Raw genomic sequence first — 57,671 nt, 5'->3', positions numbered from 1 at the left:
TCGATAACGTATATATGTAGGGTGGGCTACATCCGAATTTACGCTTGTGGAGTGCTATATCAAATTGTGGTAGCGAGTAAGTGGCGAAGCGAGGCACATAGAAGCAAGAATGATCTAACGTAGATGATTATGTTTGTCTATGTTTTTAGTAGCAGCGCAGCGAGTATGAAAACAGTTGTTGTCATAGGTGGAGGAATTACAGGTCTTTCTACTATGTATTATTTAGAAAGATTAAAAAAGGATTACAATATAGATTTGGAATTAATCCTTGTAGAAAAAAATGAATATTTAGGCGGAAAAATTCACAGTGTGAAAGAAAAAGATTTTATTATGGAAACAGGGGCCGATTCGATTGTTGCTCGAAACGAAAATGTTATGCTGTTTGTAAAAGAATTACAATTAGAAGAGGAATTAGTATACAATGAAACGGGCATTTCTTATATTTACGCAAATGATACGTTACATCCGATTCCTGCTGACACAGTATTTGGTATACCGATGAGTGTAGAATCGTTATTTCGTAGTACGTTAGTTTCAAAGAAGGGGAAAATCATTGCGCTAAAAGACTTCATTACAAAGAACAAAGATTTTACGAAAGATACATCACTCGCTGTATTTTTAGAAAGCTTTTTAGGAAAAGAGTTAGTTGAGAAGCAGATTTCGCCCGTTCTTTCAGGAGTGTATTCTGGTAAATTGAATGAGCTTACCATGGCGTCTACACTACCTTATTTACTTGATTATAAAAATACATATGGCAGTATTATAAAAGGCTTTGAAGTAAATAAAAAACAATTTCAAGCTGTTGGGAATAAGAAGTTTTTATCATTTAAAAAAGGCCTTTCTACGATTATTAATCGTTTAGAAGAGGAATTGACGGAGACAGACATACGAAAAGGAGTAACAACGACGAATGTCAAAAAAGTAGACGACGGATATGAAGTTTCTTTTTCAAATCAAGAAACAATAAAAGCAGACTACGTTGTTTTAGCTGCTCCACATGATATTGCACAAACATTATTAAGTTCTAATGAATTGGATGATGATTTCAATAAGTTGAAAAATTCTTCCCTGATTAGCGTTTATTTAGGATTTGAAATACCTGATGAGCAATTACCAGCGGATGGAACGGGTTTCATTGTTTCGGAAAATAGTGATTTATTTTGTGATGCATGCACGTGGACGAGTAGGAAATGGAAGCATACATCAGGTAAGCAAAATTTATTGGTAAGGATGTTTTATAAAAGTTCAAATCCTGCTTATGAAAAAATGAAACATAAAAGTAAGGAAGAATTAGTTCAAGTTGCCTTATCTGATATTGAGAAAAGTCTTGGGATTCAAGGGGAACCGCAAGTTGTTGAAGTTACGGATTGGAAAGATTTAATGCCAAATTATCATTTGGAACATAACTATGCGGTTCAATCTTTAAATGAGAAATTATTAGCTATTTTTCCAAATGTATATGTAGCTGGGGCATCATATTATGGTGTGGGTATTGGAGCTTGTATAGGAAATGGAAAGAAAACGGCAGAGAAGATTGTAAAAGCATTGAATAATCATTTTGAATAAAGGAATTTTTATATTTTTGACGAAATCCCTCTCTAGTATAAGAGAGGGATTTCGTCTATTTTTACTAAAAGTTCTTTACTATTTAACGTTGATTACAGTTTTTGCACGTATCGTTTTATTTTCTGTAATTGTTAATGTGACGTCCCCGGATTCTTTAAATGAATAAGGAGAGAGCACATAAATCTCTTTTATTTTATATTTTTCTTTTAACTCTTTTGTGGATGTATTTTTTATTAGAGAAATATTTGGTTTCCAAGTTTCTTTTTTACCAGAAGGGTAGTTAATTGTAATTTGAGAATTTTTTAGATTTAATGTTTTCCAAGAAGTAAAATAAAGTTCAGCTTCTTTTTCTTTTTTGATTAATTGTTCTGAGGAGTAGCCAAATTCACCGATATCACCTGAAACGATATATTGCGTGTTGTTTATTTTAATATCTAGCATGGAAGGTTGGTAAGTAGCTACGTGATAAAACCCATAAGAAAGTGATAATGCTGAGGCGATTACAAGTCCAATTATAAATGTCTTGAAGCTGTTTCCTTTGAAACTTGTCATCATCGCTGAGTTGGGTGTGAATTTTTGTGCGAATAAAAAAACAAACAAAATGAACAAGAGAGCAATGCCTATAAAAATATACATTTTCTTCAATCACCTCCGTTAATATCACTCTGATCTTCTTGTTGAATAACAATTTACATTATTAACATTAATATCTAATTATTTGTTTTGTGAATGTAAAAAATATATTCATAAAACAAATTTTTATCCCGCACTAACGGGCAGTAATACTCCCACCTCAAAATTCGGCGGAAGCAAAGAAGTTAGGTGGGAGATAAACTGCCCGTAAAGGCCCGATTGGTTCAACTAATAATCAGTGGGGGATGAAGAAAACCCCCACTGATTAAAGTTTCACTTTATTAAGATAGAGGGAGTTGCTTCTACCTTTAAATGAAGAAGTATTAATTCTTATTTTTATTTGTTAAGTTCATTTCCCATGTTCCATGTTCCGAATGCTAACAGGAGTCCGATTATTGTAACCATAATGATTGCAGTTATCGTTAAATCAGTAAACATAAGATTTGTGTTTCTTATCCAGTAAGTATTAAAAATATGTGATTCAATGGTATGTGATTCATAAAACTACTTAATAAAATAAAAAGAATATAATTTAGATTATTAATTCTGTTAGCTTGAAAATGAAGTGATTATTGTATATATGCATAATAAATTAAGAAAAACACCTGGAAATCTTGTTTCATCGATTTTGAAAACAGGATTCTATATCAGAAAAACCTTTCAATAAGAGAAGGTTTTTCTGATATAATAAATCAGTAGAAAGGGAGGGTTTTCATGGCATTTCCTGTTTTAGAAACAGAGCGGTTACATTTAGTTGAAATTGATCAATCGTATTGTCAAAAAATATATGAAATTTTTTCGCTTGAAGAAGTCACGCGTTATTATGGAATGAATTTCTTTACAGAATTTGGTCAGGCTTCACGTATGATTGAATCTTTTTCAAAAAACTTTTTTGAAAAACGTGCAATTCGATGGGGAATTGTATTAAAAGAAACAGGTACGTTAATTGGCACAATTGGATTAAATAATTTACAACTTTGGAGTAAACGATCGGAAATTGGATATGATTTACATCCTTCCTATTGGAGAAAAGGATACGCATCAGAAGCTGCTCGGAAAATTATTACTTATAGTTTTCAGGAATTAGGTTTATTTAGAATTGGAGCAATTACATACCCTGAAAATGTCACCTCGTGCAAGATGCTATCCAAAATAGGGTTTCAGAAAGAAGGAATCTTGCGCGGATATATTCAGCAAGGTGGAAAACAGCACGATGCTTGTATCTATTCTATAATACGAACAGATATAGGGAAGAACTAGGATATATAAATATGAAGAGGAATAATAAAAATCCCTCTCATCAAAAGATAAGAGGGATATGAAACCATTAACCTAATTTAGGTAATAAACGTTCTCCGCTTTTCATGTTACTTTTACATAAAGGGCATTTTGGCTCTTCTTCAAATGAAAAGTTCTTTCTCATCCATCCTAAACAATCCTCTGATTCACATTCCCAAACAGGGGTTTGTTCTGGTGGTACTTCTGCTACATCGTTCTTTCGATTGCGATACATGTGACCACTCCTTTTATGTAAAAATTTTTAAATTATATATTAAAAAGGTTGTTAACCGTGCGATGGTAACAACCTTTTTATTGTTTAAATTATAGCTTTACAACGTTTTTAGCTTGAGGTCCGCGGTTGCCTTCTTCAACTTCGAAGCTAACTTCTTGACCTTCGTCAAGAGATTTGAAACCTTCGCCAGTGATAGCAGAGAAGTGAACGAATACGTCGTTACCGTCTTCAACTTCGATGAAACCGAAACCTTTTTCGCTGTTAAACCATTTTACTTTACCTGTTAATGTCATGGTAAGTGCCTCCTAAAAATAAGAAAAATAAATTACAATATGATCCGTCTTATTTCAACGAAAATAAAAATTCACATATTATCAAAAACCGATTAGGAACACTTATTATCCTTAATAGATGCTTGATAATATGTAAAGTGAAACTTTTTGTAAATTTGACCTTAAGACTTATCTTACAACAAATGGAGAGAAATAGCAAGTGTTGGAAACAAATGGTTTTTTGTGCTGACTTATATTTCAATAACGTTACTGTAACAAGAGGTGATTGTATAGCATGTATCTAACAAAATGAAAGAATAAGGTCCTTTTTATGAATGTATTATTTCTAATTTAAACATCCCCTAGGTAATTATAAGTAGCAGTCCTTGTTGTATTTAAAAATTATGGGGAATAATAGATTTAATATAGAATAGGGAATATCTGTAATAGGTGAAAACTAAAAAAGAAAGGGAGGAGTAATTTTGAACAATAGCCGATTCAAAACAATTGAAGCAGCAAAGGAAGGGCGTAAGAAAGTACATCCAATTTTAGCAGTAATATTATCGGTTGTATTTTTAACTCTTGGTGAATTGTTTATTTTATTTATGTTGTTCTTGCCAAAAGCAGAAACGACATTTATGAAAGCACATTATAACAATTTAAATATGTTACTAACGTTTGGCGGAGCAATTTTATTTGTATTTTTATGGGTTCGTTTTGTAGAGAAGCGGTCATTTTCATCAATTGGTTTTTGGAAAGATAATGCTTTGAAAAAATATGTACGCGGAGCATTTATTGGATTTATATTTATAACAATACCAGTTGTCATTTTAATTTTAATCGGTTCTGTTACTTTACAGCTACAACAGATTTCAAGTACAGTCATATTGGGAATATTAAGTTCTTTAATTGCATTTTTAGTACAAGGTGCTACAGAAGAAATTGTTGTACGCGGTTGGTTATTTCCAGTTATTTCAGTTAGAAGCCGGATATGGGTCGGAGTTGTTGTTACCTCATTTTTATTTGGATTTCTCCATCTACTTAATCCAAGTATTACAATTCTTTCGATATCAAATATCATATTAGTTGGTGTATTTGCGGCATTTTATGTGTTAAAAGAGAATAGTCTTTTGGGGATATGTGCTTGGCATTCTATCTGGAATTGGGCTCAATATAATGTGTACGGTTTTGCAGTAAGTGGAATGACAATATATTCGACTCCTTTATTTAAATCAACAACAAGTGGGCCGGAGGCGCTACATGGAGGAGCATTTGGAATTGAAGGAAGTGTGATTACTACATTTTTACTTACTATTGCTTCGATAGTACTATGGAGACCGCTATGGGGAAAAAGAGCAAGACAGCTTAATATTGGATAATAATAGGGAGATGGATAATGATACTCCTTTGTTTAGAAAAAATCATTCATAATGTAAAAAATAACGAGTACATTGTATCAATCAATGTACTCGTTATTTTTTGTGGATTATCACGTATGACTATAATCTTTAGAGGTTTGATAGATGGCTTCTAAGATTTGTTCATTTGCTGTTTCATTTTTTATAATAGCTTCTTGATACTCTGATAAAAAATATTTCAGTTGGTGAGGGTGAATGAAATTTCACCACAAATATCAATGCCGTGAACGGATTTTTTGTTTTTTATAGAACGAACATATTGTAATAATGTTGATAAATTCATATGTCCTTGATCCCAATTTGTAATAGCGTCACGAGGTTCTAATACATCTTTATCAATACTCACATAGACTGTGCTTGTTTCTATATGCAATTGATTTCAAGATGTATAGTTTGAATAAAGCTAATCACATTTTGCGAAAAGAGATAAAATGTGAGGAAATTCCTATCTGAATGTTAGAAAATTATAATCTTTTTACAGAATAATCTTGCAATATAAAACTGAATCGAAATACAATAAAAGGAAACATAGGAAAGAAACTAATAAAATAATACTTTTGAGGGAGAATTTTTATGAAAAAAGCATCTTCAATGAATCTTTTATAACGAGTTATAAAAAAATAACTAGAAAGAAAATGAGTGATGGAATGTTGGGGGACATGTGTTCAATGAAAACACTATTAAAAATATTAGGGATAATTGCTGGAATGGCAGTAATGGGTGTAGCACTTACTTACGGTATCTTATATTATCTTAATACTAGTAAACCAGCTGCCAAAAAAGCACCAACTGCAGCTCCAGCAGTGGAAGTGTTAGCTGATAGTAAAGTGAAAGCAGAGAACGCAAAACTGTTAGAGAATGGGAATTACTCTTTGCCAAATAGTGATTTTAATAAAAATTTTAAGTGGACTGATGAAAAAGTGCAAATTGCATTACATGAAATGGCACATCAAAAAGTAAAAGTAGATCAAAAATGGGGTTATATTTTTATAACACAAGAACGAATTGAAAGTTTAATAGAGATTGTTAAGAGTGGTAATTCGAATCAAAAAAGCGCATATATAGATATTTTAGAAAGATGGAAACAGGGGAAATATGAAAAAGTTGACGCTGATCATAATACGATTTGGAAATTACAAAGCGGTAATCTTGGCGAAGGGAAAGGTGTAATGTCGCAAGATGAGCAGAAAGATTTGGTTAATAAAGTCTTCATGCAAAAAGAGACATTCTCAGGAAGTACGTTAATAGCGAGTGGGGAACAAGCGAAAAAATAACTTGTAAAATATACATAATTGTATTGAAAAGATTAGATTGTCGTAGACCTTGTCTTGGTGGAGGTATGGGGAAAATCCACCAAGACAAGGTTATTTTATTTGACATATGAAATATATGGGAATAGGATTTATATATGAAATAAAAATGAAAGGCTTTTTCGAATGGAAATGAAAAAAAGAGAATTATACGGAAGTATTCGAGATGTCTATCATCAATTGCAAAGAAATTTGGATAAGGCGATAGCAGAGCATAGTATAAGCTATGTCCAATTTGGTGTGATACAAGTGCTTGCGAAGTCCGGAAAGATATCGATGTCTAAGCTGATTGAAAATATGGGGTGTGTTCCAAGTAATATGACTACGATGATTCAGCGGATGAAGAGAGACGGGTATGTTGCAACGGAAAAGAATCCAAATGATCAACGTGAAACACTTGTCTTTCTAACTGAAAAGGGAGAAGAAATTAGAGAGAAAGTCGATGTGAAGTATGCAGGGTTTTTACAAGAAAATTGTAGCTGTTTTACTGCTGAAGAAGAACAAAAGCTGCAAGAACTATTGTTAAAATGGAAGCATCATTTAGTTTAAGTGCGATATATAAGAAAAAGTGTAACACTCTGTTACATTTTTTTTATATAAATAGTTCACATATGAAATAAATTGACATGTATAAAATTGGAGGTGTAAGGGTAATTTTAAATATTTATTTCATATATGAAATAAAGGGGAGGAATCAAGATGCAAGTAAAATCAACGTTACGTATTTTAGCAATTATCGCTTTTTTTATCGGTTTAGATTCTTTAATTGTTTCACCATTATTGCCTGCGATTTCACTAACAACAGGAATACCTACTGAAAAGGGTGGGCTTTTCATTACAGCGTACGCACTATTCTATGGGATAACAGCTCCATTTTTTGGACCATTATCTGATAAAGTCGGTAGAAAGCAAATGATTGTCACGGGTCTTATCATTTTTTCGGTTGCTACATTTTGCACGGGACTTACGAATCATTTTGGAACCCTCTTATTGTTCCGTGGACTGACTGGTTTATCAGGAGCAATGATAATGCCAAGTGTATTTGCATTAGTAGGAGATAAAGTACCGTACCAGTCACGAGGAAAAGCAATGGGTATGATTATGGGAGCTATGGTTGGATCAACAGTATTAGGTGTCCCTATCGGTGCTTTTTTATCTGAGGTAGGGAACTGGCAATGGACATTTTCTATCATTGGATTACTAGCCGTGCTTGTTACGCTAATTGCAAGTCAAGTGTTAGAAAAAGAGATTCCGAAAAATCAGTTATCAACTTCTGCAACGAGAGCAATGATTCAATCATGCAAAGTCGCATTTACAAATTTCTCTGTTTTCTTTGCGTTATTATCAACGCTTTTATGGACTGTTGGACTACATGGTATGTTCTCATACATAGGTGTGTACTACGATAGGAATTTTGGATTTACAATTGGACAGATTGGAATTGTTATTTTCTTTGCTGGTTTAGGGAGTGTAGTTGGTAATATAGGTGGTGGAAAATTAGCAGATAAAATGGGGAAAAAAGTAGTGGTTTCCATTGCAAGTATCATTACTTCAGTTAGTATAATTACATTTTCACTCTATATTGATAATATAAAAATCGCGATTATGGCACACATGGTTTGGAGTATATTCATTGGATTTGGTCAAGCATCATTAACAGCTTTGATTTCTGAATTAAGTTCAGCAGTAAGAGGGACTGTTATGGCGTTGAATAGTTCTGCAATGTATGTTGGAATGACGATCGCTTCGAGTGTGGCATCGTTTGCTTTGAGTAAAGGGTTTTCATTTGTTACTTTAGGGATTTTTTGCGCATTTGCTAGTTTGCTTGTTTTGCCGATGGTTCATTTTCTTATTAGGGAGAAGGTTGCACCTAAGAAAAATCAGATCGGCATGATGGAAAGAGAATAGGGGGTATGTCTGATAAGTTAAGGAATTAATGGAATTTCAAAAAGAAAAAAGAGTTGATTGTCTCTAGTGAAGGACATCAACTCTTTTTTCTTTCATCGACTCACCTACGTTTATTCACCTATGCGTTCTTCTAATAGAATAAGGAGAGATTGTAGTACGGGAGATATCTATCTAGATTGGAAAAGAATCTACAATGTTTTTTAACTGCTCAATAAAAGCTCGTGCAGCAGCCCGCATATATTTATCTTTTCTATAAATAATCCCGATTTCTATCGTGGGCGTAGGATTCTTGATTTTAATAGCTTGAATAGAGTCACTCTGTAGAAAGTCTATATATGGTTTAGGCAAAACTGTTATTCCCATTCCTTTTGAAACCATGTGAATTAATGATTCCATTGTACTTATCTCTAAAATTGGTTTTGGTGTAAAGTTAAAGTTTTGGCAATGTGAATTAATAAGCTGTGTTAAAAAGAAATTTTTGGGTAGGAGGATAACAGGATATTTCTGTAATACTTCCATCGTCACGGTAGTGTGTTGTGTTAATTCGTGCCCAGTTGGTACTACTAAAGTAAGTTCGTTTTGATAAAGCGGAATAGATATGATTTTTTTATTTTGAACAGGAAGAAATGTAATGCCAATATCTAATTCATTTTGCAATAATTTTTCACGGATTTCGCTAGTACGAAGACCTAATATAGAAAGTTCAATATTAGGATATAACTCATTAAAATTCAAAATGGCTGGTGGTAATAAGTAGTTTACGGTCGTCAATAGGGTGCCAACGGTTAACTTTCCTTGCTGGAGCCCGTTTAAATCTTGAATTGCAGCATGCGCTTGTTCTACTTCGTGAAAGACTTTTTGACTATGTGAAAGTAAAATTCTTCCCGCTTCTGTTAAAGAGATTTTTTTGCCAATTCGATCAAAAAGAGGCATACCAATTTCATATTCAAGTGAACGAATTTGTTGACTTAGTGAAGGTTGCGAAATATTTAATTTTTCAGCTGCTTTTGTAAAATGTAATTCGTTTGAAACAGCTACAAAGTATTCTAACTGTCTTAACTCGATAAGAATCACCTCTAATGATAGGTTTTACCTATCATTATCATACAAATAATTGAATTGAACAATTAATGTTTTGACATTATACTCACATTGATAAGGAATTTGAGATAATAAATCAAAATTTTGAAGAGCTTTGTCAAGAAAGTGAAAGGAGTCGGGAATGATGCTAAAGTCATATAACTTAATGTCTCTTAATATAGGTATGCCAAAAGAAGTGTCATATGGCGGGAAATTAATTCAAACGGGTATGAATAAATCGCAAGTAAGTGAGCCTGTCTTTTTATCATCATTAAAATTTAATGGAGATGGTCAAGCTGATTTAGTCCATCATGGTGGAATTGATAAAGCAGTTTGTGTTTATTCCTATAATCATTATCCGTATTGGGAAAAAGAATTGAATCAAAAGCTTGTATATGGTGCTTTTGGAGAAAATATGACAGTACAAGACATGCTTGAAGAAGATGTTTGTATAGGTGATATATTTCAAATTGGCGAAGCAATAGTACAAGTAAGTCAACCAAGGCAGCCTTGTTTTAAACTAGCAAAAAAGTATGATATACCGCAATTACCACTTTACTTCCAAAACACAGGATATACGGGATTTTATTTTCGTGTTCTAAAAGAGGGGTGGGTATCACCAACAGATTCTCTCACACAGCTTGAGACTAATCATCAAGGTATTTCAATTGCTTTTGCAAACCACATAATGCATAAAGAAAAACGTAACTTTGAGGGAGTACGAAGGATTTTAGGAGTAGAGGCTCTTTCAACAAGTTGGAGAAAAACATTTGAAAAGCGTTTAAAAGGAGAAGAAGTAAATACGAAGGAGAGGTTAGAAGGGATTAGTGAATAACGAAGGCGGAAACTACAACGCTTTTATAAATATTAAGTAGCTCCTATGCATCTACCAGAGCAGATTCGTGCAAAATATATCTGTAGTGGAAAAATTTTGGGGTAAATATCGGTTGTTGAAATGCAGCAGGATAAACAAAGGATGAGCGAATCTACTTAGGTATTTTTTAGGAGGAATGAAAGATGAGAATAGGGTTAATTGGTTTAGGGAAAATGGGGTTGAATTTAGGTCAAAATTTAATGGATAAGAATCATGAAGTAGTGGCGTATGATGTAAATGCAGATGCTGTACAAGAAATAAAAGGATATGGTGCTGTAGGCACATCTAGTCTAGCTGAACTTATTCAATCTCTCGAAACACCAAGAGTTTTATGGATTATGGTGCCACATGCTGTTGTTGATAATGTAATTAATGAAATTACACCGCTTTTAAGTGGGGGAGATATTGTGATTGAAGCGGGTAATTCTTATTATAAGGAATCCATTCGTCGCTATGATGAGCTTAAAAAAGCTGGTGTGCATTTTATGGATGCGGGAACATCTGGTGGGACAGAGGGTGCTCGTCATGGTGCTTGTTATATGGTTGGAGGAGATCCAGAAGCGTGGGGAACTGTAGAAACTGTATTTCGAGATACAGCTGTAGAAAATGGATATTTATATGCAGGAAAAGCGGGAAGTGGTCATTTTTTAAAAATGGTTCATAATGGGATTGAATACGGTATGATGGCTGCTATTGGTGAAGGATTTGAAGTGTTAGAGAAAAGCGAGTTTGATTATGACTATGAAAAAGTAGCAAGAGTATGGAATAATGGTTCAGTTATTCGTTCGTGGCTCATGGATTTAACGGAACGCGCATTTTCAAAGGATGCAAAGTTAGATGACATTAAAGGGATCATGCATTCCTCAGGGGAAGGGAAATGGACAGTTGAAACAGCTCTTGATTTACAAACAGCGACACCTGTTATTGCACTTTCCTTATTAATGCGGTATCGTTCACTAGAAAATGACACATTTACAGGTAAAGTAGTAGCTGCACTACGTAATGAATTCGGCGGCCATGCGGTAGAAAAAAGCGATAAAAAATAAGTTATCATCACAATGTAATCGGAAAATCTTTTCTACATAAAAACAACCTCGTTCTTATAAGGACGAGGTTGTTTATTATTTATTTCTCTATTCGCGGACAAGAATGTAAAAGTGAAGAAGTTAGGAAGGCGATCATGACCTGTAAAACTCCCAATACTCTCAAAGGCCGCTCCTTCAATAATCATATGTAAAGATTAATATGTGTACCTGTACGGACGTCTAATTTGATACGTGACTCGGTAACATGCGCATTTGTTATTCTTGAAAACTGTGGTTGTTTTTTAGGCTTATTTTTGTAAATAGTCATTCCTTCAAATATAGGGACTGTAATATCATATATTTTCATTGTAGCTTTCTCCTGTCAAATGAGAGGTTATCGTTGGCCACCAATGAAAACCATCTTTTTCTAATAAAGCATCAGATTCTTTAGGACCCATTGAGCCGGATTCATAGTTAGGAAAATGTTTAGCTGATTTATTACTCCAAACATTTGAGATTGTATCAACGAATTTCCAAGAAAGGGATACTTCATCCCAATGAGTAAAGTTAGTTGAATCACCACGCATACAATCGTATAGAAGTATTTCATATGCTTCCGGTGTATTCATTTTATCCATACAGTTATTACAATAACTTAATTGTATAGGTGTCGAAGTAGTGCCACTATCAGTTTTTTGTGCATTTAAATGAAGTGTGATACCTTCTTCTGGTTGAATATGAATGACCAATAAATTAGGATGAACTTTTTTTTCCTTATTAAAATATAGATTCATTGGTAAATTTTTGAATTGTATGACAATCTCGGTTGATTTTTCTTGCATACGTTTCCCAGTTCGAATATAGAAAGGAACGCCTGACCATCTGAAATCTTCAATCATTAGCTTACCAGCAACAAATGTTTCCGTATTTGATTCTGAATTTACTGCGTTTTCTTCACGGTAACTAATTACTTTTTGCTCGTCTACGATTCCTGATCCGTATTGTCCCCTTACAAAATCACGTTCTACCGTCTCTTCTGAAAGTGGTTGTAAAGCACGAAGTACTTTCACTTTTTCACTTCGAATTTCATTTGCAGTTAGCTTGATTGGTGGTTCCATTGCAAGGAGTGCTACCATTTGTAACATATGATTTTGAACCATATCACGTAGTGCGCCTGAATCTTCGTAATAGCGGCCGCGCTCTTCTACTCCTAAAGTTTCACTTGAAGTAATTTGGATGTTTGCTATATACTGATTGTTCCAAAGAGGTTCAAAAATCGCATTCGCAAATCGAATAACTTTAATGTTTTGAACCATTTCTTTCCCTAAATAGTGGTCAATACGATAAATTTGATCTTCTGTGAAGGCATGACGAATTTGATCATTTAATGCTTGTGCTGATTCATAATCATGTCCAAATGGTTTTTCAATTACTAAACGAATCCAACCTTCCGTTGAAGTTAGCCCTTCTGATTTTAAATTTGTAGCAATTGTGCCAAAAAAATCAGGAGCCATAGCTAAATAAAACATACGATTTCCTTCAGTAGCATACTTTCCATCTAGAGTGCTTAACAAACTGTTTAGCTCCTGATAAGAAGATAAATTTGTTACATCAAAAGGATGATAATAGAAATGGGAAGCGAATGTATCATGAGTTATATTTTTCTCTTGTAAATTGTGAATAGATTGTTTAACATTCTCACGAAATTCCTCATTAGATAATGGCCTTCTTGCCACACCAACAACGGCAAAATTTTCGGAGATTTTCCCTTGTCGAAAGAGCCTGAAAAGAGAAGGGAATAATTTGCGATTTGCTAAATCGCCTGTCGCACCAAAAATAACGATAATACATTTAGGGGTAGTATAATTTTCCATAGTTAAATAGCCCTCACTTTTTACGAAATTAGCTCTCACTTAGTATGTTGATTATTGAATAATACATGTAAGAGGAATATAAAATAATTTTTATTGGAAGTTGTATTCGCAGTTATCTTGAAAATCTTAACTTATTTTGGTATATTTTGTGAGGGTATGTTGACCTGAAAGAAACTTCTTTCATTTAAACACAATAGAAAACGATTACACTAATAGGAATGAACTTATGGAGGAACAATATGGGGAATCTTATTCTTTCTGAAAACTTTTTTGTGGAAGAACCGAAAAAGGAATTGTTGTTTCAATTATTTGAAGAGGTGTTTCATATTCCTGTTCAAACGTTACAAAATTTTGAATCCAATGGATTTTGGGACAATACATACAAACCTTTTTCCTATTTACAAAAAGGTCAAGTAATAGCAAATGTATCTATGTTTGCGCTACCAATGTTAGTAAATGGAGAGGAAATTCATGCTGCTGGTATTCAATCTGTCATGACACATCCAGAATATCGTAGAAAAGGCTTGATGAAGCAGCTATTTTGTAAAGTATTACAAGAAATAGATACAAAATATGAATGTGCAATATTATTTACAGAGAAGCCGGAATTATACGAGTCATTTGGTTTTCGAGTCGTACAAGAACATCTGATGACATTATCTTATGATAATAAGCAACCTTGTTCATCTTCACTTCGAAAATTAAACTTTCATGTTGAAAAAGATATGCAACTTATAAAAGAAATAATGGAGAACTCTCAACAGCTTTCAATGGAATTTTCCACACTAAACTATCAGTCTTCTTTTTATTTTAATATGTACGATACGAAATGGAATGGAAAACTATACTATTCAGAGAAGTTAGACGCATTGATTGTATATGAAGTGAAAGATAAAGTGCTACATTTATTTGGGGTTTTTGCACAAATTATGCCGATTTTAGATGAAATATGTGCTGAAATAGCTGAATCATTTACAGCGATTGTATTTTACTTTTATCCTGATGAACTAGGGATAGAAGCGGTAACATGTAAAGAGTTTCAACCTGAAACATACTTGATGATTCGCGGTGGTGAAAAGATTAATTTTAAAGGATATAAATTTCCAATTGCAACTGAATTTTAACCCCCAAATCGCCATTAGTAGATTCTTTATGATTGGATTGCAGCAAATAATCATGAGTGAATCATGAATGCTTAAGAAACATATTTTTATGGAGGTCCTATGAAAATATCCTATATACCAAATCATATGAAACAACTAAATATTATAAATGAACCAAAAAATTATGAGATACAAGAAAAAACTTTTCTCGTTCATTCGAAAGAAGAAACCGATTTTTGGTTAAAAACACACTATGGATTCGAGGTAATGAACGGACACGTTTTTTATGAAGAACTGTCTACGGATTTTGTAGCTGAAGTATCATTACGTATGGACCCTAAATCTACATACGACCAAGCCGGACTTTTTGTTATGTTATCGGAGAAATGTTGGTTAAAAACATCTCTTGAATATATTCCTGAAGGACCATCACATTTAGGGGCCGTTGTAACAAATAGTGGATATTCTGATTGGTCGACGCAAAATTTTTCGAATGAGCTTGTCAAACAACAGCTAAATTTTCGAATAATTCGAAAGGAAGGTGACTATACGATTTATGTAAAGACTGAACAAATGGGTGATGAATGGGAACAGATTCGAATTGCTCATCTTATAGAAGATCAGGGGAATTATCCTATAAAAATAGGATTTTACACTTGTAGTCCATCAAAAGGTAATGGTTTTGAAACAGAATTCATTAATTTTACAATTGAACATATATAATTGAGCTTGGCCGCATTCTATTATAAAAGAATGCGTTTTTTTATGATTGCCTAGAAATAAGGAAGATGTATTTTCTATAAAGGTAAGGCGCATTGATTGACGGATGGAAGATTAATATTTATCATTTAATAATGTTAAATATTAATCTTTGGAATATAAATAGTAGTAATGGAAAAGTCCGTATGAATGAATAAAAAGAAGGTGGTATTTGAATTATAAAATGACAATTTCATAAGAAAAGGAGACAATGTATGAAATCATTCCGCAAATTGTTACAGTATTTAAAACCATACATGTTCTTCGCTATTATTGGACCACTGTTTATGGTACTTGAGGTTGCGATGGACTTAATTCAGCCGACGATTATGCAACATATTATTGACGTTGGAATAGCAAATCAAGATTTTCAGTATGTAATTAAAATGGGAATTCTGATGATAGGAGCAGCAGCAATTGGATTAATTGGTGGGCTTGGATGTATGATGTATTCTACGAAAGCGGCTGTTAACTTCGCGACGGATATAAGAAAGGATGTCTTTACAAAAATTGAGACGTTTTCTAGTGAAAACCGGGACTCATTTGGAACTGGAAAGTTATTAACAATTGTCACAAATGATATTACATCCATTCAAGTAGCTATGACGATGATATTGCGTGTTCTTGTTCGTGGCCCCTTATTATTTATAGGTAGTATCATTATTGTTTTTGTAACAGCAAAAGATTTGTTTTCTATTTTACTTGTTGTTGTACCTATTCTTTTAGTTGCAATTATTTTCATCGCTGGGAATGCAAGCGGATCATTTAGAAGGGTTCAAGAAGCTTTAGATAAAGTAAATACAAAATTACAAGAAAACCTATCTGGTGTCCGCGTTGTAAAGGCTTATGTAAGACAGAATCATGAAATTTCCCATTTTGAAAAAGTAAATAAAAACTTAACATGCATCAACATTCGTGCGGTACAAATTGTTTCATTAATGATGCCGATCATTATGCTAGTTGTAAATGGTGGTATTGTAGCGACGTTATGGATAGGCGGCGTGAAAGTGTTTAATGGCACATTACAAGTTGGAGCAATTTTAGCGTTTATTAACTATTTAAATATTATATTAATGTCGCTTATGTCAATCAGTATGGTATTTATTCAAATTGCTCGTGCTTTTCCATCTGCTGATCGTGTACAACAAGTACTAGAGACGAAAGTTGATATTGAAAATGAAAAAAATGCGTATCAACCGGAGAAAGTAAATGGAAATATCGAATTTAAGCATGTTAGTTACAGTTACAGCAAAAATAATGAATATGTTTTAAAAGATATTTCATTTACAGTAAGAAAAGGTGAAAAAGTAGGGATTATCGGTCCTACGGGAAGTGGGAAATCTACTTTAGTTAAATTACTTCCACGTTTATATGATGTTGATCAAGGAGCAATTTTTGTTGATGGTGTCAATGTCAAAGAGTACGATTTACCTGTGCTTCGTTCTTCAATCGGATTTGTTCCGCAAAAGGCATTGCTGTTTTCAGGAAGTGTTGAAGAAAATATGAGATATGGTAAAGAAGAAGCAACACAAGGAGAAATAGAATCTGCGTCAGAAGCAGCTTGTGCGACGGAGTTTATTCATAAGTTTGAAAATACATATCAATATAACTTAACACAAGGAGCAACAAACCTTTCTGGTGGACAAAAACAGCGTCTTTCAATCGCGAGAGCACTTGTTCGAAAACCATCTATCCTCGTGCTTGATGATTCTACATCAGCTGTTGATGCAAAGTCAGAAGGGATTATACAAGAAGCATTGAAAGAAGAACATACAGAAATGACAACATTTTTAATCGCCTCAAAAATATCATCTGTTATAGATGCTGATCAAATTCTTGTTTTAGATCACGGTGAATTAGTTGGAAGTGGGACACACGAACATTTAATAGAAACATGCGAAGTGTACCAAGATATATATCTTTCCCAAGGTGGTAGTTTAGATCAAGAAGGAGGGAAAGAACATGCGTAATTTTCAAGGGCAGTTCGGAAATAAAGGTGGACGTAGCAATTCCAAACCAGGAAAACCGAAAGATACAAAAGGAACTGTAATGAGAATTTGGAACTATATGGGGTATCAAAAAGCAGCTCTTATGTTCGTTATTGTTCTTGTATTTGTTACAACATTACTTGGTTTATTAGGACCATATTATATGGGAGTTATTATTGATGAATATATCGTACCAAGAGATTTAAATGGGACAGCAAGAATGTGTATGCTTCTCGTTGGGATTTATGGCATTACGGTATTATTAACGTGGCTGCAAACATTCCTGATGGTTAATGTAGCATTAAAAACGATACAAAAAATACGGCAAGATATTTTTGGGAAAATCCAAACGCTTTCCCTTCGTTTCTTTGATGTTCGTTCACAGGGAGATTTAATGAGTCGCGTTACAAATGATATTGATAGTTTAAATCAAGCGTTAACACAAGGCGTCGTTCAAATCATTTCGTCTGCCTTAACATTTATCGGTGTGACAATCGCAATGTTCGCACTAGATTGGATTTTAGCAATTGTGACACTCATTACGATACCAATTATGTTTTTGGTAACAAAAAAACTGGTTGCATATAGTGGTAAAAATTTTGCGAAGCGTCAAAAAGATCTAGGAGAATTAAATGGTTTTATTGAAGAAGCAATTACAGGTGCAGATGTTATTACGCTATATGGAAAAGAAAAAGAAACAGTAAATAAATTTCATACGATCAATGAACAACTTAGAATTTCTGCTACAAAAGCTGATACATTTTCAGCGTTTATCTTCCCAAGTATGAACTTTATTAATAACTTAGGTATGGGACTTGTTATATTAGCGGGTGCCATTATGGTTTTAAATGGTATGACAACAGTTGGTGTTATCGCAGCATTTATTAATTACTCTCGTCAATTTTCAAGACCACTTAGTCAGTTTGCAACGCTTATGAATACAATTCAAGCTGCAGTTGCTGGGGGAGAGCGAGTTTTTGAAATTATGGATGAGGTACCAGAAATTCAAAATAAAAAAGATGCAATTATTGTTGAGAAGCTAAAAGGAAATGTTTCTTTCGAACGTGTATCATTTGGATATGCGAAAGAAAAAGAAATTTTAAAAGATGTTAACTTACATGCGTATCCAGGAGAAACGATTGCACTTGTTGGACCAACGGGGTCCGGAAAAACAACAGTTATTAATTTGTTAACGCGTTTTTATGATATTCATAAAGGGCAAATTAAGATTGATGGAAAAGATATAAAAGATTACGATATTAGCTCTCTGCGAAGTAAAATAGGAGTCGTCTTGCAAGATACATATCTTTTCGCAGGTACAATTATGGATAATATTCGTTATGGACGGCTAGATGCAAGTAATGAAGAAGTTATTGCGGCAGCAAAGGCAGCATCTGCACATTCATTTATTAAACATTTACCAAAGCAATATGAAACAGAAATTGCTTCGGAAGGGTCAAATTTAAGTCAAGGGCAAAAGCAATTGCTTGCAATTGCACGAGCAATCTTAACAGATGCAGACATTCTAATTCTTGATGAAGCTACATCTAACATTGATACAAGAACAGAACTTCAAATTCAATCTGGATTAAATTATTTGATGAAGGGACGTACAAGTTTTGTGATTGCTCATCGATTAAAAACGATTGAAAAAGCAGACCAAATTCTTGTTATTCAAGATGGAGAAATTATTGAGAGAGGCAATCATGAATCTTTAATTGAAAATCAAGGATTCTATTATGGACTGTATACGAGTCAGTTTAAGATTTAACTATAGATGCTGATGTAATGCGGTTTCTTGTATTTGAGAAACCGCATTTTTTTGTAATTGCAAACATTTTGCAAACATCCATTATCCAAACTTAGCATAAAGGTGATTAATTAATAAAAATTTCATTTTGTAGCAAAGAAGGATGACTATGAAAACATGTAACAATCTAGTTGATAAGTGTCAGGAAATTCGTGATAGAAGATGGACCTCGGAAGCAGTTTATGGGTGGATAAAAATTCTGGATGGGCTCCTGACAGTATCATTAATGCAAGTGATGAAGCACAAAAAAGAGCAGCTAGCAAAAGCTAACAGCTCGACCACAATGAGTACTAGAGATTTATTTGAAAATTAAATTCTAGTTGACTCGGATTCTTTTTGCACCAGAATCTACGTTTCTAACAAATATTGTTTGTACCAGAACCAACTTCCGCTTGTTGTATTTGTAAAACTTTCAAAGTGAGATCCAATACTACTTTTTCACAAATTGTATCAAATTCTTCATTTTTAATAACTATTTATGATTATCAAAAAAGAGCACCTGTTATGGATGCTCTTTTTTGAGTTGTATATATTACATAGTAAATTTAATTCTAAATAAAGTGAAAACTCTATTTGTTTTTACCGCAATTACATCCTTTCTTCTTTACATACCCTTGGCGATATAGATTTTGTGATGATTGGTAATTGGAAGATTGTGAAGATGAAGTGCGGATATCTTTATTGCCAGAATCTTTGTTAGAATTGTACTCTTTATTCATGATACCATCACCTCCAGTTTGATATATAAATATTATATGTGAATACTCTAGTAATCGTTACGATAGTTTAAAGTATATATTAATTGTGATTAAACACTGATATCTGTGTTCGTCTTCATATATTTGCACTAGAACCTTTTGGAGGCTATTTTAAATTATAGTAATCAACTACTACTTTAGAATCATTACGACCACTCCGAAGATAAAACATACATGTCGAAATTCCTTAACGTAGGAAAATCGGCTTTTTATTTGCTATAAAATGTCCTAGCGTTGGTTTTATGTCATTTGGTTGGCGGGACCCCTTTTAGTCTTTAGCATATGTTCCGAAAAAAAGTCCACTTCCTCAAGGAGCGAGAAGGGCGTGGCCCAGCGAGTAGGTGGGGGATGAATTTTCGGTAGGCGGTAGCTTACATGTTTTTTGTACGTGATTTTGATCATATACGATATAATAAATGCGGTAAGGGACGCCGCGAATATAAGGCTTTGGACATGAGCGAGTAGGCTTGTGGATGAATGAGCAATAAAAGAGAAAGTCTTGGCTTTTGAAGCCCCCCCTTCAAACAGACTGTAAGGTCGTTAAGTGGTGGGTAGTTCACTTTCTTCTCTTCATATTCTTTCAGTATCTTATAAAAAGTATTTTTCTTAAGTTCTAGTAGTTCCATAAATTTAGTGCCCGTTATTTCTCTTTTTTTCCACTTTGGATAGGTTTCTGCTATTATCAATAGCTGCTTTTGGCTTAATGTTAAAAGGTTAAATAAAGGACGCCCTAAATGTTTTCCTTGAGTTTTAGCCACCGCAATCCCTTCTGCTTGTCGCTGACTCCCATAATTAAAATCACGAGTGTTCTCAGCTCATTCATAAAGTTTGTTCACATTCACAGCATGCATTTCATTAGGGATTTCAGCCTATTGATTAAGTTCATGTATTTCTCGAGCCATAGATTCTAAAATATAAATAACAGGTACTTGCGTAGTAATATTAGATTCTTCGAAAAATTCCTCTGTTACATAATAGGGAATGTTTATATCAGAGATTTTTGCAATGGTTGAGAGTGTAGTGTTTGTAATACTAATGATTTTACTTCCCTCTTGTTTAAGTTGGTTAAGATGAGTGACCGTAAAATTATTTTCTCCTGAGACAGATAAGGCAATTGTTACGCTATTATTACGAAGGTTGGAATGAATAGGAAAGTGAGGATCTTTAATATATAGTGAGAATTTACCTAAGCTCGAGAAATATCTTGCACCATATTCGGCAAGAATACCAGAGCTGCCGATCCCAATAAAAATAACGTTATCTGCTTTGGTAACGAGACTTGCGTCTTCCTTAATTTTTTCTTCTAAGTCACCTTTTAATGTTCGTTCAAAAAATTCTATTACTGAATGTTGAGAACTTTTTATAATTGTCTTTTTATTCTTTTTTAAGTGCATTTTAAGCTTTACTTTGAATTCAGAAAACCCCTCGCAATGTAGCTTTCTGCAAAAACGTAAAATTGTAGCTGTTGACACATGTGTTTCATCTGCTAGTTCACGAATTCGCATATAAATCACCTTAGCACTGTTTTGACAAATATAGTTGTATAAAGAAGTTTCTAATTCATTAAAAGAAGCGATTACGTCGTTTGTAAACATTGATTCAGTGTCTCCTTTAGTAAAAAATATCGTAACCTGCAAAAAAATGATAACTACATTTTAACACAATTTTTTCACAAGAAACATAGTGTTACATTTATGTAACAAATCACTTTCTCCGGTATAAAAAACTAAATACTCTTCATTTATTTACTATCCCACTAAACGTAGTTATGATTTTTTTGTAGTTACTTATAAGAAAGAGATTTTTATAAATTTAAACAAATAGTTATAATGGCATAAATTTCTGGAGGTAATCAAAATGAAAACATATCAATTCCCTGAAGATTTTTTATGGGGAGGAGCTACTGCAGCTAATCAAATAGAAGGTGGATTTAATGAAGGGAATAAAGGACTAAATATTGCCGATGTTCTTCCAGGTGGAAACGAGCGTTATAAAATATTAATGAATCCAGGTTTTGATTTTGAAATCCATGGTGATCAATATTACTATCCGAATCATGAAGCTATTGATTTCTATCACCGGTATAAAGAAGATATTGCGCTGTTTGCAGAAATGGGTTTCAAAGCATTCCGTATGTCGATTGCCTGGACACGAATTTTTCCAAACGGCGATGAATTAGAGGCAAATGAAGAAGGGTTGGCCTTTTACGATCGTGTTTTTGATGAATTGCATAAAAACGGTATTGAACCAGTTGTAACTATTTCTCACTATGAAATGCCTCTACATTTAGTAAAAGAATATGGTGGTTGGAGAAACCGTCAAGTGATAACTTTCTTTGAAAGATATGTAAAAGCTATTTTCAATCGTTATAAAAATAAAGTAAAGTTTTGGATGACTTTTAATGAAATCAATAGCAGCTTGGTGATGCCGATTCAAGGTCTTGGTTTTTCAATTCAAAAAGAAGAAGATAAATACGAGCCTACCTTCCAGGCATATCATCACCAATTTGTCGCAAGCTCCCTTGCGGTCAAAGCATGCCATGAGATCATTCCTAACTCCCAAATTGGTTGTATGATTCTCTTTGCACCTGTATATTCTTTTAATTCCAATCCAGAAAATATAATGTATGCTCTTCAGGAAGAACAGCTTTTCAACTACTATTGTGCAGATGTACAAGTACGAGGTGAGTATCCAGCTTTCATTAAGAGATACTTGAAAGAACATAATATCGAATTGGAGATTCAAGATGGTGACTTAGAATTAATAAAGGAAGGCACTGTTGATTATATTGGCTTTAGTTATTACATGTCCCGCACTGAGAAGAAAGTGAAGACAGATGCGGAAGCAACGCAAGGGAATATTATTGGCGGTATAAGAAATCCGTTCTTAAAAACAAGCGACTGGGGCTGGGAAATCGATCCTGTAGGATTACGCATCAGTTTAAACAAATTATATGATCGCTATCAGAAACCACTATTTGTTGTAGAAAATGGGTTAGGAGCCTATGACAAAATAGAAGAAGATGGCACAATCAACGATGACTATCGAATTGACTATCTTCGTGAGCACGTTAAGGAAATGGGTGAAGCCATTGAAGATGGTGTTGAATTAATCGGCTATACAAGCTGGGGCTGTATTGATATGGTAAGTATGTCAACAGGCGAGTTCTCCAAACGTTACGGTTTCATTTATGTTGATAAACATGACGATGGCAGCGGAACATTAGAACGGAAAAAGAAGAAATCCTTTTTCTGGTATAAAGGTGTAATTGCAACCAATGGGGAAAGGCTATAAAAATTTATTACTATTAATTTTCTTTTACAAAGGAAATTCTTTTGTTGAGAGCTACTGAGGTAGCTCTTTTTTATTAGTAGGAAAACCTTATGATAAACTATCAGGTGCTTCTATGCAATCAGAATTGATTTACTACATAACGGAAACCCCTTGGATATTAAGAGGTTCTCATTTTCTTTTCTATATAGAAATTACACAATAAACTAGTGAACACTTTACTAAGACAAGCATTATGATAAATCTGTGTGGGGCAAGTTTTCTATTAGGACAGAGAAAAACTGATTATCGAAGTGAGTGAATTTGAAAAACTATGGTCATTATTAAAGATTTTAGAAAATCCTATGGGGGATGTTCGTGAAAATATGCATGAATGAAAGAATAAGAATGGAATGCTGTTAGAAGACATTGCGAAATTCACAGATTTAAGCATAAAAGAAATTCGTAAATTGTTATTATAATGCATGGAATTATAAAAGTCTTTTATCTTTAAAGGTGAAAGTAAAAATTAGAAGGGGGTATGCAACAACTATACATATGCTAAAAATAATAAGGGTAGTAAGCGTACTGAGCTAACGAGTGTAATCAAATTAAAAGGTCAACTGGATTTTTTTGGTTGACCTTTTTTGTTTTGCTAGGCCGATTTTAGTATTAGCCAGGAGTATCCAAACTTCAACTTTAGCCCTTTTAAGCTAAAAAACTGATCCATCCAATTCTCCAACGTTTTTTCGTCAGACGGTCCTACATCTATGCTAGTCGCATATGAAGGGACAGGAACGAGGAAAGAAATGAGGAAAGAAATTATGAACAGAATGATAACATTAAAATAGAATATCTATTCATAATTATCCTCCTAACTTAATGCATTATTTTCTATATAAGTTAGCAATCTCATCAGTTAATAATAGATGATAGTATCTGTTCATCATCCTGGAAACATAGGATCTTTAATCGCATACTCTTTTGGTGGCTCTACCCCCATTAGGTTTTGTATAAAATAGTCCCATCGTCGCCGTATAAAATACACATCTTCTGAAATCCCATGATGCCGATTAGGAAGTATTAGTAGATCAAAGTCTTTGTTTTCTTTAATCAAAGCATTTACCATTCGCATGGTTAAAGCAGGATGGACATTATCATCGAGGTCTCCTGTTACCAAAAGTAATTTTCCATTTAGGTTCTTAACCAATCTAGTATTATCTTGTTCACGGTATAGTTCTGAATTGAAAAGTCCTTGAAAGCGTTCTCCCCAAGCTGCTAAGTACAAGCGCTGATCATGGTTCCCGCACCCAGATACTGCTACCGTATATACATCCGGATATGTCAGTATAGCTCGAACAGCTGCATACCCACCTCCAGATTCGCCGTAAATACCTACTTTTTCTGAATCTAAAAACGGATACCGCTCCGCAAGCTGCTTAATAGCTACTACATGATCTTCAAGTCCTGCAGACCATTCCAGCCTTCCATCAGAAAAATCATGAAAGCTCTTTGACCTGTAAGGAGTGCCTCTTCCATCCATTAAAATAACAGCAAAGCCAAGCTGTGCAAAAGATTGAGCACAGCCCACTTGATTAACTGGTAGTCCTACTGAATACTCTCCGCCCCAAGTAAATTCTTTCGGTGTGTGAGTTATTTGAGGACCACCGTACATGTAATCTAGGATGGGATACTTACACTCTTTGTTTATTGTTGCAGGAGGAATCAGTACTCCGTACAAATCAGTTATCCCGTCGGCAGCTTTGACAGTAAAACGCTTTGGTATTTGATATCCATTTGATAAGAGAAGTTCAATATCAGCTTGCTCCAGTTCACAAACTAATTTTCCATTTGTGGAACGCAACACAGATTTAGGTGGCATATCCACTCGTGAAAAAGTATCTACAAAAAAACGATAATCGGGGGAAATAGACACATTATGCTCTGCATCCTCTGGCGTAAGGAGTACTAAGTCTGATCCATCTAGTCGAACGCGATAAAGATGCTGAAAATAAGGATCCCGTCCCAGTTCTCGGCCGCTAGCAGTAAAGTATACCCAACCTTTTTGTTCATCAACCCCCATTAGTCGACGAACTGTCCAAGGTCCAGAGGTAATTCTATTTTTAAGTCTCCCTGTATTACTGTCATAAAGATAGAGGTGTGACCATCCGTCACGCTCCGAATGCCAAATAAAAGAGTTATCATGGCATAGCCATTGGACATTTATACCTCCTTTGCCACTTTTGATATTGTAGAGGTCTGTAAATAGGAAGCTTTCACTTTTTTCCTTTAACAAATTTTGAACTTCACCATTCTTTGCATTAGCGACAACAAATTGTATAGATCGATAATTGCGAGCCATTCTTGTGAAATAAACAAAGTTGCTGTCGTTTGTCCAAAAAGCCGTTTGACAACTAGAACTGAGTGGTGATACTAATCCAGTAATCACAGGTTCTGTATCTAATTGAATCATCGATTGCTGTTCAATATCGCAAATTACAAAATGGGCTACTGGAAGATGTTTATCTCCGACTAGTGGATAGCGATACGAATGGATTACAGGCGCTTTTGCTTCTTCATGAGGAACTGACTGTAGAAGAGACATTTTTCGTACTTTGCGTTGATCAAGCCGATGCGTCAAGATTTGTTTGGAATCCGGTGACCAGAGTACTGCCGGTGGAAATTTCGGATTATATAATCGTTTAATGACAGCGGAAATTTCTGATTCCGGTTGAGTCCCATAATCATAGTATCGCTTGCCATCGTGGGTTAGTTGGATTAGTTGTCCTGTTTCTAAAGAGCGTACAAATAAATTATACCCCTTGATAAATGCAGACCAACGCCCGTCAGGAGATTGAAGTTCATTCGCAGGTACTTCTTTAGCCCGGATTTTTTCACAATGATATTTAGTTAAATCACAAATCCACGTGATTCCATCTACTTCAAATTGAATCGCTTTCCCTTCATTTACATAAGTAAAAGAGTTGAAGGGAAGATTATCTGAATCGACCTGATGGTTAATTACATTAGAGAGGGACTTTGCAAGCCTAGCATGATTGAAAGCGGGTTCTTTAGTATTTAACCGTGGATTAACTATCACAAATTGCTTACCGCGTTCATTTTTTTTTCGTATATCCATTTGATACCAAAAGCGGCTTCCTGTATCTAACCAATTAGGAAAAACCTTACCGTTAAATACATCATTTACAGTGTTCCAAGAAAGCAGACGCTCTGCTTTCTCATACTGTTCATAGGTTACTGATAATGACATGTCTATCACTCCTTTAACGATTTAAAACATCCGCTCTAGTATACTAGAAACATAGAGCATTCATTTTTCTAATATTCAAGGATTTGATTATGATCCTAATCTAAAAAGCTTATAGGTGAATTCTTTTTCCTTTGGGCAGATTGTATATATGCTGGTTCATCTACCTTTTTAGTCAAATATATAACCTGAGGCCATTTAACATGCAAGTATCATGATGTGCAAGTTTTCTCGATATATTTGGTAGTTGCAGAGTTTTTTCAGTTGTCTTTCGTTTAAGATAACTCCATCTTAAGGTGTTAATCTTTCTCTGAACTGTCATTTACCTTACAATAATCTTACAAAAGGGAATTTTAGTTTTAAGCAAGATTTTAAAGTGGAAACAGGGGGAGAAATGGTGAGAACGATTATAATCGTTGATGATGAGCCTGAAATCATTGAGATACTAAGACTTTTTTTAGAAATGGAAGGCTTTTCTATACTGGAAGCGTGTGATGGTAAATCAGCTTTAAATCTTATACAGAAATTCAAAATTGATCTAGCCATTATTGACATTATGATGCCGAATATGAATGGATACGAATTGATTAAAATAGTTCGGAAAGAGTATAAAATGCCTATTATTATTCTTTCTGCCAAGAATCAGGAAATTGATAAAATTATGGGACTAGGGCTAGGAGCAGATGATTTTATATCAAAACCATTCAGTTTGTTGGAGGTATTAGCACGAGTCCAAGCTCAACTTCGAAGAACATATGATTTTAATACTGACTCGCTAAATCAAGAGCATTCTCAAACGTGCCTGAATGACCTGGTGTTGGATCACCACTCTTGTATTCTTTACAAGCGGGGACAAGAAATTAAACTTAGCGCCCTTGAGTATAAATTATTGAAGCTATTTATGAGTGAACCAGGTCGTATTTTTACAAAAAAACAAATCTTTGAGAACGTGTGGTCCGATCATTATTATTCGGATGACAATACTATTATGGTTCAAATCAGTAGATTGAGAGAAAAAATTGAAGATCATCCGAGAAATCCAGTATATTTAAAAACTATAAGAGGATTAGGTTATCGATTTGCTAAAAAGGAGGAGTTGAATGAGCGGTAAAAATAAAATATTCAACACCTTAATTAAAACTTATGTTTTCTTCTCATTGACCGTTGGAATTACAGTCGTTATCTTGCTGGTCATTTTAAACTTTCAATTGATACAGAAATTCGATAATACTATGTTGTCTAATTTAAGAGCGACTGAAATCATACGACAGAACTTTGCAGACATTCCTTCTAAGTCAATTGAGTCATTTGATGGTTGGGTAGAAATTCTCGATGAAAATTTGCACGTTATTTATATCAAAGGGAAAAAACGAGATGAATTATCTGCCTATACGGAAAAAGAATTAAACACCCTTTTTTACGACCAAGAGGAGAATCCGTATTACTCTTCTCTAGCACCATTTAAAACGAAAGACGGGAAAATGGCTTATTGTCTCGTTAAGATTCCCAAAACATATGTAAAGCAAGAGTTCTCGGTAACAAGTGCAGCGAAAGAACATATTACAACTTTTACAAAATTGTTACTTCAAACCTTTCTCCTTTTCCTCCTTTTATTTGGGCTGAATGTTTATATATATAGCCGCTGGATGGCTATGAAAATAACAAATCCTTTACGTTCAATCGCTGATGGAATTAGAAACATCACCAAGGGCTATTACTACAAAAGGCTTCGTTTTAAATCAAACTATGAATTATTACAAATACAGAATGACTTTAACCTTATGGCTGAAAAACTAGAAAAAACAGAAAAAGAGAAAAAACAATTAGAAAAAAGCAAGCAGCGTATGCTGGTCCATATCTCTCACGATTTAAAAACTCCTATTACAACTATTCAGAGCTATGTTGAAGCACTGCAATTGGGTCTTATTAAGGAGGAGGCGAAGAAACAGCAAGCTTTACATATTATACATACAAAAGCACGTCTCGTTACAGAATTGATTGAGGATGTCTTTGAATTGTCTAAACTTGAAAGCCATGACTATCCATTTCCAACTGACTCATTGGATATTTTAGAATTCGTTCGTGAAATAGCTGCAGAATATTATGGCCTGTTTGAAGAAAAACAACTTAACTTTCAATTTGAAATCCCTTCTCAGAAAATATTCGTTTCATTTAATTATACATTGTTATATCGTGCCGTTTCTAACGTACTGTCCAACGCCTTAAAATACAACCCAGAAGGAACAAATATTCTCATTTCACTAATTGAAGATACTCAAATGATACATATCAATATCATTGATGATGGTATCGGCATTCCTAATGCGATAAAAGAAAAAGTATTTGAAGCATTTTTTAGGGGAGATCAGTCAAGAAAAAGTGACGGGGGAACAGGTCTCGGTTTAACCATTTCAAAACATATCGTGGAGAAACACGGAGGCCAAATGTATTTGCATACAGACGAAGAGAAAACAAGATTTTAAATCACCCTTCCTAAAGCTGGTTACAATAAGAATCTGGTACAAAAATAATCAAGTTCATTTTAAAACAAGAGTATGAACGTTTTTTTTGAATATTGTCTAAATTAGATTAACAAAAAGGGAGTATTGGGGAGTGAGGTGATGTACTTTTGAAATTACGAATTATGTTTGTTAAGTATATAATTGATACAGAGAAATATATACTAGACTTTGTTTTGAATAGAAAATAAAAAAATTGTTATGAAAAGCGACAACGTGATTCGAGTGAAAAATATCAAAAGACACAACTTCATTAGCCGGTTATAAGGGAATGTATGTTGGGATGGTTTCTAAATAAATAGTAAAATGCTTTGTAAATTGATACAAAGCATTTTTATGAAGACATCTTTCGTTTTTCAGAAACAGAATTGTTACATTTTGTGCTTTTTTAAATTCCTCCACCATGTTCACTATAAGCAGGAGCGCCAGTATCAGGTATATATATTTCTAGGTTTTCAAACTATTTTCGTAAATCCATTCATACCTTTGAGTGATGTAACGTTTAAAGAGAAAAGGTATATTATTCTTACATCCAAATGATAAAGGAGTGAATGGCCATGTCGTATAGTGAAATGATTAGAAAAGAAGTGCTGAGCTGGGAGGGTGTTTCTGAAAAGCCACATCGCTTTGGTGGTATTGAATTAAATTATAAAAAGAAAGAGTTAGGTCATCTTCATGGTGACAAATTAGCCGACCTTCCATTTCAAAAATCAAAACGGGATGAATTGGTAAATAAAGGATTAGTGCAACCGCATCATGTATTACCTGAGTCAGGATGGATCAGTTATCATATAAAAAGTGAAGAGGATCTTCCGTTTCTCATTGAACTTTTTCGGATGCAGTATGATAGATTCGTAAAAAATTAGAGAAAAGTTGAAGTTGGGCCTTCATAAAAAAATAACTAGGTATAAAAACCTAGTTATTTTTTATGACAGAGGAATTCTGATTATTTTTTGATTCTAGAGTGTAAGAATAAATATGATACGTAAATACTTGAGATAAAAGAAAAAACATTAGATCTATTACAATCATGTTTGAATTGTATGTAAGAATTCAGTTAATATATGAAAAAATAGTATATTTACCAGGGGGATGAGTTGTTTATGAAAGAAGATATTAAGATTAGAGATGCAAAAATTAGTGATTTATCTAGTATAGTGGATATATACAATTCAACTATTTCAAGTAGAATGGTAACTGCTGATACAGAACCTGTTACTGTTACGAGCAAGGAACAATGGTTTCATGAACATTCACCTTCTTTTAGACCTTTATGGGTAATAGAATCTCAAGGTGAGATATGCGGATGGGTTAGTTTCCAGTCCTTTTACGGTCGACCTGCTTATAATGGAACAACTGAAATAAGTATATACATTCATCCAATGCATAGAGGTAATGGGATAGGTAAATATATTATACAAAAAGTGTTAGATACTTGTCCGAAGCTTAAGATTAAAACATTATTAGTGTTTATATTTGCTCATAATAAAGCTAGTCTTCAGTTATTTTCGTGTTTTGATTTTGAAAAGTGGGCACATTTGCCTAACGTTGCAGAATTAGATGGAATAGAAAGGGATTTAATCATTCTTGGTAAAAGGATTTCATAATATTTTAGTGAACTATTATAAAAGTAGTGTAACAAGTTCAGAAAAAACGAGAAATGATATTGTTAGATAAAAGTGAATAATCTGTAGTCGATTTTAAAATAAACAAGTTAATTAACCTAGCTTGTTTATTTTAGTTTAATATTATGCAATATTTCATGCAAGCGATTGCGTTTTTCGTTTATAATGAAAACGGATACATAAATGTTTTATAAATTTAAAAAGGGAAAAGGAGAAAAGAGATGAAAAAACAATTTCAATATTATTGTAGTGTCATTTTACCTGTCTTGATGTTATTTGTATCTCTATTCATTCCACAAATAAGTTATGCGGCTGTAAATGGAAAGGGAATGAATCCGGATTATAAAGCTTACTTAATGGCACCATTAAAAAAAATTCCGGAAGTAACAAATTGGGAGACATTCGAAAATGATTTAAGATGGGCAAAACAAAATGGTTTTTATGCTATTACCGTTGATTTTTGGTGGGGAGATATGGAAAAAAACGGGGATCAGCAATTTGATTTTTCATACGCACAGCGTTTTGCTCAATCGGTAAGAAATGCAGGTATGAAAATGATACCTATTATTTCTACGCATCAGTGTGGTGGAAATGTTGGAGATGATTGTAATACACCAATTCCTTCATGGGTTTGGAATCAAAAAAATGATGATAGTCTTTACTTTAAATCTGAAACCGGAAGTGTTAATAAAGAAACATTGAATCCACTTGCTTCAGATGTAATTCAAAAGGAATATGGTGAACTATATACAGCATTCGCAGCTGCTATGAAACCTTATAAAGATGTAATTGCAAAGATATATTTATCTGGGGGGCCAGCAGGAGAGCTAAGATATCCTTCTTATACATCTGCTGATGGAAGCGGTTATCCATCACGTGGAAAGTTTCAAGCATATACAGAATTTGCAAAGTCAAAATTCCGTTCCTGGGTATTAAATAAATATGGTTCCTTAAATGAAGTGAACGAAGCGTGGAGTACAAAACTTACTTCTGTTTTAGAAATTTTACCACCAAATGATGGGGAACTGTTTCTAAAGAATGGATATAATTCTTCATATGGAAAAGATTATTTAGAATGGTATCAAGGTGTTTTAGAAAGTCATACAAAATTAATTGGTGAATTGGCACACAATGCTTTTGATCCAAGTTTTCAAGTACCAATCGGCGCAAAGATTGCAGGAGTACATTGGCAATATAATAATCCAGTTATACCTCACGGAGCAGAAAGGCCAGCAGGCTATAATAATTATAGCCATTTACTCGATGCTTTCAAAAGTGCAAAGTTAGATGTAACATTTACTTGTTTAGAAATGACAGACAAAGGCAGTTATCCAGAATATTCAATGCCTAGAACATTAGTACAAGATGTTGCAACATTAGCTAATCAAAAGGGAATTGTACTAAATGGTGAAAATGCTTTAAGTATAGGAAATGAAGCTGAGTATAACAGAGTTGCAGAAATGACCTTTAATTATAATTTCTCTGGATTTACGTTACTTCGTTATCAAGATGTAATGTACAACAATTCATTAATGGGGAGATTTAAGGATTTATTAGGTGTGACCCCTGTTATGCAAACGATTGTAGTGAAAAATGCTCCTACAACAATAGGAGATACTGTTTATATTACTGGAAATCGTGCGGAATTAGGAAGTTGGGACACGAAACAATATCCAATTCAATTATATTATGATTCTCATAATAAGGATTGGCGAGGAAATGTTGTATTGCCAGCTGAAAGAAATATAGAATTTAAAGCATTTATTAAAAGTAAAGATGGAACGGTCAAATCATGGCAAACAATACAACAAAGTTGGAATCCAGTCCCACTGAAGACTACCTCTCACATGAGTTGGTGGTAATTATATTATGTAAACAAAAAGATCCTTTATCAAATAGTAAAGGATCTTTTTGTTTTTTCTTCAAAGATGTCACATTCCTCTTTCTTCATCCGTCTTGTGTGTAGGAACAATAAGGAGGGAATTTATATGAAAAATTTTAATGTCGCAATTATAGGCGGGGGACTTGCTGGATTAACAGCTTCGATTTATTTAGCTAGGGAAGGGAAAAAAGTGGTGGTATTAGAAAAATCAAATCGTTTTGGCGGAAGAGCAATGACTACGAATAAAAACGGCATTCTTATGAATCTTGGGGCACACGCTTTATATCGCGGAGGAGAAGCACTATCCACTTTTGAGGAACTTGGAATCAATATTCCAGGAGGTATACCTTCAACTACGGCGCATGGTATATGGAAAAATGATGTGTATACAGTACCGACAGATTTTCGATCAATTTTATCTACACCATTACTCTCATGGTCTGCTAAAATACAATTTTCTCATTTGATGTTAAAGCTAGGAAAATTAGATTTGAATACAATTCCGAAAATGAGCCTCAGTGTATGGGCAGAACAAGAAATTAAAGACCCCATGGTAAGAAATATGTTTTATGCGTTATGCAGAACAACAACCTACACATATGCTCCCACAATACAGCTAGCATCTTCCGTATTAAAACAAATACAACGATCAATGAAAGAAGGAGTTTTTTATGTAGATGGTGGCTGGGAGACAATTATAACAAAACTAAGAGATGAAGCTATGAATGCTGGAGTCCAATTTATGATTAATAAAAATGTAGTTGAAATTGAACACTGTAATGATGTTCAAAGAATACGCTGTTCTGGTGATGAAATATTTGAAGTCTCTACGATTGTCATTACCATACCACCAAAAGAGGCTTGTAAAATTGTAAAGGGTGCAAAAGAGACTGCGCTGCATATATGGAAAGAACAATCAGTGCCAATTACAGTAGCCTCACTAGATCTTGGTTTAAGAAAATTACCTAATTCATTACATCAATTTGTTTTAGGATTAGACCAACCTGTATTTTTTACGAATCAATCGAGAGCGGCTAAACTAAGCGACGATGGAACTGTAGTTGTGGGATTGATAAAATATCATAATCCTACATTACAGGTTAGTAACTCTTATGAAGATAAAATTATGTTAGAACATATAATGGATTTATTACATCCGAATTGGCAACAGGAATTAGTTGTAAAACAATATTTACCTAAAATAACGGTTGTTTATGATTTTCCTCATATTGGTCGTACTGAAAATCCAGGTCCTATTGTTCCAGAAATGCCAGGGATATATGTTGCAGGAGATTGGGCTGGCCATGATGAATTATTAGCTGATGCTGCGGTTTCTAGCGGTAAACGAGCAGCACTACAAATTCTAGAACAAAGTAAAGTCACAAATTGAAAGAGGGTCATGCGAGTGTGGAAACGGAACAATTGTATCAAGTATATAAACCTTTATTATTTTCTTTAGCCTACCGTATGCTTGGGAGTGTTATGGATGCTGAAGATATTGTTCATGATACATTTCTTTCATTAAGTAGGATAGAAGATTTAGAGTCTGTTGATAATGTAAAAGCTTATTTGTGTAAAATGGTTACAAATCGTTCAATCGATAAATTACGTTCAGCGGTCCATAAACGAAATGTTTATGTTGGTATGTGGTTACCAGAACCAGTTGTTGACGAGAGTGATGACCCCTCAATGACATATATAATGAAGGAGTCTATGTCTACGGCGTATCTTTTATTATTGGAACAGTTATCTGAAGTTGAACGGGCTGTATTTATATTACGAGAAGTTTTTGGTTACGATTATGATGAAATAGCATCAATCGTTGAAAAAAGTAGCATGAATTGTCGTCAAATTTTTCACAGGGCTAGAAAGAGTATAGTAGATAAACCGAAAGCTTCAAAGTTAAGTACAAAGCAGATGGCCACATATGTAGAACAATTCGTTGCTTCGATACAGCGAGGAGACGTGCAGGCAATGCTAGAAATTTTAAAAACAGATGCGATATTGAAGTCAGATGGTGGAGGGAAGGTTACAACGGCTCTTAAACCAATTTACACTTCTGAAAGAATTGTACGTTTATTCTTAGGAATTACTAAGAAGTTGCCAGAAGAACACTCCATCACATTTAAAATGGTAAATGGTGTTCCAGGTATTATTGTCAGTTTAAATAATCGCGATGTGTATGTAATTTCATTTGAATTTAAAGAGGAAAAAATATCATCTATTTATATGATGATGAATCCAGAGAAGCTTATGCATTTAAATCGGAATGTATAGGACGAGAAAGACGCATTTTAAAAGAAATGCGTCTTTCATTTAAAATCATGTGATTTACTTCTCTAACATTTCAAGAGGAACATCTTTTTCACCTAATACCTCGAATTTGATTTCTCCGTCCTCTTCGTAAATACGTTTAATAATCGGTATAGTTATCATTTGCTTTTTATGCTGCTTACGTTTTCTAGCAGCTTCTAAATTAATCACGTTCATGTTTAAAGCATCCTTTCCTATTTACAGTAATAAACAAAAGAAAATGCGTCCCAAAAGGGCGCTTCTTTAATGGAAAATACCGATTAAAAATGATTTTATAATTGCGTTTTGATTGTAAAATAATGTGAATGGAATAATTACACGTAGAAATTAACTTTACCAAAAAACGTAACAATATGCTACAAAAAAATTCAATTCTTTGTCTTATAACAGGAAAAACGGATTCATTTAGCATATAATGAAAGGTAGACAAACATAATCGAGTTTCTCATCAATTTTGATCATTTATTAAATTTGCTTGGAAAGGCGATGAATAAAATGCATCATATAGAATCATTGTTGCTAGAACTTGAAAAATACGGAAAAAACTATGATCGGACAAAAGAAAAGCGAGAAGAAAGATTGAGAAATATTTCTCGAGAAATGGGACAGTTTTTATCCATTTTAGTGAAAGGATGTAGCGCTCAAAGGATATTAGAAATTGGGACATCGAATGGATACTCCACAATATGGCTTGCGAATGCTGTACAAGAAACAAATGGAACCGTTACAACAGTGGAACTGTCTTCAGAACGTGTTGCAGAAGCGCTTGTGAATTTCGAAAAAGCCAATCTTAGGCACCGCATTGATATTCATAACCAGGAAGCTGGTGCATTTTTTGATGCACAAGTTAATCGGTCATTTGACTTTATTTTCTTAGATTCAGAGCGTACGCAATACATGTGGTGGTGGGAAAATATAAAGCGTATATTAGAGCCTAAAGGATTTCTGGTAATTGATAATGCAATTTCACATACAGAAGAGTTAGCGGAATTTATTCAGATGATTGAAGAAGATGAGACATTTGAAACTGTGTTACTAGCTTTTCAAAAAGGAGCGTTTGTAGCAAGAAAAAAATGAAGAGATACAGTCATACTCAAAAAGGAGATTTAATAAAAAATGCGTATACATTCTTATTTCTATGAACAGGCGCAAAAATATCCTGATCGCGTTGCGCTTTCGGAACAACATAACAGATGGACTTATAAAGAATTGGCGGAATGTGTTTCAAATCGCGCATCAGCTCTTATGCAAGACGGAGCGATACCAGGACATATTTTTATTATCAAGTTAGAAAATTGTATGGAATGGATTCAAGATGCACTTGCGGTTTCAAAAATTGGTGGAATTATATTGCCGGTTCATCCAGACGTTACAGAAATTGAATGGCAAACAATTATAAGTAGTACGGAGCCTAATTGGATTATCACATCCAAAGAGACTTTATGTCAAACAATTGAGCCTAATACTATCCCATTTCCTTTTAGACATGTGAGTAGTAAGGATGAGTTATACTTCTTTGGTTATACTTCAGGTTCAACAGGTATACCAAAAGGGTTTGTTAAAAGTCATCAATCATGGACTAGTAGTTTTGAAGGGTGGAGTAAGGCATTTTCACTAACTGAAAGCGAACGTGTGGCAGTTCCGTTACACTTATCTTATTCAGCCCAGCTATATCCGGCACTTCATGCATTAGCTATAGGAGCTGAGATTGTTTTATTATCTAAATTCTCACCGGAGGCATTTTTCAAAGCAAAAGGATCATGTGCTTCTATCACACCGGCTTTAATTGAACCTTTAATTCGCCATGCAAAGCAAAAACGAAGTGTGCAGGAAATGATTCCGAGGTGTATAATTTCAGTTGGGACAAAATTATCGCCTATACAAAGACAAAAATTTGAGGAATGTTTTCCTAAATCATTTCTGTATGAATATTACGGGTCATCAGAAATGGGCTATGCCTCACTGTTAACACCAGAAGATGCAAGAACTGCACCTGAAACAGTAGGGATATCATTCCCAGATGTAGAGATTGCCTTTTTTAATGAGAAAAAAGAACGAGTAGTAACTAATAAAGAAAATTTCGGGAAATTATTTGTTCGATCCGGTCAGGCTTTTGAAGGATATATTGAAAATGAAAAGCAAACAAAAGCTACTTTCATAGAAGATTGGGTAACATCACATGATATTGGTTTCCAAAGAGAAGATGGGAAAATTGTTTTAGTAGGTAGAGACCGAGACATTATAAAAGCTGCTGGAAGCTTTGTGTACGCTGGTGAAATAGAGGATGTATTACTTGGAATCACCGGGGTTACAGAAGCAGTAGTGTTTTCGGAAAAAGATGAGAATCGTGGAGAAATAATACGGGCTGTTGTCGTAAAGGAATGTTTTCGGGAATTAGTCGATATTCAAAAAGAGTGCCGTCAAAAATTAATATCGTATAAGCAACCAAGAAATTGGACTGTACTATCTCATTTACCCAAGAAGCCGAATGGGAAGGTAGATAAAATGAAATTGAGGGCTGAATTGTTAAGCGATAAACTGTGTAACATGTGAAGAATCCGTCTTCAGCACGTAGCCTTCTAGGTCTTAAGTCCGAGGAAAATAATGCGCGAAACAGGTATACTTATGGTAAGAAACAGGGAATGACTGCATAAGCAGGAATTCATTGTTCGGTTATTTTAAATAGGATACTTTAACTGGAAAATACATGGGGTATCAAATATAGTGCAAATAAATTCGCACATATAAATAAAGGAGCGATTTTTTTGACTGAATTAGAGAAAAAAGAACCTGTATCAGTAGTAAAAGATAATGTAGAAGTGGTTGTTGATACAGTTATTAAAGATGACGAACTTATTGAATTGAATAAAGAAGCTGATTTATATGTACAAAAGTTAAATAGTGAACAAAATACAGATCTTTCAAAAGTATTATCACAGCTTGGAGATTTAGGCGATAAGGAACAGCAAGCAGCCGGGCAAACATTATCTGCACTTAAACGTCCTGTAACTGCGATGATGAACGGGAAGAATGAAGAGATTCCAAATACATTGTTAGAATTACGTAAAGTCGTATCAGAACTCGACCCTAATTCATTAAAAGCGTCAGGTATGAAGAAATTTATGTTTAAAGTTTTCAAGAAAAATCCACTTGAAACATATGTTCATAAATATCAATCCATAGATAAACAAATTGAAGAGATTATAAGATCATTACTTATTGGGCGTGACAATCTCCAAGAAGATACAGTCGGTTTAGAAATGTTAAAAGAACAATCACACGATAAAATTCATGCTCTTGATAAACAAGTGTATCTAGGACGAAAGCTTGCTGGGATGCTTGAGGCTGAAAAACAAAATCCAGATCGTCAAAAGGATATTCCATTAATCAATGATGCGTTAGAAAAAATTCTTGTACGTACGCGTAACATGCAACAGGCAAAAAGTGTATTACTACAATCTATCGCATCTGTAGATATCATTAAGAAAAATAATGAAAAGTTAACAGAAGCGATTCGTAACGCGATTACAATGACGCAAAATGTTGTTACTGTTTCAGCTGCGATTCAGCTTGCATTAACAAATCAACGAAAAACGATTGATGCAGTGAATGCAACAAACGAAGCAATTGAATCGATGGTATTAAGTAATTCACAAGCTTTAAAACAAAACACAGAAGAAACGACGCAGCTGCTTGAAAATCCAGCGATCAGCATGGATAAATTGCGTGAATCATTCCAAAATGTATTTGCGGCGATTGAAGCATCTGAGAGATCGTCAGAGCGCATTATTGAATCTAGTAAGAAGTTTGTTATTGAACTTGACACATTTAATGATGAAATGAAGCAGAAGCTCATTCAGCGTCCAAAGAAATAAAAGTGCATTAGAGGAGGTGAAAAAATGGGTTTCTTCGAATTTGTTTTAATGATTGGTGGGATTTTGCTTTTACTAGGATTTACAGCTGTAGTTTTACTTGTTTATTTTGGCAGGAAATTTTACTTGTCATGGGCGAAACCGTATAAACGAGCACATGAATCAATTGAAAAGTTATCCAACAAATCAACGCCGTTTTTACAAGAGTTTACGCAACATCCACTTTTTTATCGTTGGATTCGTACTGAGGGGAAAAAGGAACAAAAAGCATTTAATACCCTTTTCTGTACAGCAAATCAACGTACAAGAGAACAAGTCTTCTCTATGTTACCGAAGGATAAACAAAAGAAAGTACACGCTATGGCAAAAACAACAAAAAAAGTGACGAATGAAGATATTGATGCAGCAGTAATGAAAGTGAAAGATTTTTTAAGACAAGAATCACAACAATCATCCAAGCCAACAGATCTATCGTTTTATAAATTGTATTTTTATGACCGTTATCCAGATGCATTAAATACAATTCAAGCGTATAAACGCTCAATCAATCCGTCACTACAAAAAACAGTTGATGACATTACAGTTTCTGTATTGAATGCTCTTCCATATTACCAAGAACATCGCATGTTTGAACAACAACACAAACTTGAAACGTTCTTAATGAAAGACTTAATCGATATGTTATCATTGGTTGCACAACTTCCGCCTTCACAACGTCCAGAAAAAGAAGAAGAGTTGCAAGTTTACTTACAAAACTTCCAAAAAGAAATGGAAGCAGTAGAACGTGATATTCGAGACTCCATTGATCATGATTTGAATGTGAAGATGAGAGCGGCGAAGGAGAAATTTAGGAATAAGTAAAAGAAAGCCTGTCGGGTACATTACCTAGCAGGCTTTCTTTCGTTTTTATAATCAATTGGTGCAAACTTAAAGCGCTTTTTCCCCAGTCAATTACTAACCGATCTTTTAAATCATCAAATCCTGATAAGGGTGTAAGGTGATAATAAAAATTTTTACCTTTTCCTATTTCGGGTGCCATCCAATCTAGTTTCTTGTCGGATTGAAAATCGGTAACAGCCTGTTTAGAAATAACTTTATATACACCGATAAACTTAGCTTTTGAATCATTGTTACCAAGAAAGCTCACTATGTATGTGCAATTTTTAAAGATATCTTTTTCTTGATGTTGCTGATATAACTCGAATTCTCCTTTTTCATATAATTCAGCTAGATTAATTCGTGAATCCTTATGTCGAACTAGTTTTATATCAGTTCTACTGCAATCTAAACCGTACATTGTTAGAAGTGTTTTTAATGTTAACATATGAAAACTCCTTATTCATTCATAGTGTATATTCTATTATACATGGAAGATAAGGGATATATTGGTATGTTTTTCGTTCCATAAATGATAGAATATAAAATGCTATATCAGAATTTTAAAATAACCGATGAGACAGATGATAAATTTCATATTGAATGTAGTGATGTAAGAATTATATAGAATGGAGTATTTAAAATGAAAAGAATTTTTAAAAGGAGCGGAAAAAAAGAGAATAATCGTTTTGAGAAAACATTAATTATAATGATAATCTTCCTTGTAGAAATAGCAGTTTTTTGTACAATTTTTTATTACACAAGTGAAGAAAATAAAAAGAAAGAGCCTGAAAATATACCAATAAATCATGCAATCAAGATAGAAACAACTGGAACAAACATATCCTTTATCGGGAGAGATATTTTTTATCAATATGTATCGAAGATGACTAATAAAGAAAATGGGGCTGAGAACTGGAAAGGCTCAGTGCAAGTAGTAGATCAAATGTTAATTACTGAAGAAGAAAATCTTTATTCTGTAGCTATTAAATTTAATGTAGACTCCTTACCAGAAAAAAACAAATACTATGCAGAGTGGGATGCAACTGCTCATGATGGGAAAATTATCAACAATCAATGGATTATAAAATTTAACAAAGTAAATCCGTATACTTATACATTTTTAAGTAAAGAGGTGGCATCTGCCAATTTAAAATGGGAGAACGGTCTGAATGATAGTCAAATAGAAAATGTAAAGGTGAAGCAATATGATAAAAATTATGTAATTGAGAATTCTATTTTAAAAGTGACGTATGATGGGAAGAAAACATTTAAAAAGGTTCCTGTTGATATGAACCAGTTTGTGCGTGAGGATGGTCGAATTAATGAAGTGGAATTGCAAGAAGGGAGTTATTATATTACAAAAGAAAAAACTGCTTTTGTACATGGTGGGCATCATACTCCGGTAAAAGTGACGATGTCTGATGATGAAGGAAAGACATGGGAGACTGTAACAGTAGGAAATGATATTGATAGCCGCAGACTTAGTTTTATTGGGTTCACATCACAAAAACATGGTTACATTGTCATAACGGGCGATAGAACAATGAGCTTTGAAACGAATGTTGTATATCAAACAAATGATGGTGGAAAAACGTGGACAAAAATGGGAAGTACGGGAGATCTTATTCAATTTCTTGCGACAGGAGTAAGCTTTGCTACTGATCAAATTGGATTTATTGTGTTTAAGACTACAAATGGAGATCCTAGCGTGTATCGTACTGAAGATGGTGGGAAAACATGGGTGAATCTAGATATTAAATTGCCAAATAAATATCATAGTGTTTTTACATATGTAATACCTCCTATCTTTGAGGGAGCAAGAGGTACATTACTCGTATCGCAAGACGGAAGCGGAATAGACCAAGAAGGAAAAATGGCAAGGTTTAGATCAGAAGATTTTGGCGCTATATGGACATTTGAAAAGGTAGTAAATATTTCTTATGAAAAATAGATTTTAAGGAGAGTATTGTACGGTGTTCATTATTATATTTCTTGTATTACTATGTATTATCCCGTTTGGGAGAGTTTATAAAAGTTTTTTATCAAAACGAGAGATTACCTCAAGTGTATTAAAAATTAAGAAACTAGAATTTATATCTTTTTGTGTAAGCTATTTTACATTCTGGTTAGGCATAATGGGGACACTAAGTGATGTACAAGCAGGACTACCTCTGCACAAATATGCATATAGTGGAGCAATGCAAGATCAATATGCTTCCCTAGCTTCAGATCATATTTTTATTGTCGTCGTTTTATTTATTTTAGGAGGTATTTCCTATTGGAAATTAAGTTTAGATATAGAGAAACTTTCGCCTATTATGTATATTGTTTATAGTTCGTTATTAATCTTACATGTTGTATTTACAGTTGTTTATATAACACATACGGGTATTTCTATTTATGCAGAATTTCTAAAACTTAGATACCTTTCAGTATTGTGTATGCAAGGAAGTGCTATTTCAATTAGTCTTTTATTTATATCTAAATTAAAAGATTCCTTGAGTTATTTTCTTCAGTGTCAGCGAAATAGAGATAATAAACCAAATAACAAATTTATGAAGTTTTTATATCGTATTTCTTTTGGATATGAAAAGATGTCAAGGGTTTGGATGATTAGTTTATTTCCAATTTTATTAATCGTTCAATTTATATTAATACTTTTTGGACAAAGGCCTGATAGTTTTATTCGAGTGTTTTTGGACACGAGTAATTTTAATTATTCAAAAATCGCTGCACCTAGTCCTGAAATACTTTCTGGTGATGGACATTACTTGTGCACAGTTTCAGTGAAAGGGCATAAAAAGATTGTTAAACCAATTAGGGCTGGTATTAGGCACGGAGAAAGAATTACTGTAAATCGGCAGTTATTAATTGCAAATGCTTTTGAAAATATAATTGAGGAACGCGCTCCAAAATGTCATAAGGTTATTCGTGACTTTTACGATAAATATGGTTATCCAATTAGCAAACATATTAACTCAAAGTGGTCAGCCGATTTTATTTATATGATAATGAAGCCACTAGAATGGTTTTTCTTACTCGTATTGTATACAGTAGATAAAAATCCTGAAAATAGAATTCACATTCAGTATAGCGAATTAAGAAAATAGCAATTTGTTTTTTAAAACATATGTAAGATAAAATCCCCCACAAATGGAATGGGGGATTTTAATTATTACTTAGCTTTAATAGTTGCTTTACTTGATGGGGCACTTTCATTATGTAAACGATCTACAGCTGTCACTACATACGTATATGTCTCGCCAGAAACAGCGGTTTTATCTACATAAATTTCCCCAGGTTTTGTTTTTCGTACAGTAGTAAGTAAATTCTCAGGTTTTTCAACATCAACTCCATTCTTTCCGTTTACTCGGTAAATGGCATAATAGACAGAGTCGTTGTTTCTATCATCAATAATGCCTAAAGCGATACCTTCATTTCTTCGAATAGCCCCTTTTAAAGTGGGTTGTTTAGGTGGATTGTGATCTAGCCAAGGCATTGGTGGGATTAATGCAGGGTGTTTATAAATGTCATTTTTTAGTCGGTCTTTTATCCCTAATGGATTTTTATTTATATCTTTTAAACTAAAGTGCATGCTACCTTTTATTTGTGAATTTTGATGATTTAGCGCAATTTGTCTTGGGTATTCTTCAGGGTCTGACCATGCAGGTACTGAGTTATTATTAATTTTATATGCTGCTTGCCCGATATATAGGTGAATAGGTTTGTTTACAGTTTCTTTTACCCACCAATTTAATAATATGTCATATGCTGCAGGTGCAAATCCGATATTCCAATAAATTTGTGGTGTAATATAGTCGATATATCCTTTTTGAATCCATTCTCGTGTGTCAGCATATAGATCATCATAATTTCTTTGTCCAGCAGTTGTATTAGAACCGGTTGGATCGTCAGCTATATTCCGCCATACACCAAATGGACTAATTCCAAATTTGATATACGGTTTTTCTTGTTTAATAGCGGTATTTAAACCACTAACAAGTTGGTTGACATTATCGCGACGCCAGTCTTCAATGTTAGAGAATTTTCCATTATTGTAAGCTTCATAGGTATTCTGGTCTGGAAATTTCTCCCCGACTATCTTATAAGGGTAAAAATAATCATCCATGTGAACGGCATCAATGTCGTAATTTTGTATAACTTCTAATATTCCGTCAGTTATAAAATTTTTCACTTCTGGAATACCAGGATTATAGTATAGTTTTCCTCCATAGGATACAATCCAATCGGGATGTTGTTTTGCGGGATGATTTTCTGCTAGTCGGTTTATATCTGTATGGTTCATCGTAATTCTGTACGGATTAAACCATGCGTGAAATTCAAGGTTTCTTTTATGGGCTTCTGCAACCATAAATGCAAGTGGATCATAGCCAGGGTCTTTACCTTGTACGCCTGTAAGATATTCGGACCAAGGACCATATTGGGAGGGATAAAAAGCGTCGGCGGTTGGCTTAATTTGCACAACAACTGCATTCATACCTACATTTTTTACATCATCTAGTAGTTTGATAAACTCTTGTTTCTGTTTTTCGATAGGTAGACCAGCTTTTGAAGGCCAATCAATATTGAGCACAGATGCGATCCATGCGGCGCGTAATTCATGTTTTTGATACGTAGTGGGTACTTCAGCTTGTGTGGGGCTAGAGGTTATGGACAGGAAGGGAATAATCAAGATGACGCTACAACAACTCATTAATAATCTTCTAAAAATCATCGTACGCCTCCTTACATATTCTATTATCGAGACTACTATATCACGTGAATATAAGATTCACAATTGAGAAAGTAGGATACTGAAACTTTTATTTTATATAAAAAATATTTTTTCTGAAATTTCATTTCATCAGAACTAATTTGTCTACATTCTTCATATGATTTTTAATAACGTGAAACTTCCTTTCAGTGGTGGTTTGACAGTCCTTGAAAAAGGATGGAAATTACTTAAAGCATATAGGAGGATTATGAAATGAAAGTTCTGTTTGTATGTTCTGGAGGAATGTCTAGTTCAATTGTTGTAAACGCTTTAAAAAAAGAAGCCGAGAGGAAAGGAATCAGTATGGACGTGCATGCAATTGGTACGAGTGAAGTGGAAGGAGAGGTGAAAAATGGCTGGGACGTTGTAATGGTTGCTCCGCAAGTAAGACATAGATTTGATGCAGTGAAAAAAATAGCAGATGAGCAGTCTGTTCCTTGTGGTGTGATTCCACCGCAGGCTTATACACCACTTGGTGGTCCGACGTTATTAAAAACAGTGCAAGAACTTATTCATTAGGAGGGAGAGTAGTATGAATAAGTTTATCTCGTTTCTTGAGAATAACTTATCTAGCCCAATGGCGAGGCTTTCTGAACAAAGGCATTTACAAGCAATTCGTGATGGTGTAATTTCAGCATTACCGTTTATTATTGTAGGAAGTTTCTTTCTAATAGTAGCGTTTCCGCCTCTTCCAAAGGATAGTTTTATTTCACTATGGGCAGCCAAGCATCAGACGAGTATTTTAATACCGTATCGGTTAACGATGTTTATTATGTCGCTTTATATCGCTTTTGGTATTGGATATAATTTAGCGAAAAGTTACAAATTAGATGCATTATCAGGAGCGCAGCTTGCAGTTTGTTCCTTGCTCCTGACATTGACACCTGAATTAATCGATAAGAAAGGGTTTATGCTCCCAATGACAAACCTTGGGGGACATGGGTTATTTGTTACAATGATTGTTTCCATTTTATCGGTTGAGATTTTAAGATTCTGTAAGACGAAAAATGTGATGATTAAGATGCCAGAGCAAGTACCACCGTCTGTATCTCGTTCTTTTGAAGCACTTATACCTGCTGCTTTTGTTATTATTATTATGAGTATTATTACTGTTGTTTTTAGCATTGATTTACACCATTTAGTTGATAAGCTAGCTGCACCATTAGTAAAAGCTGGTGATAGTTATTTTGGAGTTATTCTACCTGTGTTTCTAATTACATTCTTCTGGTCATTTGGTATACATGGTGTTTCTGTTGTTGGGACAGTTGCCCGTCCTTTATGGGAAGTTTATCTTGGTAAAAACTCTGCTGCAGTTGCAGATGGAGCAAGTGGTATACCATTTATTGCACCGGAACCATTATATCAATGGTTTATATGGATTGGCGGTTCCGGAGCTACGTTAGGGCTTGTATTAGCCATGATTGTCTTCGGTAGATCAAAATATTCTAAAGCGCTATCAAGAACGTGTATTGTACCTGGGATTTTTAATATTAATGAGCCAGTTATATTTGGACTTCCGATTGTATTAAACCCGATCTTAATTATTCCTTTTATTATTACGCCGCTTGTGACTGCAACCATTGCTTATATCGCAACTGCAATGGGACTTGTAACTGCGACTTATATTATGCCGCCGTGGACATTGCCAGCTCCAATTGGTGCATATTTAGCGACGGGTGGGGACTGGAGAGCTGTTGTATTAGTCTTCATTAATATAGCAATCTCATTCCTTATTTATCTGCCATTCTTTAAAATGTACGATAAAAATATGATTGAAATCGAAAAAAGCGGTGATGACGAACAAGATTCTGTGAATGTGTAAGAATGAGAAATGTGAAGAAATCATACAGACATGTATTTGAGTGATAGGCAACGAGTCTATCACTTCTTTCATGATTAAAGGTGAAACGAATTCATTTTATCAATAGAAGAAGGTGAAATGAAATGGGGATAAAATTCAGCTATAAAGGTGTGTTTTTGCTACTATTTGTAGTGATCTGTTCAAACCTTCTGTTTACGCCTCTATTAAGAATGTTAGATGTATCACAAATGTATAGTATATGGATTGTGACGAGTATTTCGGCAAGTATAATGCTAACAATTGTTATATCTTTTATAGATGGTACGTATTCATCAAAAGTACAAATAATTGTTAGATTTGTATCTTTTCTAGTTGGTTGTACGTTTCTTACCTATATGATTGTCTTTTAAAGAAATGAAGGAGTGATACTATGTATATTGTTGGCTTAATGTCTGGTACTTCTTTAGATGGCATAGATGCTGCCCTTGTCCATATTGAGGGAGATGGTAAGGATACAAAAGTGGAACTCATTCATTTTATTACAGCACCGTTTTCAAGAGAAATAAAAAGTGAAATTAAGCAAGCACTGTCCATAGAAACTTCTAATGTAAAACTTATATGTAGTTTAAATTTTAAACTCGGACAATGTTTTGCCGATGCAGTGAAAATAGTTTGTAAACAATCTAATTTTCCAATAGAACAATTAGAATTAATTGGCTCACATGGTCAAACAGTTTATCATCATCCTGTTCAAGAGGGGAAGATGGTTCCATCAACACTACAAATCGGAGAACCTGCAGTTATAGCCTATGAAACAGGAACAACAGTCATTTCAAATTTTCGAACGATGGATATGGCGGTTGGTGGTCAAGGAGCTCCGCTTGTTCCATATTCAGAACTCATTTTATATAGAGACCAAAATAAAAATCGAGTACTCCAAAATATTGGCGGGATAGGGAATGTAACCGTCATTCCAAGCCGAGTAGCTAAACAAGAAGCGATTGCCTTTGATACGGGGCCAGGAAATATGGTGATAGATGAAGTGTGTCAGCTATTATTTCAGCAGTCTTTTGATAAAAATGGGGACATAGCAAAACAGGGAAATGTGATAAATGAAATGCTTTCCTATTGTATGAAACATCCGTTTTTAGAAATTTCACCACCCAAATCAACAGGAAGAGAACAGTTTGGAAAAGAGTTTACAGATGAATTGTTAAAACGATTTAATGGGCACAGTAAGGAGGACATTATAGCTACTGTAACAATGTTTACAGCAAGCTCGATTGTTTATCATTATCAACGATTTATTTTTCCTTATTATCATATCGATGAAGTTATTCTTGGCGGAGGTGGAAGTTATAACAAAACACTTGTAGAAATGATAAAAGAAAGTTTGAAAGAGGAATCTTGTAAGGTATTGAGACAAGAAGAACTTGGATATTCATCGGAAGCAAAAGAAGCAATAGCTTTTGCTGTGTTAGCAAATGAAACATATCATCGTAATCCAAGTAATGTACCAAGTGCTACAGGGGCAAGACATTCTGTCGTTTTAGGTAATGTAACATTCCCTCCAATTGTGAGGTAAGAAAAAGAGGGTGGAAAGATGAAGTATATGATCGGTGTAGACGGTGGCGGGACAAAAACAGAAGCGATTGCATTTGATCAGAATGGTAGAGAAATAGCAAAAAGTATGAACCGTTTCGGAAATGTTTTACTAGATTATGAGAAAGCTGTATCGCATATTATGGAGGCAATTAATCAATGTCAACAAAGCTTATCTAAAGAGAACTGCGTTTGTATTTGTTTAGGGCTGGCAGGTGTGAAAAGTATAGATATGAATGTGTTAAAAGAGCGTTTAAAAACGAAATATCAAACAAATATTGAAATTTATGATGATGCAGTAATTGCGCATGCGGCTTTATTAGGAGGAAACGATGGTATTTTAACAATAGCAGGAACAGGTGCTATCTGCTTAGGGAAAAAAGGAGAAAAATATAAGTATAGCGGAGGATGGGGCCATATATTAGGAGATGAAGGAAGTGGGTATTGGATTGCTTTGCAAGCGTTAAAAAAGATGACAATCCAGTACGATAAAGGTGCTCAATTTTGCAATCTTAGCACAGCAATACAAAATGAAGTTCCTATCCATACACCATTTGATATAAAACAACTTGTATATTCCTCACAGAAAGATCAGGTTGCTGCGATTGCTCCTCTTGTAATAGAAGAAGCAAGGAAAGGTAATGATGATGCGCTCAAAATTATATTAAAAGCTAGTGAAGAATTAGCCAAAATTACAGTTGATGTGTATAAAAAAATGTCATTTGAAGTACCAATTTCAATTGCGGTGAAAGGTGGAATTTTATGCTCTGCACCAGAAATATATGCTGAATTCAAGAGGTGTTGCAAAAAGTATATGAATGAAATAAATTTTATTCAAAATGAAATCTCATCAGCAAAAGGAGCTTATTTTTTAGCTGCAAAAAAATGTACGTTATTTTAAACATAGTTTTCAATATAGCAGTCTCGTTTTAAAAATGAATATTTGGTATTATTTACAAAGGTAGGTGTTATATGGATTTCGGGATTAAAATATGGATTTTTTTATTTAGAATGTTATTTCCGATTTTCTTGCTTGTCGTATGTATAAATATTATAGCCAGTATAGGAACCGATAAGGTTCCATTGCATAAACCGCAAGTTATAATACTTGTAAGTTTGTTTATAGCTTGGTCAATAGGATATATTTTACAATATATTAAATCTGTACGTCTTATTGCATGGAAATTGATAGGGATTACAACGGTAGCAAGTTTCATATTTTATTGTATCGCTTACTTCTATGCCACTTATGCTTGAAGATTGTATTGAAAATAGTAAATAGAAAGCGAATGATTATATGATTCATATCAACCAGTTTCTGTATGTAATAGGTGCTTATATGGTTGGAAATGTATTAACAGCATATATGATTATAAAATGGAAATATAGGATAGATATTCGAGAAGCTGGTAGTGGGAACCCTGGTGCACGGAATATGGGGCGTTTATATGGAAAAGAATATTTTATTGCTACATTTTTGGGAGATGCGCTAAAAGGGGCAATTGTTGTTTATATAGCGAGAATCTTATTTGGGGAGTCTATATTTCCATTACTCTCGTTACTAGCAGTTATTGTAGGTCATATATATCCAATTTCCTTTAAATATAAAGGTGGAAAGGGAATTTCGACATTTATTGGCGGACTGCTTGTGTTCAACTATTTAATAGTGCTTACTCTGATGTTTGTATTTATTTTGTTTTATTTCATTTTTAAGAGTTTCACAAAGGCTGGTTTAATTACAATCGCTTGCTTACCACTTTGTATGATTGCATACTCCTATTCTATGGTAGCAATTGTATTAAGTGTTTGCATGATTCTATTGATTTTGTACGCACATAGAAAATAAAGGAGAGTAAAACATGGGGTTAATGTATAAAATTGCTAATCAAACTTGGGAGTTTGAAAGTATTCATAAATTAAATTATAAAACATTTGTAGAAGAAATTCCGCAGCATGAACAAACAGAAGAGCGCAAACGTATAGATTTGTTTCATGAAGAAAATACGTATTTAATATGTTTAGATGGTCGAAGATTAGTAGGAATGGTTGCGGTAAGGGGGACACGGCCATTCTCCTTAGATAATAAAATACTTCATTTAGATAAGTGGTTACCAGAACGTGGTGATCGTGTATATGAAATCCGTTTATTAGCTGTAGAGCAAGAATATCGAAGCGGAAGAGCTTTACTCGGATTGATTCGATTTTTACATCGCTATTTGCTTCTAAATGGGTATGATCTAGCGCTCATTTCAGCAACAACACGTGAACTTGCACTTTATGAACAAATAGGTTTTCGTCCTTTTTATACATTAGTTGGGACAGAGCAAGCAGCATTCCAGCCGATGTATATCACCCCAAAAATGTTTGAACAATCTAGTATTATAAATGTAGTAAAAAAAGAATATACATTTTTACCAGGACCTGTCGATATTAGTGAAAATGTCCAGCAAGCATTTGCTTCTAATCCAATTTCGCATCGTTCCAATCAATTTAAAGCTGCGATGGAAAATGTGAAAAAACGACTATTGCAAATGACAAAAGCCAAGCATGTGCAAATCATGCTTGGGACAGGTACATTAGCAAATGATTCCATTGTTTTACAGCTGAAGTTATTAAAGGGGCATGGATTAATTTTAACAAATGGTGAGTTCGGGAATCGTTTAATCAAGCAGGCAAATCGAGTAAACTTATCATTTGATACATATGAACGAGAAATGGGAAAACCATTTATATACAATGAAATAGAGGAGTTAGTGAAACATCAAGAGTATGAATGGATATGGTTTGTTCATCATGAAACGTCCACCGGCATGTTAAATGATTTAGAAGCGTTAATTGGAATTAGTAAAAGGTACGGCATTAAATTATGTGTAGATTGTATTAGTTCTATTGGAGCAATCCAATTCTCTCTAGAAGATGTGTATTTTGCCAGCGGAGTTAGCGGAAAAGCGATTGGAGCATACACGGGATTATCTTTTGTATTTTACAATCATATTGTGAATGCAAATGAAACGTTACCTACCTACATGGACATCGGGATGTACGCGGAAAACGGGAGTGTACCGTATTCACAATCTTGGAATTTAATATATGCATTACAAGAAGCGCTAAAGAAATTTGAAGATGAAGCCGAGTATAAGAAGATATATCAAACATATGCTTTTCTTGAAGAAGCTGTTACCAATATGGGATTACAACTTGTATCTCCAAAAGAGCATGCGTCATCTATCATTCTTACAATTGCATTAGATAAAGAACTTTCTTCTAAGGAAATAGGCGATTCATTAGCCTTACAAGGATTTATTATTCATTATAAATCATCCTATTTACAACAAAATAACTGGATTCAAATTGCTTGCTTAAATCAGTATAAAGAACGTGAAATGAAAAGGATGCTTGATTGCTTACGAATGTATGTAGAACAACTTCATGTATAGTTAACAGAGAAGACGGTTATGAAAACCGTCTTTCTTATTTTTTGCACTATGCATGTGCCGTCCCAAATAAGGATTCCATTTTCACTTTTCCCTTTTTTCGAATTTCTGCATTTGTATGTACCATGATATATTTATGTGCCCAAGCAATTGCAATAACGTCATCTAACAAGCCGATTCCAATAATAGCTGCTAAATCTGGGATGAAATCGATTGACCATACATAATAGGACAGCGCAGCTAATATAATTATCTTGGCTTTAGCAGGCAATCCGGTCTTTTTTAAGGTGTAATATAAAATAATGCTCTCATACACACCGGACTTACCTAACTTGGTTGCACCTTTTTTTAGTTTTTTCCATAGTTTCTGCTTCTCCATACAATCACTCCTTATTTGATTTTTTCGTTCATATTGTAAATGTATAGTTAACATTATGTAAAAACACGTGAAAATATAGATTTTTTAAAAGGATAGACAAATAATCGACAAAATAACCCTTTTTATCGTTTTTTCTTAATGTTCATTTTCATAAGAATAAAAAAAAGATAGGAGGAGAAAACATGTGGCTTTTGTTTGATGTAATAGCAGATATTATCTTGTTTTATCCGAGGACTGACGCGAAGTTAAAACATTATATTGCGAGGCTAAGTGAACAAGAATGGTTTCGAGATGTATATGAAGATACTAGGTATACAGGGCTCATTTGGAATAATCGAAAAATCAAGAAGCTTATTTTGGCGCCTGCTAATATGAAATTGCTAACAACATCAAAAGAGAAACAGGAAGAACTAATCCAGTTGATTCATAGCGAGTACGAAAAAAGGAGATAAGAATTATCTTATTTTTCATATTTAGTGAAACAAATGGTACAATGAGAGCTTAATGTGAAAAATAAGGAAAAGAAGTGATCTGTTTGAAAAACTTTTTAGAATTAGGAATTAGTGAAACGTTTAATCATACACTACGTGAAAATGGGATTGCTGAAGCAACGCCAATTCAAGAGCAAGCAATTCCTGTTGTTATGGCTGGAAAAGATATAATTGGACAAGCAAAAACTGGTACAGGTAAGACACTTGCATTCGTCTTGCCAATTTTAGAAAAAATTGATCCTGAATCAAGTGAGGTACAAGCTTTAATTGTTGCGCCGACTAGAGAATTAGCACTGCAAATTACAACTGAAATTGAAAAGATGCTTGTTCATAAAGAAGATATCAATGTTCTTGCGATATATGGTGGTCAAGATGTTGCACAGCAAATGAGAAAGTTAAAAGGAAATACACATATTGTTGTAGCAACACCAGGACGTTTATTAGACCATTTACGCCGTGAGACGATTGTATTATCCAATGTTTCTATGCTTGTGTTAGATGAAGCAGATCAAATGCTTCATTTCGGCTTTTTATACGATATAGAGGACATCTTAGAAGAAACACCGGAGAGTAAACAAACGATGTTGTTTTCAGCGACGATGCCAAAAGATATTAAAAAGCTCGCAAAGCGTTATATGAAAGAACCTGAAATGATTCGAATTCAAAGTGAAGAAGTAACGGTGAATAACATTAAGCAACGTGTGATTGAAACGACAGACCGTGCAAAGCAAGATGCACTGCGCTATGTAATGGATCGTGATCAACCGTTTTTAGCAGTTATTTTTTGCCGTACAAAGCGGAGAGCAAGTAAGTTATATGATGATTTGAAAGGGTACGGCTATAATTGTGATGAACTACATGGTGATTTATCTCAAGGAAAACGCGAACGAGTGATGAAGAGCTTCCGTGATGCAAAAATTCAATATTTAATCGCAACAGATGTAGCAGCTCGTGGATTGGATGTAGAAGGTGTAACGCATGTATTTAACTATGACATTCCAGAAGATGTAGAGAGTTATATTCATCGAATTGGACGAACTGGACGTGCTGGTGGATCAGGTCTTGCGATTACATTTGTTGCACCGAAAGATGAAATGTATTTAAAAGAGATTGAAAAGGGCATTGGTACAACACTACAAAGACAAGTGATCGAACAACCTGTTAAACAAAAAAATGAAGCGAATGAAAAAAAACAAAAGAAGCCAATGAAAAAAACAACGAAAACAGGCCAATATCGATCAAAAGATAACCAAGGGAGATCGAAGAATACAAAGCAACAATCATTGCATAAACCAAGTAAAAAGAAAAATAGTACAAAGCAAGGGCAACAAAGACGAGGTCGTTAATATAGAGTAAGTGTTAAGTATAAAAGTCGTTTTCTTTTAAAGAAGGAAACGACTTTTTTATTTTGTGTTTAGAAGGTGTATAGATGCAAAAAGTCTTTTTTCGATTAATAAAGTGAAAGGATAATTTAATTGGGGTGTTGTATAGAATAGGTAATAGCTTGCGAAAGGAACAGGATTAAATTAAACTTGCATGAAACTTTTTTACAGGATACACATATATTTATATTAGACCGACAGCCGGTCTAGGGGAAAGGAGTTCTTTATGAGGACCGTCAAAGAATATGAGGAACGAAGAAATGAAATATTAGATACAGCCGAGATTTTGTTTACTTCTAAAGGGTATATGAAAACAACTGTAAATGATATTTTACGAGAAATCGGTATTGCAAAAGGAACATTTTATCATTACTTCAAGTCAAAGGAGGAAGTGATGGACGCTATTATCATGAGGATTGTAACTGCGGATGTAGCGGCAGCAAAAAAGATTGCTTCAAATCCCAAGATTCCAGTAGTTGATAAATTGTTTCAAATTTTAATGGTGCAAGCACCAAAAGCTAGTGGGAATAAAGAAAAAATGATTGAGCAATTCCACAAGCCAAATAATGCAGAAATGCATCAAAAAAGTTTAGTGCAAGCTATTTTGCATTTAACACCTGTTTTAACAGAGGTAATTGAGCAAGGGATTGATGAGAAGATTTTTGTGACTGCGTACCCAAGGGAAACAATAGAATTTTTAATTACTTCTGCACAAGTTATATTTGATGAAGGATTGTTTCAATGGCAGCCTCATGAAGTAATGCAAAGAGCAAAGGCTTTTATCAATATGATGGAAACGACTCTTGGTGCTCGAAAAGGAACTTTTAATTATATGCTAGACATTCTGAACAGACAGTCTTAGCATAATTTTTTTGAAATTTATTAGACCGACTGTCGGTCTAATATTCTGCTGAAAGGTGTGTATACGATGAAAAACAATGCGAGGGTAAAATCTTTCCCTAAAGATTTTACCCTTATGGTAATCGGGCAAATTGTATCAATATTAGGCGCTACTCTTTTACGTTTTGCTTTATCGCTCTATGTGCTGGATATAACGGGACGTGCAGATGTTTTTGCTACCTTATATGCCATATCGAGCATACCTCTTTTGTTGTCACCTCTTGGCGGGGCTATTGCTGATAGATTTAACAGGCGTAATTTGATGGTAATCTATGATTTGATAAGTAGTGTCGTTATATTGTGTTTTATTTGTGCGTTATCGATTGGAAACGTTTCTGTAATACTTATTGGTGTTGTTATGATTTTGCTAGCGTTTATTAGTTCGATGTATTCTCCTGTTGTTATGGCGAGCATTCCGCTGCTCGTTGCGGAAAAGAAATTGGAACAAGCCAATGGTATTGTGAATGGGGTGCAAGCATTGTCGAGTGTAGCAGCTCCTGTTTTGGGCGGGGTATTGTATAGTGTTATAGGTTTAAAAATCCTTGTCATAATAAGCTGTATTGCCTTTTTCTTGTCAGCTATATTAGAGATGTTTATCCAAATTCCATTTGTAAAAAGGAAGCAGTATGGTCATATTGTACCGACAATTATAAAAGATATGAAAGACGGGTTTACTTATGTTGTCAGAGCACCTTATATTTTGAAATCTATGATCCTTGCAGCAGTGCTTAACTTAATTCTTACACCACTTTTTGTTGTTGGAGGCCCCATTATTTTACGGGTAACGATGCAGAGTAGTGATACACTGTATGGCATTGGGATGGGACTGATAGATTTTGCTACAATTTTAGGAGCTTTGTCTATTGGCTTCTTTGCGAAAAAGATGAAAATGAACACAATATATCAGTGGCTACTTATGATTGCTTTACTCATTGTACCGATGGCTGTCTCCGTTATGCCTATTATGCTAAGACTTGGAAACTATTCGTCTTTTATTCTTTTTATTTTGTTTGCGATCCTGATAGTAATGGCAATGACGATTATTTCTATCTTTGTCATTACAGTTGTGCAAAAGAAAACGTCAAACGAAAATTTAGGGAAAGTCCTGGCAATTATTACAGCAGTTGCGCAATGTATGGCACCTATAGGGCAGGTTATATATGGATTCATGTTTGAAACCTTTAGTATAAAAGTTTACGTACCTATATTATTTGTAAGTCTCATAATGATAGTAATAGCAATCGTAGCAAAGAGAATATTAAAAAATGAAGGAGAGAGTAGTGTGATATGATTGGAAGAATGCTCAAAAGAGATTTTTTACGAAATAAAGTTATAACTATAACCTTATTTGCTTTTATGATGTTATCAGCTCTATTAATTTCCAGTGCTGCTACGATTATCATAAATTTATTTAGTTCAATGGATAAGCTCTTTACAAACTCTCATGCACCTCACTTTGTACAAATGCATACTGGAGAATTGGATCAAAGATCTATTGATCATTTTGTTTTGAACAATAACCTTGTTAAAAAGCAGCAAACGGTTGAAATGATTCGTATTAATGGTTCTAATATTTTTCTTCATGATAGACAATATGCTGAAAATGATAGTGTGATGGATATTAGTTTTGTAAAGCAAAATCCTTCTTTTGATTATTTACTAAACTTAGAAAATCGAGTGATTGAAGTTGAGCAAGGTGAAGTAGGTGTGCCAATCTACTATATGCAACACAATAATTTAAAGATTGGAGATAAGATTTGGATAGCAGACGGTGATTTTGAAATGGAATTTAAGATAGCTGCATTTGTCCGAGATGTTCAGATGAATCCTTCTATTGTTAGCTCAAAACGATTTGTCATTCATGATGCTGATTGGAAGAAATTAAAGAGTAACCTCGGAGAAAGGGAGTATCTTATAGAGTTTCAATTAAAGGATTTAGATAGAGTTAATGAATTTCAAAATATGTATCAATCATCTCAATTACCCCAACAAGGAACCGCAATCACTTATTCCCTCTATAAGACATTAAACGCTTTGAGTGACGGCATCTTAGCTGTTGTTATTATTTTTATAAGCTTTTTGCTGATTACTATAGCCATCCTTTGCATTAGATTTACTTTGATTACCACAATGGAAGAAGATTACCGTGAAATTGGTGTCATGAAAGCAATTGGTATTTCTAATAAGGATATTCAAAAGCTATACTTGATAAAATATATTGTCATGACAGCAATTGCTAGTATTTTTGGATATATCCTTTCATTATTTGCTAGTGAGATATTTCTAACTAATATCGCGTTATATATGGGTTCTACTGAACAAAATATTTTATATTTTGTTTTACCGTTCATGAGTACGATATTGATGTTTATAACTGTTGTTATATTCTGTAAGCTAATTTTACGGAAGTTTAGATATGTGACCTCCATAGAGGCTATACACGCAGGGTATTCATCAAATCGTGTACGCAACAGAAGAACGTTTGCACTATACAAAAGTCGATTCCCTTATGTGAATTTATATCTTGGTATGAAAGACGTATTTGAAAGGTTTAAGATATATGGCTTATTATGTTTGGTTTTTATAATTTCCACTTTTATCATTATTGTTCCGATAAATTTTCTGCAGACAGTCCAATCTCCTAAATTTATCACATATATGGGAGTAGGAAAGAGTGATATGAGGATAGATTTACAACAATCTGAGCAAATGGGACAAAGGTTTAGCGAAGTGATCTCCTACATTGAAAGAGATAATGATGTAGAAAAATATGTTGCATTTGTAACCAGCTCGTTTAAAGTAATGAATCATGCTGGAGTTTACGAAAATATGAATGTTGAAACTGGCAATTTTACGGTATTTCCTTTGAAGTATTTAAAAGGTTCAGCACCGCAAGATGAAAATGAAATCGCACTTTCTCAGATGAATGCGTATGAACTAAAAAAGAATGTTGGAGATGTATTGATACTCATTGTAAATGGAAAGAAGATGGAATTAACTGTATGCGGTATATATCAGGATGTAACGAATGGTGGTAAAACAGCTAAGGCACATGTACCGTACGATTCTGATCGTATTTTATGGCATGTTTTGAATTTGGATATGAAATCTAACGTTGATAAAAAAGATAAGATGGAAGAATACAAACAGGCCTTTTATCCTGCGAAAGTGACGGATATGGAAGAGTATTTGTCACAGACATTGGGAGGAACCATCGATCAGTTGAAACTAGTTACAGGATTAGCGATTGTAATAGCCATAGCTATCGTCGTCTTGATTGCAGCCATGTTTTTTAAGATGCTGATTGCAAAAGATTCTTCACAAATCATTATTATGAAGAGTCTTGGATTTTCTTACCGAAATATTCAGGTGCAATATATTACTAGAGC

General features: G+C 34.1%; 50 protein-coding genes and 5 pseudogenes (2 of these 55 cut by a window edge). 40 read left to right on the top strand and 15 right to left on the bottom strand.

Annotated elements, in window-relative coordinates; all coding sequences use genetic code 11:
* Together AC1M36_RS07680 and AC1M36_RS07675 are read left to right on the top strand one after the other, a co-directional pair.
* A pseudogene (locus AC1M36_RS07680) lies at positions 1–7 on the top strand (RNA-guided endonuclease InsQ/TnpB family protein); its annotated part reaches 485 nt to the left of the window's first position; the annotation flags it as partial.
* 158 nt (positions 8–165) lie between these two features.
* Positions 166–1,566, top strand: a complete 1,401-nt coding sequence (locus AC1M36_RS07675; RefSeq protein WP_336453908.1) for a protoporphyrinogen oxidase — start codon at positions 166–168, stop codon at positions 1,564–1,566.
* Positions 1,567–1,644: 78 nt separating this feature from the next.
* On the opposite strand, the gene AC1M36_RS07670 is transcribed toward AC1M36_RS07675, so the two are convergent.
* The gene (locus AC1M36_RS07670; RefSeq protein WP_479845713.1) at positions 1,645–2,202 is read right to left on the bottom strand and encodes a hypothetical protein; all 558 of its coding nucleotides are present in this window, start codon (positions 2,200–2,202) and stop codon (positions 1,645–1,647) included.
* Positions 2,203–2,913: 711 nt separating this feature from the next.
* On the opposite strand from AC1M36_RS07670, the gene AC1M36_RS07665 reads away from it, so the two are divergent.
* Positions 2,914–3,459 carry a GNAT family N-acetyltransferase gene (locus AC1M36_RS07665; protein WP_336453862.1) on the top strand — a complete coding sequence of 182 codons (546 nt, stop codon included), beginning with the start codon at positions 2,914–2,916 and terminating at the stop codon, positions 3,457–3,459.
* A gap of 67 nt (positions 3,460–3,526) precedes the next feature.
* On the opposite strand, the gene AC1M36_RS07660 is transcribed toward AC1M36_RS07665, so the two are convergent.
* The gene (locus AC1M36_RS07660; protein ID WP_000286200.1) at positions 3,527–3,712 is read right to left on the bottom strand and encodes a cold-shock protein; all 186 of its coding nucleotides are present in this window, start codon (positions 3,710–3,712) and stop codon (positions 3,527–3,529) included.
* Between the two features lie 89 nt (positions 3,713–3,801).
* Positions 3,802–4,005, bottom strand: coding sequence for a cold-shock protein CspD (gene cspD, locus AC1M36_RS07655; protein WP_017149558.1), 204 nt, complete (start codon positions 4,003–4,005; stop codon positions 3,802–3,804).
* A gap of 461 nt (positions 4,006–4,466) precedes the next feature.
* Between cspD and AC1M36_RS07650 the strand changes: the two genes are divergently transcribed.
* Complete coding sequence (locus tag AC1M36_RS07650) at positions 4,467–5,363, top strand: CPBP family intramembrane glutamic endopeptidase (protein ID WP_336453863.1); 897 nt, start codon at positions 4,467–4,469, stop codon at positions 5,361–5,363.
* A 110-nt stretch (positions 5,364–5,473) separates the two neighbouring features.
* Here AC1M36_RS07650 and AC1M36_RS07645 read toward each other — a convergent pair.
* Positions 5,474–5,772 (bottom strand): annotated as a pseudogene (locus AC1M36_RS07645) (arginase family protein); the annotation flags it as partial.
* Between the two features lie 298 nt (positions 5,773–6,070).
* On the opposite strand from AC1M36_RS07645, the gene AC1M36_RS07640 reads away from it, so the two are divergent.
* The 3 genes from AC1M36_RS07640 to AC1M36_RS07630 all read left to right on the top strand — a co-directional run bounded on the left by AC1M36_RS07640 (position 6,071) and on the right by AC1M36_RS07630 (position 8,620).
* Positions 6,071–6,676 carry a PRK06770 family protein gene (locus tag AC1M36_RS07640; RefSeq protein WP_479845712.1) on the top strand — a complete coding sequence of 202 codons (606 nt, stop codon included), beginning with the start codon at positions 6,071–6,073 and terminating at the stop codon, positions 6,674–6,676.
* 162 nt (positions 6,677–6,838) lie between these two features.
* Entirely contained in the window at positions 6,839–7,261 is a 423-nt protein-coding gene (locus AC1M36_RS07635) for a MarR family winged helix-turn-helix transcriptional regulator (RefSeq protein ID WP_336453865.1), read from the top strand.
* A gap of 150 nt (positions 7,262–7,411) precedes the next feature.
* Positions 7,412–8,620: an MFS transporter gene (locus AC1M36_RS07630; protein WP_336453866.1), complete on the top strand. Its 1,209-nt coding sequence runs from the start codon at positions 7,412–7,414 to the stop codon at positions 8,618–8,620.
* A 171-nt stretch (positions 8,621–8,791) separates the two neighbouring features.
* Here AC1M36_RS07630 and AC1M36_RS07625 read toward each other — a convergent pair whose 3' ends face one another.
* Positions 8,792–9,694 (bottom strand): LysR family transcriptional regulator, encoded by a 903-nt coding sequence (locus AC1M36_RS07625; RefSeq protein ID WP_479845711.1) that lies wholly within the window; start codon positions 9,692–9,694, stop codon positions 8,792–8,794.
* Positions 9,695–9,845: 151 nt separating this feature from the next.
* Between AC1M36_RS07625 and AC1M36_RS07620 the strand changes: the two genes are divergently transcribed.
* Together AC1M36_RS07620 and gnd are read left to right on the top strand one after the other, a co-directional pair.
* Positions 9,846–10,535, top strand: coding sequence for an MOSC domain-containing protein (locus AC1M36_RS07620; protein ID WP_336453868.1), 690 nt, complete (start codon positions 9,846–9,848; stop codon positions 10,533–10,535).
* Positions 10,536–10,717: 182 nt separating this feature from the next.
* On the top strand, positions 10,718–11,620 hold the full coding sequence (gene gnd / locus AC1M36_RS07615) for a phosphogluconate dehydrogenase (NAD(+)-dependent, decarboxylating) (RefSeq protein ID WP_336453869.1): 903 nt from the start codon (positions 10,718–10,720) through the stop codon (positions 11,618–11,620).
* 152 nt (positions 11,621–11,772) lie between these two features.
* On the opposite strand, the pseudogene AC1M36_RS07610 reads toward gnd, so the two are convergent.
* Positions 11,773–11,966 (bottom strand): annotated as a pseudogene (locus AC1M36_RS07610) (cyclase family protein); the annotation flags it as partial.
* Positions 11,953–13,473: a glucose-6-phosphate dehydrogenase gene (zwf, locus tag AC1M36_RS07605; RefSeq protein WP_336453870.1), complete on the bottom strand. Its 1,521-nt coding sequence runs from the start codon at positions 13,471–13,473 to the stop codon at positions 11,953–11,955. The pseudogene AC1M36_RS07610 and the gene zwf, both read right to left, overlap by 14 nt.
* Before the next feature lie 239 nt (positions 13,474–13,712).
* On the opposite strand from zwf, the gene AC1M36_RS07600 reads away from it, so the two are divergent.
* The 5 genes from AC1M36_RS07600 (at position 13,713) to AC1M36_RS07580 (ending at position 19,446) form a co-directional block, all read left to right on the top strand.
* Entirely contained in the window at positions 13,713–14,597 is an 885-nt protein-coding gene (locus AC1M36_RS07600) for a GNAT family N-acetyltransferase (protein WP_336453871.1), read from the top strand.
* Between the two features lie 99 nt (positions 14,598–14,696).
* Positions 14,697–15,299, top strand: a complete 603-nt coding sequence (locus AC1M36_RS07595; RefSeq protein ID WP_336453872.1) for a DUF1349 domain-containing protein — start codon at positions 14,697–14,699, stop codon at positions 15,297–15,299.
* Positions 15,300–15,550: 251 nt separating this feature from the next.
* A complete protein-coding gene (locus AC1M36_RS07590) occupies positions 15,551–17,305 on the top strand; it encodes an ABC transporter ATP-binding protein (RefSeq protein WP_479845710.1) in 1,755 nt (584 codons plus the stop codon).
* Complete coding sequence (locus AC1M36_RS07585) at positions 17,298–19,094, top strand: ABC transporter ATP-binding protein (RefSeq protein ID WP_336453874.1); 1,797 nt, start codon at positions 17,298–17,300, stop codon at positions 19,092–19,094. The genes AC1M36_RS07590 and AC1M36_RS07585 overlap by 8 nt, the downstream gene beginning before the upstream one ends.
* Positions 19,095–19,242: 148 nt before the next feature.
* The gene (locus AC1M36_RS07580; protein WP_336453875.1) at positions 19,243–19,446 is read left to right on the top strand and encodes a hypothetical protein; all 204 of its coding nucleotides are present in this window, start codon (positions 19,243–19,245) and stop codon (positions 19,444–19,446) included.
* 43 nt (positions 19,447–19,489) lie between these two features.
* On the opposite strand, the pseudogene AC1M36_RS07575 reads toward AC1M36_RS07580, so the two are convergent.
* The 3 genes and pseudogenes from AC1M36_RS07575 to AC1M36_RS07565 all read right to left on the bottom strand — a co-directional run.
* A pseudogene (locus AC1M36_RS07575) lies at positions 19,490–19,597 on the bottom strand (CsxC family protein); the annotation flags it as partial.
* 851 nt (positions 19,598–20,448) lie between these two features.
* Positions 20,449–20,673, bottom strand: a pseudogene (locus AC1M36_RS07570) (recombinase); the annotation flags it as partial.
* A gap of 87 nt (positions 20,674–20,760) precedes the next feature.
* A complete protein-coding gene (locus AC1M36_RS07565; protein WP_479845709.1) occupies positions 20,761–21,486 on the bottom strand; it encodes a MurR/RpiR family transcriptional regulator in 726 nt (241 codons plus the stop codon).
* 262 nt (positions 21,487–21,748) lie between these two features.
* On the opposite strand from AC1M36_RS07565, the gene AC1M36_RS07560 reads away from it, so the two are divergent.
* The gene (locus AC1M36_RS07560; protein WP_479845708.1) at positions 21,749–23,185 is read left to right on the top strand and encodes a glycoside hydrolase family 1 protein; all 1,437 of its coding nucleotides are present in this window, start codon (positions 21,749–21,751) and stop codon (positions 23,183–23,185) included.
* Positions 23,186–24,107: 922 nt separating this feature from the next.
* On the opposite strand, the gene AC1M36_RS07555 is transcribed toward AC1M36_RS07560, so the two are convergent.
* Positions 24,108–26,432: a S9 family peptidase gene (locus AC1M36_RS07555; protein ID WP_336453878.1), complete on the bottom strand. Its 2,325-nt coding sequence runs from the start codon at positions 26,430–26,432 to the stop codon at positions 24,108–24,110.
* Between the two features lie 391 nt (positions 26,433–26,823).
* Between AC1M36_RS07555 and AC1M36_RS07550 the strand changes: the two genes are divergently transcribed.
* From AC1M36_RS07550 to AC1M36_RS07520, 7 genes are all read left to right on the top strand, one after another.
* Complete coding sequence (locus tag AC1M36_RS07550; protein WP_479845707.1) at positions 26,824–27,540, top strand: response regulator transcription factor; 717 nt, start codon at positions 26,824–26,826, stop codon at positions 27,538–27,540.
* Entirely contained in the window at positions 27,530–28,912 is a 1,383-nt protein-coding gene (locus AC1M36_RS07545) for a HAMP domain-containing sensor histidine kinase (RefSeq protein ID WP_479845706.1), read from the top strand. Before AC1M36_RS07550 ends, AC1M36_RS07545 begins: the two co-directional genes overlap by 11 nt.
* Positions 28,913–29,505: 593 nt before the next feature.
* Positions 29,506–29,814, top strand: a complete 309-nt coding sequence (locus tag AC1M36_RS07540) for a luciferase domain-containing protein (RefSeq protein ID WP_241817078.1) — start codon at positions 29,506–29,508, stop codon at positions 29,812–29,814.
* Positions 29,815–30,051: 237 nt separating this feature from the next.
* Positions 30,052–30,555, top strand: a complete 504-nt coding sequence (locus AC1M36_RS07535) for an N-acetyltransferase family protein (RefSeq protein ID WP_479845705.1) — start codon at positions 30,052–30,054, stop codon at positions 30,553–30,555.
* 239 nt (positions 30,556–30,794) lie between these two features.
* On the top strand, positions 30,795–32,435 hold the full coding sequence (locus AC1M36_RS07530) for a family 14 glycosylhydrolase (protein ID WP_336453882.1): 1,641 nt from the start codon (positions 30,795–30,797) through the stop codon (positions 32,433–32,435).
* A 126-nt stretch (positions 32,436–32,561) separates the two neighbouring features.
* Positions 32,562–33,845 carry a phytoene desaturase family protein gene (locus tag AC1M36_RS07525; RefSeq protein WP_479845704.1) on the top strand — a complete coding sequence of 428 codons (1,284 nt, stop codon included), beginning with the start codon at positions 32,562–32,564 and terminating at the stop codon, positions 33,843–33,845.
* A gap of 17 nt (positions 33,846–33,862) precedes the next feature.
* Complete coding sequence (locus AC1M36_RS07520) at positions 33,863–34,732, top strand: sigma-70 family RNA polymerase sigma factor (protein WP_479845703.1); 870 nt, start codon at positions 33,863–33,865, stop codon at positions 34,730–34,732.
* A gap of 54 nt (positions 34,733–34,786) precedes the next feature.
* Here AC1M36_RS07520 and AC1M36_RS07515 read toward each other — a convergent pair whose 3' ends face one another.
* The gene (locus AC1M36_RS07515; protein WP_098492135.1) at positions 34,787–34,945 is read right to left on the bottom strand and encodes a hypothetical protein; all 159 of its coding nucleotides are present in this window, start codon (positions 34,943–34,945) and stop codon (positions 34,787–34,789) included.
* Positions 34,946–35,263: 318 nt separating this feature from the next.
* On the opposite strand from AC1M36_RS07515, the gene AC1M36_RS07510 reads away from it, so the two are divergent.
* The 4 genes from AC1M36_RS07510 (at position 35,264) to AC1M36_RS07495 (ending at position 39,501) form a co-directional block, all read left to right on the top strand.
* Positions 35,264–35,845, top strand: a complete 582-nt coding sequence (locus AC1M36_RS07510; protein ID WP_420792375.1) for an O-methyltransferase — start codon at positions 35,264–35,266, stop codon at positions 35,843–35,845.
* Positions 35,846–35,884: 39 nt separating this feature from the next.
* Entirely contained in the window at positions 35,885–37,321 is a 1,437-nt protein-coding gene (locus AC1M36_RS07505) for a class I adenylate-forming enzyme family protein (protein ID WP_479845702.1), read from the top strand.
* Positions 37,322–37,533: 212 nt separating this feature from the next.
* Entirely contained in the window at positions 37,534–38,643 is a 1,110-nt protein-coding gene (locus AC1M36_RS07500; RefSeq protein WP_336453887.1) for a toxic anion resistance protein, read from the top strand.
* A 24-nt stretch (positions 38,644–38,667) separates the two neighbouring features.
* Complete coding sequence (locus AC1M36_RS07495) at positions 38,668–39,501, top strand: DUF3974 domain-containing protein (protein WP_336453888.1); 834 nt, start codon at positions 38,668–38,670, stop codon at positions 39,499–39,501.
* Here AC1M36_RS07495 and AC1M36_RS07490 read toward each other — a convergent pair.
* Positions 39,488–39,964 carry a hypothetical protein gene (locus AC1M36_RS07490; RefSeq protein ID WP_336453889.1) on the bottom strand — a complete coding sequence of 159 codons (477 nt, stop codon included), beginning with the start codon at positions 39,962–39,964 and terminating at the stop codon, positions 39,488–39,490. The two genes, AC1M36_RS07495 and AC1M36_RS07490, sit on opposite strands and share 14 nt — an antisense overlap.
* A gap of 195 nt (positions 39,965–40,159) precedes the next feature.
* Between AC1M36_RS07490 and AC1M36_RS07485 the strand changes: the two genes are divergently transcribed.
* Positions 40,160–41,470 (top strand): WD40/YVTN/BNR-like repeat-containing protein, encoded by a 1,311-nt coding sequence (locus AC1M36_RS07485; RefSeq protein ID WP_479845701.1) that lies wholly within the window; start codon positions 40,160–40,162, stop codon positions 41,468–41,470.
* 22 nt (positions 41,471–41,492) lie between these two features.
* The gene (locus tag AC1M36_RS07480; protein WP_479845700.1) at positions 41,493–42,629 is read left to right on the top strand and encodes a DUF6688 domain-containing protein; all 1,137 of its coding nucleotides are present in this window, start codon (positions 41,493–41,495) and stop codon (positions 42,627–42,629) included.
* A gap of 65 nt (positions 42,630–42,694) precedes the next feature.
* Here the strand turns inward: AC1M36_RS07480 and AC1M36_RS07475 are convergent, their stop codons facing one another.
* Complete coding sequence (locus AC1M36_RS07475) at positions 42,695–44,254, bottom strand: glycoside hydrolase family 10-like protein (protein WP_336453892.1); 1,560 nt, start codon at positions 44,252–44,254, stop codon at positions 42,695–42,697.
* Between the two features lie 252 nt (positions 44,255–44,506).
* On the opposite strand from AC1M36_RS07475, the gene AC1M36_RS07470 reads away from it, so the two are divergent.
* The 7 genes from AC1M36_RS07470 (at position 44,507) to AC1M36_RS07440 (ending at position 51,133) form a co-directional block, all read left to right on the top strand.
* On the top strand, positions 44,507–44,812 hold the full coding sequence (locus AC1M36_RS07470; RefSeq protein WP_336453893.1) for a PTS sugar transporter subunit IIB: 306 nt from the start codon (positions 44,507–44,509) through the stop codon (positions 44,810–44,812).
* A gap of 13 nt (positions 44,813–44,825) precedes the next feature.
* Positions 44,826–46,115: a PTS sugar transporter subunit IIC gene (locus tag AC1M36_RS07465; protein ID WP_336453894.1), complete on the top strand. Its 1,290-nt coding sequence runs from the start codon at positions 44,826–44,828 to the stop codon at positions 46,113–46,115.
* A 122-nt stretch (positions 46,116–46,237) separates the two neighbouring features.
* A complete protein-coding gene (locus AC1M36_RS07460) occupies positions 46,238–46,504 on the top strand; it encodes a hypothetical protein (RefSeq protein ID WP_336453895.1) in 267 nt (88 codons plus the stop codon).
* 20 nt (positions 46,505–46,524) lie between these two features.
* Positions 46,525–47,679, top strand: a complete 1,155-nt coding sequence (gene anmK / locus AC1M36_RS07455; protein WP_336453896.1) for an anhydro-N-acetylmuramic acid kinase AnmK — start codon at positions 46,525–46,527, stop codon at positions 47,677–47,679.
* An 18-nt stretch (positions 47,680–47,697) separates the two neighbouring features.
* Positions 47,698–48,597 carry a BadF/BadG/BcrA/BcrD ATPase family protein gene (locus AC1M36_RS07450; protein ID WP_479845699.1) on the top strand — a complete coding sequence of 300 codons (900 nt, stop codon included), beginning with the start codon at positions 47,698–47,700 and terminating at the stop codon, positions 48,595–48,597.
* A gap of 396 nt (positions 48,598–48,993) precedes the next feature.
* Positions 48,994–49,542, top strand: coding sequence for a glycerol-3-phosphate 1-O-acyltransferase PlsY (gene plsY, locus AC1M36_RS07445; RefSeq protein ID WP_336453898.1), 549 nt, complete (start codon positions 48,994–48,996; stop codon positions 49,540–49,542).
* A gap of 13 nt (positions 49,543–49,555) precedes the next feature.
* Entirely contained in the window at positions 49,556–51,133 is a 1,578-nt protein-coding gene (locus AC1M36_RS07440) for an aminotransferase class V-fold PLP-dependent enzyme (protein WP_336453899.1), read from the top strand.
* A 46-nt stretch (positions 51,134–51,179) separates the two neighbouring features.
* Here the strand turns inward: AC1M36_RS07440 and AC1M36_RS07435 are convergent, their stop codons facing one another.
* Positions 51,180–51,509 (bottom strand): YkvA family protein, encoded by a 330-nt coding sequence (locus AC1M36_RS07435; RefSeq protein ID WP_336453900.1) that lies wholly within the window; start codon positions 51,507–51,509, stop codon positions 51,180–51,182.
* A gap of 182 nt (positions 51,510–51,691) precedes the next feature.
* Between AC1M36_RS07435 and AC1M36_RS07430 the strand changes: the two genes are divergently transcribed.
* From AC1M36_RS07430 to AC1M36_RS07410, 5 genes are all read left to right on the top strand, one after another.
* Positions 51,692–51,961, top strand: a complete 270-nt coding sequence (locus AC1M36_RS07430; protein ID WP_336453901.1) for a hypothetical protein — start codon at positions 51,692–51,694, stop codon at positions 51,959–51,961.
* A 74-nt stretch (positions 51,962–52,035) separates the two neighbouring features.
* Positions 52,036–53,346 (top strand): DEAD/DEAH box helicase, encoded by a 1,311-nt coding sequence (locus AC1M36_RS07425; RefSeq protein ID WP_479845698.1) that lies wholly within the window; start codon positions 52,036–52,038, stop codon positions 53,344–53,346.
* Positions 53,347–53,608: 262 nt separating this feature from the next.
* Positions 53,609–54,244 (top strand): TetR/AcrR family transcriptional regulator, encoded by a 636-nt coding sequence (locus AC1M36_RS07420; RefSeq protein WP_479845697.1) that lies wholly within the window; start codon positions 53,609–53,611, stop codon positions 54,242–54,244.
* A gap of 66 nt (positions 54,245–54,310) precedes the next feature.
* Positions 54,311–55,573 carry an MFS transporter gene (locus AC1M36_RS07415; protein ID WP_479845696.1) on the top strand — a complete coding sequence of 421 codons (1,263 nt, stop codon included), beginning with the start codon at positions 54,311–54,313 and terminating at the stop codon, positions 55,571–55,573.
* Positions 55,570–57,671: the 5' portion of an ABC transporter permease gene (locus tag AC1M36_RS07410; protein ID WP_479845695.1), read on the top strand. Its footprint extends 238 nt past the window's final position; only the first 2,102 of its 2,340 coding nucleotides appear in the window; it begins with the start codon at positions 55,570–55,572; its stop codon lies off the right edge, out of view. Before AC1M36_RS07415 ends, AC1M36_RS07410 begins: the two co-directional genes overlap by 4 nt.

Source organism: Bacillus sp. Medicinal_06, assembly GCF_056711665.1.
Note: the sequence above shows the minus strand (reverse complement) of the source record. Positions and strands in the feature narration are given on the sequence as shown.

What these genes read in the sequence shown, in the direction of transcription:
- AC1M36_RS07675 (WP_336453908.1), top strand. Translation starts at nt 166, where the DNA reads ATGAAAACAGTTGTTGTCATAGGTGGAGGAATTACAGGTCTTTCTACT.
- AC1M36_RS07670 (WP_479845713.1), bottom strand. Translation starts at nt 2,202, where the DNA reads ATGTATATTTTTATAGGCATTGCTCTCTTGTTCATTTTGTTTGTTTTT.
- AC1M36_RS07665 (WP_336453862.1), top strand. Translation starts at nt 2,914, where the DNA reads ATGGCATTTCCTGTTTTAGAAACAGAGCGGTTACATTTAGTTGAAATT.
- AC1M36_RS07660 (WP_000286200.1), bottom strand. Translation starts at nt 3,712, where the DNA reads ATGTATCGCAATCGAAAGAACGATGTAGCAGAAGTACCACCAGAACAA.
- cspD (WP_017149558.1), bottom strand. Translation starts at nt 4,005, where the DNA reads ATGACATTAACAGGTAAAGTAAAATGGTTTAACAGCGAAAAAGGTTTC.
- AC1M36_RS07640 (WP_479845712.1), top strand. Translation starts at nt 6,071, where the DNA reads ATGAAAACACTATTAAAAATATTAGGGATAATTGCTGGAATGGCAGTA.
- AC1M36_RS07635 (WP_336453865.1), top strand. Translation starts at nt 6,839, where the DNA reads ATGGAAATGAAAAAAAGAGAATTATACGGAAGTATTCGAGATGTCTAT.
- AC1M36_RS07630 (WP_336453866.1), top strand. Translation starts at nt 7,412, where the DNA reads ATGCAAGTAAAATCAACGTTACGTATTTTAGCAATTATCGCTTTTTTT.
- AC1M36_RS07620 (WP_336453868.1), top strand. Translation starts at nt 9,846, where the DNA reads ATGCTAAAGTCATATAACTTAATGTCTCTTAATATAGGTATGCCAAAA.
- gnd (WP_336453869.1), top strand. Translation starts at nt 10,718, where the DNA reads ATGAGAATAGGGTTAATTGGTTTAGGGAAAATGGGGTTGAATTTAGGT.
- zwf (WP_336453870.1), bottom strand. Translation starts at nt 13,473, where the DNA reads ATGGAAAATTATACTACCCCTAAATGTATTATCGTTATTTTTGGTGCG.
- AC1M36_RS07600 (WP_336453871.1), top strand. Translation starts at nt 13,713, where the DNA reads ATGGGGAATCTTATTCTTTCTGAAAACTTTTTTGTGGAAGAACCGAAA.
- AC1M36_RS07595 (WP_336453872.1), top strand. Translation starts at nt 14,697, where the DNA reads ATGAAAATATCCTATATACCAAATCATATGAAACAACTAAATATTATA.
- AC1M36_RS07590 (WP_479845710.1), top strand. Translation starts at nt 15,551, where the DNA reads ATGAAATCATTCCGCAAATTGTTACAGTATTTAAAACCATACATGTTC.
- AC1M36_RS07585 (WP_336453874.1), top strand. Translation starts at nt 17,298, where the DNA reads ATGCGTAATTTTCAAGGGCAGTTCGGAAATAAAGGTGGACGTAGCAAT.
- AC1M36_RS07580 (WP_336453875.1), top strand. Translation starts at nt 19,243, where the DNA reads ATGAAAACATGTAACAATCTAGTTGATAAGTGTCAGGAAATTCGTGAT.
- AC1M36_RS07565 (WP_479845709.1), bottom strand. Translation starts at nt 21,486, where the DNA reads ATGTTTACAAACGACGTAATCGCTTCTTTTAATGAATTAGAAACTTCT.
- AC1M36_RS07560 (WP_479845708.1), top strand. Translation starts at nt 21,749, where the DNA reads ATGAAAACATATCAATTCCCTGAAGATTTTTTATGGGGAGGAGCTACT.
- AC1M36_RS07555 (WP_336453878.1), bottom strand. Translation starts at nt 26,432, where the DNA reads ATGTCATTATCAGTAACCTATGAACAGTATGAGAAAGCAGAGCGTCTG.
- AC1M36_RS07550 (WP_479845707.1), top strand. Translation starts at nt 26,824, where the DNA reads ATGGTGAGAACGATTATAATCGTTGATGATGAGCCTGAAATCATTGAG.
- AC1M36_RS07545 (WP_479845706.1), top strand. Translation starts at nt 27,530, where the DNA reads ATGAGCGGTAAAAATAAAATATTCAACACCTTAATTAAAACTTATGTT.
- AC1M36_RS07540 (WP_241817078.1), top strand. Translation starts at nt 29,506, where the DNA reads ATGTCGTATAGTGAAATGATTAGAAAAGAAGTGCTGAGCTGGGAGGGT.
- AC1M36_RS07535 (WP_479845705.1), top strand. Translation starts at nt 30,052, where the DNA reads ATGAAAGAAGATATTAAGATTAGAGATGCAAAAATTAGTGATTTATCT.
- AC1M36_RS07530 (WP_336453882.1), top strand. Translation starts at nt 30,795, where the DNA reads ATGAAAAAACAATTTCAATATTATTGTAGTGTCATTTTACCTGTCTTG.
- AC1M36_RS07525 (WP_479845704.1), top strand. Translation starts at nt 32,562, where the DNA reads ATGAAAAATTTTAATGTCGCAATTATAGGCGGGGGACTTGCTGGATTA.
- AC1M36_RS07515 (WP_098492135.1), bottom strand. Translation starts at nt 34,945, where the DNA reads ATGAACGTGATTAATTTAGAAGCTGCTAGAAAACGTAAGCAGCATAAA.
- AC1M36_RS07510 (WP_420792375.1), top strand. Translation starts at nt 35,264, where the DNA reads ATGCATCATATAGAATCATTGTTGCTAGAACTTGAAAAATACGGAAAA.
- AC1M36_RS07505 (WP_479845702.1), top strand. Translation starts at nt 35,885, where the DNA reads ATGCGTATACATTCTTATTTCTATGAACAGGCGCAAAAATATCCTGAT.
- AC1M36_RS07495 (WP_336453888.1), top strand. Translation starts at nt 38,668, where the DNA reads ATGGGTTTCTTCGAATTTGTTTTAATGATTGGTGGGATTTTGCTTTTA.
- AC1M36_RS07490 (WP_336453889.1), bottom strand. Translation starts at nt 39,964, where the DNA reads ATGTTAACATTAAAAACACTTCTAACAATGTACGGTTTAGATTGCAGT.
- AC1M36_RS07485 (WP_479845701.1), top strand. Translation starts at nt 40,160, where the DNA reads ATGAAAAGAATTTTTAAAAGGAGCGGAAAAAAAGAGAATAATCGTTTT.
- AC1M36_RS07475 (WP_336453892.1), bottom strand. Translation starts at nt 44,254, where the DNA reads ATGATTTTTAGAAGATTATTAATGAGTTGTTGTAGCGTCATCTTGATT.
- AC1M36_RS07470 (WP_336453893.1), top strand. Translation starts at nt 44,507, where the DNA reads ATGAAAGTTCTGTTTGTATGTTCTGGAGGAATGTCTAGTTCAATTGTT.
- AC1M36_RS07465 (WP_336453894.1), top strand. Translation starts at nt 44,826, where the DNA reads ATGAATAAGTTTATCTCGTTTCTTGAGAATAACTTATCTAGCCCAATG.
- AC1M36_RS07460 (WP_336453895.1), top strand. Translation starts at nt 46,238, where the DNA reads ATGGGGATAAAATTCAGCTATAAAGGTGTGTTTTTGCTACTATTTGTA.
- anmK (WP_336453896.1), top strand. Translation starts at nt 46,525, where the DNA reads ATGTATATTGTTGGCTTAATGTCTGGTACTTCTTTAGATGGCATAGAT.
- AC1M36_RS07450 (WP_479845699.1), top strand. Translation starts at nt 47,698, where the DNA reads ATGAAGTATATGATCGGTGTAGACGGTGGCGGGACAAAAACAGAAGCG.
- plsY (WP_336453898.1), top strand. Translation starts at nt 48,994, where the DNA reads ATGATTCATATCAACCAGTTTCTGTATGTAATAGGTGCTTATATGGTT.
- AC1M36_RS07440 (WP_336453899.1), top strand. Translation starts at nt 49,556, where the DNA reads ATGGGGTTAATGTATAAAATTGCTAATCAAACTTGGGAGTTTGAAAGT.
- AC1M36_RS07435 (WP_336453900.1), bottom strand. Translation starts at nt 51,509, where the DNA reads ATGGAGAAGCAGAAACTATGGAAAAAACTAAAAAAAGGTGCAACCAAG.
- AC1M36_RS07430 (WP_336453901.1), top strand. Translation starts at nt 51,692, where the DNA reads ATGTGGCTTTTGTTTGATGTAATAGCAGATATTATCTTGTTTTATCCG.
- AC1M36_RS07420 (WP_479845697.1), top strand. Translation starts at nt 53,609, where the DNA reads ATGAGGACCGTCAAAGAATATGAGGAACGAAGAAATGAAATATTAGAT.
- AC1M36_RS07415 (WP_479845696.1), top strand. Translation starts at nt 54,311, where the DNA reads ATGAAAAACAATGCGAGGGTAAAATCTTTCCCTAAAGATTTTACCCTT.